General features: G+C 49.7%; 52 protein-coding genes and 1 tRNA gene (2 of these 53 cut by a window edge). 43 read left to right on the top strand and 10 right to left on the bottom strand.

Annotated features, from left to right (window positions below):
* From VGN67_RS00940 to VGN67_RS00920, 5 genes are all read right to left on the bottom strand, one after another.
* Positions 1-1,425, bottom strand: the 5' portion of a protein-coding gene (locus VGN67_RS00940) for a LamG-like jellyroll fold domain-containing protein (protein ID WP_327484880.1). It extends 267 nt beyond the left edge of the window; only the first 1,425 of its 1,692 coding nucleotides appear in the window; it begins with the start codon at positions 1,423-1,425; the stop codon falls past the left edge of the window.
* Between the two features lie 824 nt (positions 1,426-2,249).
* A tRNA-Asn gene (locus VGN67_RS00935) sits at positions 2,250-2,323 on the bottom strand.
* Positions 2,324-2,568: 245 nt separating this feature from the next.
* Complete coding sequence (locus VGN67_RS00930; protein WP_327484879.1) at positions 2,569-2,850, bottom strand: hypothetical protein; 282 nt, start codon at positions 2,848-2,850, stop codon at positions 2,569-2,571.
* Positions 2,851-3,292: 442 nt separating this feature from the next.
* Positions 3,293-3,916 (bottom strand): 16S rRNA (guanine(527)-N(7))-methyltransferase RsmG, encoded by a 624-nt coding sequence (rsmG, locus tag VGN67_RS00925; RefSeq protein ID WP_327484878.1) that lies wholly within the window; start codon positions 3,914-3,916, stop codon positions 3,293-3,295.
* A 29-nt stretch (positions 3,917-3,945) separates the two neighbouring features.
* The gene (locus tag VGN67_RS00920; RefSeq protein WP_327484877.1) at positions 3,946-4,995 is read right to left on the bottom strand and encodes a glycosyltransferase; all 1,050 of its coding nucleotides are present in this window, start codon (positions 4,993-4,995) and stop codon (positions 3,946-3,948) included.
* A gap of 185 nt (positions 4,996-5,180) precedes the next feature.
* On the opposite strand from VGN67_RS00920, the gene tgt reads away from it, so the two are divergent.
* The 30 genes from tgt to VGN67_RS00770 all read left to right on the top strand — a co-directional run bounded on the left by tgt (position 5,181) and on the right by VGN67_RS00770 (position 37,996).
* On the top strand, positions 5,181-6,314 hold the full coding sequence (tgt, locus tag VGN67_RS00915) for a tRNA guanosine(34) transglycosylase Tgt (RefSeq protein WP_327484876.1): 1,134 nt from the start codon (positions 5,181-5,183) through the stop codon (positions 6,312-6,314).
* A 213-nt stretch (positions 6,315-6,527) separates the two neighbouring features.
* Complete coding sequence (locus VGN67_RS00910) at positions 6,528-8,015, top strand: OmpA family protein (RefSeq protein ID WP_327484875.1); 1,488 nt, start codon at positions 6,528-6,530, stop codon at positions 8,013-8,015.
* Between the two features lie 119 nt (positions 8,016-8,134).
* Positions 8,135-9,424 carry a nucleotide sugar dehydrogenase gene (locus VGN67_RS00905; protein WP_327484874.1) on the top strand — a complete coding sequence of 430 codons (1,290 nt, stop codon included), beginning with the start codon at positions 8,135-8,137 and terminating at the stop codon, positions 9,422-9,424.
* A 51-nt stretch (positions 9,425-9,475) separates the two neighbouring features.
* On the top strand, positions 9,476-10,585 hold the full coding sequence (gene glf / locus VGN67_RS00900) for a UDP-galactopyranose mutase (protein ID WP_327484873.1): 1,110 nt from the start codon (positions 9,476-9,478) through the stop codon (positions 10,583-10,585).
* 9 nt (positions 10,586-10,594) lie between these two features.
* The gene (locus VGN67_RS00895) at positions 10,595-11,359 is read left to right on the top strand and encodes a polysaccharide biosynthesis/export family protein (RefSeq protein ID WP_327484872.1); all 765 of its coding nucleotides are present in this window, start codon (positions 10,595-10,597) and stop codon (positions 11,357-11,359) included.
* Positions 11,360-11,379: 20 nt separating this feature from the next.
* Entirely contained in the window at positions 11,380-12,111 is a 732-nt protein-coding gene (locus VGN67_RS00890) for a tyrosine-protein phosphatase (protein ID WP_327484871.1), read from the top strand.
* Positions 12,108-14,546: a GumC family protein gene (locus VGN67_RS00885; RefSeq protein ID WP_327484870.1), complete on the top strand. Its 2,439-nt coding sequence runs from the start codon at positions 12,108-12,110 to the stop codon at positions 14,544-14,546. Before VGN67_RS00890 ends, VGN67_RS00885 begins: the two co-directional genes overlap by 4 nt.
* A 22-nt stretch (positions 14,547-14,568) precedes the next feature.
* A complete protein-coding gene (locus VGN67_RS00880) occupies positions 14,569-15,453 on the top strand; it encodes an N-acetylneuraminate synthase family protein (protein WP_327484869.1) in 885 nt (294 codons plus the stop codon).
* A complete protein-coding gene (locus VGN67_RS00875) occupies positions 15,453-16,184 on the top strand; it encodes an acylneuraminate cytidylyltransferase family protein (protein ID WP_327484868.1) in 732 nt (243 codons plus the stop codon). Before VGN67_RS00880 ends, VGN67_RS00875 begins: the two co-directional genes overlap by 1 nt.
* Positions 16,177-17,142 (top strand): Gfo/Idh/MocA family oxidoreductase, encoded by a 966-nt coding sequence (locus tag VGN67_RS00870; RefSeq protein ID WP_327484867.1) that lies wholly within the window; start codon positions 16,177-16,179, stop codon positions 17,140-17,142. The genes VGN67_RS00875 and VGN67_RS00870 overlap by 8 nt, the downstream gene beginning before the upstream one ends.
* 9 nt (positions 17,143-17,151) lie before the next feature.
* The gene (locus tag VGN67_RS00865; protein ID WP_327484866.1) at positions 17,152-17,988 is read left to right on the top strand and encodes an SDR family oxidoreductase; all 837 of its coding nucleotides are present in this window, start codon (positions 17,152-17,154) and stop codon (positions 17,986-17,988) included.
* Positions 17,982-18,458, top strand: a complete 477-nt coding sequence (locus VGN67_RS00860) for a KdsC family phosphatase (protein ID WP_327484865.1) — start codon at positions 17,982-17,984, stop codon at positions 18,456-18,458. Before VGN67_RS00865 ends, VGN67_RS00860 begins: the two co-directional genes overlap by 7 nt.
* Positions 18,455-19,309: an ABC transporter permease gene (locus VGN67_RS00855; protein WP_327484864.1), complete on the top strand. Its 855-nt coding sequence runs from the start codon at positions 18,455-18,457 to the stop codon at positions 19,307-19,309. The genes VGN67_RS00860 and VGN67_RS00855 overlap by 4 nt, the downstream gene beginning before the upstream one ends.
* Positions 19,309-20,580 (top strand): polysaccharide ABC transporter ATP-binding protein, encoded by a 1,272-nt coding sequence (locus tag VGN67_RS00850; protein ID WP_327484863.1) that lies wholly within the window; start codon positions 19,309-19,311, stop codon positions 20,578-20,580. Before VGN67_RS00855 ends, VGN67_RS00850 begins: the two co-directional genes overlap by 1 nt.
* On the top strand, positions 20,580-21,341 hold the full coding sequence (locus tag VGN67_RS00845) for a TylF/MycF/NovP-related O-methyltransferase (protein WP_327484862.1): 762 nt from the start codon (positions 20,580-20,582) through the stop codon (positions 21,339-21,341). Before VGN67_RS00850 ends, VGN67_RS00845 begins: the two co-directional genes overlap by 1 nt.
* A gap of 12 nt (positions 21,342-21,353) precedes the next feature.
* The gene (locus VGN67_RS00840; protein ID WP_327484861.1) at positions 21,354-22,067 is read left to right on the top strand and encodes a class I SAM-dependent methyltransferase; all 714 of its coding nucleotides are present in this window, start codon (positions 21,354-21,356) and stop codon (positions 22,065-22,067) included.
* A gap of 8 nt (positions 22,068-22,075) precedes the next feature.
* Positions 22,076-23,236, top strand: a complete 1,161-nt coding sequence (locus VGN67_RS00835; protein WP_327484860.1) for a glycosyltransferase family 4 protein — start codon at positions 22,076-22,078, stop codon at positions 23,234-23,236.
* Positions 23,233-24,315, top strand: a complete 1,083-nt coding sequence (locus VGN67_RS00830) for a glycosyltransferase family 4 protein (protein ID WP_327484859.1) — start codon at positions 23,233-23,235, stop codon at positions 24,313-24,315. Before VGN67_RS00835 ends, VGN67_RS00830 begins: the two co-directional genes overlap by 4 nt.
* Positions 24,312-25,517, top strand: a complete 1,206-nt coding sequence (locus VGN67_RS00825) for a glycosyltransferase family 4 protein (RefSeq protein ID WP_327484858.1) — start codon at positions 24,312-24,314, stop codon at positions 25,515-25,517. The genes VGN67_RS00830 and VGN67_RS00825 overlap by 4 nt, the downstream gene beginning before the upstream one ends.
* A gap of 157 nt (positions 25,518-25,674) precedes the next feature.
* A complete protein-coding gene (locus VGN67_RS00820; protein ID WP_327484857.1) occupies positions 25,675-26,856 on the top strand; it encodes a glycosyltransferase family 4 protein in 1,182 nt (393 codons plus the stop codon).
* 23 nt (positions 26,857-26,879) lie between these two features.
* The gene (locus VGN67_RS00815) at positions 26,880-28,205 is read left to right on the top strand and encodes a hypothetical protein (protein WP_327484856.1); all 1,326 of its coding nucleotides are present in this window, start codon (positions 26,880-26,882) and stop codon (positions 28,203-28,205) included.
* Between the two features lies 1 nt (position 28,206).
* Positions 28,207-29,448, top strand: a complete 1,242-nt coding sequence (locus VGN67_RS00810; RefSeq protein ID WP_327484855.1) for a glycosyltransferase — start codon at positions 28,207-28,209, stop codon at positions 29,446-29,448.
* Positions 29,445-30,560 carry a non-hydrolyzing UDP-N-acetylglucosamine 2-epimerase gene (wecB, locus tag VGN67_RS00805; RefSeq protein WP_327484854.1) on the top strand — a complete coding sequence of 372 codons (1,116 nt, stop codon included), beginning with the start codon at positions 29,445-29,447 and terminating at the stop codon, positions 30,558-30,560. The genes VGN67_RS00810 and wecB overlap by 4 nt, the downstream gene beginning before the upstream one ends.
* Positions 30,561-30,616: 56 nt before the next feature.
* Positions 30,617-31,069: a hypothetical protein gene (locus VGN67_RS00800; protein ID WP_327484853.1), complete on the top strand. Its 453-nt coding sequence runs from the start codon at positions 30,617-30,619 to the stop codon at positions 31,067-31,069.
* Positions 31,066-32,121, top strand: a complete 1,056-nt coding sequence (locus VGN67_RS00795; RefSeq protein WP_327484852.1) for a hypothetical protein — start codon at positions 31,066-31,068, stop codon at positions 32,119-32,121. Before VGN67_RS00800 ends, VGN67_RS00795 begins: the two co-directional genes overlap by 4 nt.
* Positions 32,121-33,227, top strand: a complete 1,107-nt coding sequence (locus tag VGN67_RS00790) for a glycosyltransferase family 4 protein (protein WP_327484851.1) — start codon at positions 32,121-32,123, stop codon at positions 33,225-33,227. The genes VGN67_RS00795 and VGN67_RS00790 overlap by 1 nt, the downstream gene beginning before the upstream one ends.
* The gene (locus VGN67_RS00785; RefSeq protein ID WP_327484849.1) at positions 33,224-34,486 is read left to right on the top strand and encodes an O-antigen ligase family protein; all 1,263 of its coding nucleotides are present in this window, start codon (positions 33,224-33,226) and stop codon (positions 34,484-34,486) included. Before VGN67_RS00790 ends, VGN67_RS00785 begins: the two co-directional genes overlap by 4 nt.
* A gap of 423 nt (positions 34,487-34,909) precedes the next feature.
* The gene (locus VGN67_RS00780; protein ID WP_327484848.1) at positions 34,910-35,035 is read left to right on the top strand and encodes a hypothetical protein; all 126 of its coding nucleotides are present in this window, start codon (positions 34,910-34,912) and stop codon (positions 35,033-35,035) included.
* Between the two features lie 83 nt (positions 35,036-35,118).
* Positions 35,119-37,098: a DNA primase gene (gene dnaG, locus VGN67_RS00775; protein ID WP_327484908.1), complete on the top strand. Its 1,980-nt coding sequence runs from the start codon at positions 35,119-35,121 to the stop codon at positions 37,096-37,098.
* 43 nt (positions 37,099-37,141) lie between these two features.
* Complete coding sequence (locus VGN67_RS00770) at positions 37,142-37,996, top strand: DUF2911 domain-containing protein (RefSeq protein WP_327484847.1); 855 nt, start codon at positions 37,142-37,144, stop codon at positions 37,994-37,996.
* Between the two features lie 82 nt (positions 37,997-38,078).
* Here the strand turns inward: VGN67_RS00770 and VGN67_RS00765 are convergent, their stop codons facing one another.
* Positions 38,079-38,537: a YtxH domain-containing protein gene (locus tag VGN67_RS00765; RefSeq protein WP_327484846.1), complete on the bottom strand. Its 459-nt coding sequence runs from the start codon at positions 38,535-38,537 to the stop codon at positions 38,079-38,081.
* A 111-nt stretch (positions 38,538-38,648) separates the two neighbouring features.
* On the opposite strand from VGN67_RS00765, the gene VGN67_RS00760 reads away from it, so the two are divergent.
* Entirely contained in the window at positions 38,649-39,704 is a 1,056-nt protein-coding gene (locus VGN67_RS00760) for a WD40/YVTN/BNR-like repeat-containing protein (RefSeq protein WP_327484845.1), read from the top strand.
* Between the two features lie 107 nt (positions 39,705-39,811).
* Here the strand turns inward: VGN67_RS00760 and VGN67_RS00755 are convergent, their stop codons facing one another.
* Positions 39,812-40,819: a YpdA family putative bacillithiol disulfide reductase gene (locus tag VGN67_RS00755; protein WP_327484844.1), complete on the bottom strand. Its 1,008-nt coding sequence runs from the start codon at positions 40,817-40,819 to the stop codon at positions 39,812-39,814.
* 134 nt (positions 40,820-40,953) lie between these two features.
* On the opposite strand from VGN67_RS00755, the gene VGN67_RS00750 reads away from it, so the two are divergent.
* From VGN67_RS00750 to VGN67_RS00695, 12 genes are all read left to right on the top strand, one after another.
* Entirely contained in the window at positions 40,954-42,060 is a 1,107-nt protein-coding gene (locus VGN67_RS00750; RefSeq protein WP_327484843.1) for an aminodeoxychorismate synthase component I, read from the top strand.
* Positions 41,942-42,547, top strand: coding sequence for an aminotransferase class IV family protein (locus VGN67_RS00745; RefSeq protein WP_327484841.1), 606 nt, complete (start codon positions 41,942-41,944; stop codon positions 42,545-42,547). The genes VGN67_RS00750 and VGN67_RS00745 overlap by 119 nt, the downstream gene beginning before the upstream one ends.
* A gap of 108 nt (positions 42,548-42,655) precedes the next feature.
* The gene (locus VGN67_RS00740; RefSeq protein WP_327484840.1) at positions 42,656-43,051 is read left to right on the top strand and encodes a YybH family protein; all 396 of its coding nucleotides are present in this window, start codon (positions 42,656-42,658) and stop codon (positions 43,049-43,051) included.
* Positions 43,052-43,171: 120 nt separating this feature from the next.
* Positions 43,172-45,679, top strand: coding sequence for a replication restart helicase PriA (gene priA / locus VGN67_RS00735; protein WP_327484839.1), 2,508 nt, complete (start codon positions 43,172-43,174; stop codon positions 45,677-45,679).
* Between the two features lie 59 nt (positions 45,680-45,738).
* Entirely contained in the window at positions 45,739-47,178 is a 1,440-nt protein-coding gene (gene pyk, locus VGN67_RS00730) for a pyruvate kinase (protein WP_327484838.1), read from the top strand.
* A 211-nt stretch (positions 47,179-47,389) separates the two neighbouring features.
* The gene (locus VGN67_RS00725; protein ID WP_327484837.1) at positions 47,390-47,761 is read left to right on the top strand and encodes a BlaI/MecI/CopY family transcriptional regulator; all 372 of its coding nucleotides are present in this window, start codon (positions 47,390-47,392) and stop codon (positions 47,759-47,761) included.
* Between the two features lie 35 nt (positions 47,762-47,796).
* Positions 47,797-49,689, top strand: a complete 1,893-nt coding sequence (locus tag VGN67_RS00720; RefSeq protein WP_327484836.1) for a M56 family metallopeptidase — start codon at positions 47,797-47,799, stop codon at positions 49,687-49,689.
* A gap of 28 nt (positions 49,690-49,717) precedes the next feature.
* A complete protein-coding gene (locus tag VGN67_RS00715; RefSeq protein WP_327484835.1) occupies positions 49,718-51,307 on the top strand; it encodes a TonB family protein in 1,590 nt (529 codons plus the stop codon).
* Between the two features lie 36 nt (positions 51,308-51,343).
* Entirely contained in the window at positions 51,344-53,188 is a 1,845-nt protein-coding gene (locus VGN67_RS00710) for a TonB family protein (RefSeq protein WP_327484834.1), read from the top strand.
* Positions 53,189-53,237: 49 nt separating this feature from the next.
* On the top strand, positions 53,238-54,245 hold the full coding sequence (locus VGN67_RS00705) for an OmpA family protein (protein ID WP_327484833.1): 1,008 nt from the start codon (positions 53,238-53,240) through the stop codon (positions 54,243-54,245).
* Positions 54,246-54,280: 35 nt separating this feature from the next.
* Complete coding sequence (locus tag VGN67_RS00700) at positions 54,281-54,676, top strand: energy transducer TonB (protein ID WP_327484832.1); 396 nt, start codon at positions 54,281-54,283, stop codon at positions 54,674-54,676.
* Positions 54,677-54,713: 37 nt separating this feature from the next.
* Complete coding sequence (locus VGN67_RS00695; protein ID WP_327484831.1) at positions 54,714-55,115, top strand: energy transducer TonB; 402 nt, start codon at positions 54,714-54,716, stop codon at positions 55,113-55,115.
* Positions 55,116-55,259: 144 nt separating this feature from the next.
* On the opposite strand, the gene VGN67_RS00690 is transcribed toward VGN67_RS00695, so the two are convergent.
* The 3 genes from VGN67_RS00690 to VGN67_RS00680 form a co-directional block, all read right to left on the bottom strand.
* On the bottom strand, positions 55,260-56,678 hold the full coding sequence (locus VGN67_RS00690; RefSeq protein WP_327484830.1) for a mandelate racemase/muconate lactonizing enzyme family protein: 1,419 nt from the start codon (positions 56,676-56,678) through the stop codon (positions 55,260-55,262).
* Positions 56,679-56,888: 210 nt separating this feature from the next.
* The gene (locus VGN67_RS00685; protein WP_327484829.1) at positions 56,889-57,281 is read right to left on the bottom strand and encodes a biopolymer transporter ExbD; all 393 of its coding nucleotides are present in this window, start codon (positions 57,279-57,281) and stop codon (positions 56,889-56,891) included.
* 48 nt (positions 57,282-57,329) lie between these two features.
* Positions 57,330-57,671, bottom strand: the 3' portion of a protein-coding gene (locus tag VGN67_RS00680) for a MotA/TolQ/ExbB proton channel family protein (RefSeq protein WP_327484828.1). The gene runs 339 nt beyond the window's last position; 342 of the gene's 681 nt are visible here — the last part of the coding sequence; the start codon falls outside the window, past its right edge; the stop codon is at positions 57,330-57,332.

Below are 57,671 nucleotides of genomic sequence, written 5' to 3'. Positions count from 1 at the left end.
AGCTACTACATGAACCCATTGATTTAAAAGCGAGGAGAAGGGTACTTTAATAGTTTTCAGTATATGATCTCCATCTAGCCCAAAATTCAATTTGAAAGCATTATTATCATTTATATCCTTATCAAAAAATAAACTTAAACTTTTGGCAGGGCTATCAATACTTCTTTCCAAACCTCTAAACTGACTAATTGCTACCGGTCCCTGATTTGGATCTGATACATTTACCCACACAGAGAAAGAGTAGGAAAGCAAATTCGTTGGAGTATAAGGAAGAATAATATAATCGTTAATACCATCTAAGGAATACGCCATATTGGGATTGCCACAACGGTCTGAGGTAGGGGAAGCTCCTTGAATTTGACCATTGTACTTATTGCCACTATCGTCTCTTCCAGAATTATTTAAAGGATAATAAGCAATTTGCCCAAGAGTGAGATCCTCCCCGAGTGTAGTCAGTTTGTTAATGTTACTATAGCTTGTATCTATGGCATTGATTGCAAAAGCTCTATAAAAATAGGAAGTATTTGGCTTTAATGTTAACTTAATAGACGTATTTATACCAGCAGAATTAGCAGGCACCTGAATATACTGTTTGTCATTTGAAATAAAAGTAGGGGCAGAATTAGTGGGTGAAAAAATAATTCCAACATGAGTAGCTGGGGGATTGCCTACGTCATCAAGTTTCAAAGTAACGGTTGCTTCATTTCTTCCGATAGAACTAACATTAACTATTGTCACAACAGGGGAAGCTCTTGTCTGAAACGTTTTGACACTACCATAGCCAGTACCGGCACTATTCGAAGCATAACCGCGTACGTAGTATGTTTTGTTAGGAACTAAATTAGATAAGGAAAATGTGGCAAAAGAATTATTAGGAAGGTTTCCTTCTGTTTTGACTGTTGCATCAGATTCTACCAGAGGAGTGCTATTAGTCGTAGAATAGCATATTCCATATCTGGTAATCTGACCGTTTCCATTGCTACTTATAGCCATTCGTATCGTAGCCATTGATGTACTTACATTCGCTGGCTCCTCAGTGATTACAGTTGGAGCAATAATATTCTCTACTAATATATCCTTTGTCAGTGTTGTAACATCCCCGCATATATTAGTTATTGTAACATTTACTTTGTAAGTACCAGGATTTAAAAATGTGTGTTTAGTTTGAAGGGTAGAAGTCGTAACATACTTCCCATCCCCAAAAAACCACTCAACTTTATCTATGGAGCTATTTTTTGAGGTTAGTGATAAATCAACTGTCAAGAGATTTGACTGAATATTTAATTGTACAGGGGTTTGATCACACTTTGGAAACTCCCTTTTAGGTAGGTCAAAGCCGTAACATCCTAGTAGCCATACTGCTGAGATAGAAAGGCTTAGATATATAGATAGGGATAAAGCAGTGCTAGGTAAATTTATTTTCATATAGCGTGAATATATACTATAAAGCCCTCATAAATGAGGCTTTGGCATCTATTAAACAGCCGCAACTTGCACAGAACTATGTACAAATAGCGGGGAGACTATTAAAAGTAACTGAGTAATGAATATTATGCGGGGGAATAAATATTGCAAGAAATTTTTAAACAAGCAAGTGGTAAAATAGTCACTAATCTTTTGGGACGCACTTTAAGCAAACCTTTTTTTAATAAATGGAATCATACTCGAAGCTAACAACAAGATAAGTACCTTATAACCAACGATATGCAGGTTATAAGTTGCGCAAGTAAAAAGGAATAGCGAATTTCCATAAAGTGATTTGATTTTGAGTTAGATCACCATCTAACTTTCCTTTACTCAAACCCTTTGGGCTGCAAACCCGATTTTCTATCCGAGCGGATGCAAGTCAAACAGAGCGGGGTGCTGACAGCGACCGCATACCGTTCGGAGCTTAGGTCTGTTCCCTCAGCGACCCGTTCACTTGCCTCTCTCTGATTAGCAATAGGCAAGTTACCAAATCTTAGAATCATGTCATACTACAAATCTAAAGGGCGATCCGCTTTTTTCGGAGGATAGTCAAAGATTATGAATATACTGTATCTTCTTCTATTGCTTGGTTCTATTTGGCCAACATTCAGTTTATGTTGCAACGCATTCACTATTCCTGCCAAAATTTATTTCCCAACACCCTCTTAGGGAATAAATCTTAATATGCTCTGAAAGAGAAGACCTCAATTTGTTGGCGAGTCTGTTGGCGACCTAAAAGAAATGAGCCACCTAACATTGTTGCTAAGTGGCTCATTTTCAGGCTCCCGAAGCTGGGCTCGAACCAGCGACCCTCTGATTAACAGTCAGATGCTCTAACCGACTGAGCTATTCGGGAGTATGTAGTGCCGGAGATGATACCCTATGACTAACAGTCAGATGCTCTAAACGACCGGCAAACGTTTTGTGAGCTATTCGGGAGTATGTATGCCAGTGGATACCCTCTGCTGTGATCAGATGCTCCGGGCGACTGGCAACGTCCTGTGAGCAGTTGGGGTGTCCCCAATCCAGTTGTTATTCTGAATTGTGGGTGCAAATTTAGGGACTCTTTGAGTACAGTGCAATACCTTGCCCAAAAAAATATTAGTTCCGGACGTGCTCTAAGATTAACTCCTTGACTCTCTTGGCGTCTCCTTTGTTAAAATTATTCATAATTATTTCGGGCCGCATGCGGGGAATCACACGAATGGTGGCGAATAGTACCCCGTTTTCGATCTCAACCCCGGATATATCGTTATAGAACACGAAGTTGTCGGTGCTGCTGAACATTTTACGGACTTTGAAGGTAACGCCCTTCTCTCCAAAAATGACCTCGTCCGGAAACATCGGGTTTTTTAAACTACTTGCTTTGAATCGCTCATTCATGCTAATTGGGTCTGGTTTAGGTTAGTTACTGCTAACGGGCAAATATACGGTACAATCCGGCGGGGTTCCAACTTGTAGTACCTCTAAAATAAAACATCAGTGCCAGTCGGGGACTGGCACTGATGCATAGAATCTGATGTCAAATTGATAGTGTGTGCTTGCTTCTGTGTGTGTATGTGTACTTACTAGTGTGTGTATAGTGGGTTAAATCGTACTCTTACGCAATTCAGTTAAGAGAATTTTCAGCTGGTACCCGGTTAAAGCCCGGTTGAGCTGCAAGCGTCAGGAACTTTCTGCTGCTTTGTTGATACCAAAATTACAGGATCGCCGGTCAGGAATCGGGAAAGTTTCGACAAACGGTATTTATCGAAAGACGAATTGCAGCAAAAAGACCTTTTATGGTTTCCGGAAGGAAAGTATGAATGGATAGAAAATGGCTCAATCAGGCCAGTGGTACGTGAACTACCTTCTTGGTGGCAAAGAAATCCTCGCTGAAATAGTCCGAAAGTTCGTAGGTATTTACCTTACGTCCCAGCTCCTCGATTTCTTCGGTGAGGTCGCCGCCTTTCAGGTACAGCACGCCGTTTTTGAGATCATGGAAAGAGTTACGGCTGATGCTCTGCCTTACCCAGCCTACAAAGGGTTTCAGGCGGGTAACGGCCCGGCTCACCACAAATTCGTAGGTATCGTTTAGTTTTTCCGCCCGCACCTGCTCCGCCCTTACGTTGTTGAGCTGCAGCGCCTGCGTTACCTCCTGCACTACCTTTATTTTTTTGCCGATACTATCGACCAGATGAAACTGTACCTCCGGAAACATTACGGCCAGGGGTATACCGGGAAAGCCGCCCCCCGTACCTACGTCGAGCACAGTGGTACCGGGCTTGAACCGGATTACTTTGGCAATACCCAGCGAGTGTAGTATGTGGCGCTCGTAGAGCGTATCAATGTCCTGCCGGGATATAACGTTGATCTGCGCATTCCAGAAGCGGTAGGCCTCGTCCATCTGCGCCAGTTGCTGGCGTTGGGTAGCGGTCAGGTCCGGAAAGTAATGCAGTAGTTGTTCCATTCGATTTTCTATTTAACTTCTTCCGGCCGTTAACGCCACTGTACTTTGGCTTTGCGCCGGATGAGCAGCATAAAGCCCATAAAGAGGTAGTAAACAAAAAAGGCCAGGTCCATGAACAAAAAGCTGTATACTTCCACGGTTCGGTCGAGGCGTTTATTAATGCTCCCCAGTACAATAGCCTGCACCAGCCACCGCAGTACAAAGGCTCCGCCGAGTATCTGCAGAAAGAGCAGGTCCTGACTGTAAATACCATATACCAGGCAGGCCAGGCCAACGACCCATACCCCCACGTGCGAGCCCGAAAGCAGTCCCAGCAGAAATTTATACCGCGCTTTGTAGAGCTTCCCTACCGACAGGTGCCTTTTTTTCTGGACAAACCAGCTATTCCAGCTGGTTTTGGGCACCGAGTACATAAAAGAATTGGGGTCCAGGTTGATAGCCGTATTCTCAGGAGTAGCTGCCTGATTCATAAACAGGTCGTCGTCGCCACCTACCACTCCCTTGTGCGTGTAGAACCCTTTGGTGGCAAAAAAAAGCGAAGTACGGTACATCAGGTTGCGACCCACGCCCATGTAAGGCCACCCGGTCCGGGCGAACGACAGGTACTGAACAGCCGTATAGAAAGTTTCGCAACGAATAAACCAGTTCAGCAGCCCTGCTTTCCTTATATAAGGGGAGAAACCAAGTACTATGTCTTTTCCGTCCGATAGCTGAGCTACCATACTCGTGATCCAGTTGGTACCCGTCGGACGGCAGTCGGCATCGGTCATCAGGGCAATGGGGTAGCGGGCGTGTTTCATCCCAACCGACAGCGCGTACTTTTTAGGGGTAATGTGCTTGTGCTCGGTATCAATTCGGATAAAGCGCACGTATTCCCAGTCAAATACGTGCTTTTTCAGGAAGTCATGGGTACCGTCGGAGGAGCGGTCGTCCAGTACCAGTACTTCAAACTCCGGGTAGTCCTGGGCATCCAGCAGGGGGAGGAGTTCCGTCAGGTTTTCCAGTTCATTCCACGCACACACCAGTACAGTAACGGCCGGAGCGCCGGGAGCGGCCTCCGTGTACTGTTTATATCCCATAAGACGGGCGAACACAAACAAATAGTAGAAGAGCTGTATCAGAATAAAAAATCCGAGAAGAGCAAGTAAAAGTTCCGCCACGCAGTAAAGGATTAGTCGCACCAAGTTTTGGCAAATATACAGTCATTGTCAGGATTCTTTAAGAGCATCCTCTTATTTTTGCGGCTACAACAACAACTTGCCGAATGAATTTTTTTTTAGAAGCGCAGGATACCTCCACCAAAGCACGTGCCGGCCGGATTGAGACCGATCACGGCACCATTCAGACGCCTATTTTTATGCCGGTAGGCACGGCCGGAACGGTTAAGGCGGTACACCAGCGCGAGCTCCGGGATGACATTAAAGCGCAGATAATTCTTGGGAATACCTACCACCTCTACCTACGGCCGGGTCTTGATATTATCCAGAAAGCAGGGGGATTACACGGCTTCAACGGCTGGCAGCGGCCTATCCTGACCGACAGCGGCGGGTATCAGGTCTATTCGCTGGCCGGAACGGGGAGAAAAATCAACGAAGAAGGTGTGGCATTTAAGTCCCACATTGACGGCTCCCTCCACACTTTCACCCCCGAGCGCGTCATGGACATCCAGCGGGTCATCGGCGCGGACATAGTCATGGCCTTTGACGAGTGTACCCCTTACCCCTGCGAGTATGGCTACGCCCAGCAGTCCATGGAGATGACACACCGCTGGCTACGACGCTGTTGCGACCGCTTTGACCATACCGAAGGACTTTACGGATACAGCCAGACACTCTTTCCCATTGTGCAGGGCAGCGTTTATAAAGATCTGAGACAGCAGTCGGCCGAAACCATTGCGTCGTTTGGTCGGGAAGGGAACGCCATCGGGGGGCTATCGGTTGGCGAGCCGGCCGACATCATGTACGAACTCACTGAGGTAGTGTGCGATATTCTGCCCAAAGACAAACCCCGCTACCTGATGGGAGTAGGTACCCCGGCTAATATTCTGGAGGGCATAGCGCTGGGTGTAGATATGTTCGATTGTGTTATGCCTACCCGTAATGCCCGCAATGGCATGATTTTTACCACAGATGGGATAATCAACATCCGGAATGAGAAGTGGAAGGATGATTTGTCGCCAATTGATAAAAACCTGGGAGGATATGCCAGTACCTTTTATTCAAAAGCCTACCTTCGCCACCTGATAAAGTCCGACGAAATGCTCGGTGCTCAGATCGCCAGCGTCCACAATTTAACGTTTTATTTGTGGTTAGTCAACCAGGCAAGAGAGAAAATAGTGGAGGGTCACTTCCGAAATTGGAAAAGTGAAATTGAGAAAAAGATAATGCAACGCCTTTGAAAGTTAACGAATGCGCTTTTTTTTCGGGGTAAAATTCCGGAAATTTAGGAAATTAAAGCATTTAGGCTAATTTTAGGTACCAATATAAATTGGTTAACTCATAGGGTTAACCTACTTTTGTGGCAAGCGTAATACGGTCAAATAAACTGTTAGGCCGTACGGTTGTTATTAAAACAGAAACCTTGTTCATCTCATAACGCTAACCTGTATAGTATGAAAAAAATATCCCTGTTGATTAGTTCGCTTGCCCTGGGGTCACTAATGGCGTTGCCATTGAGCGCACAGCCATTAAGCTCACAGCAACCGCCTCTGACGCAGCCCACACAGCCGAACTCACCGGATTACAATCCTAATGCTGCTTACGAAGGCCCCTATAAGTTGAATACCTGGTCTATTTCCATCCATGGCGGACCTACTCAATTCTTTGGCGACCTCAGAGAGTATGATTTCAAACCGGTTACCGAAAATTCGTCGGACAGCTACAGCGAGTGGGGAACATTTCAGGGGGGAATAACGCTGAACAAGCAACTTACGTATTTATTTGGGCTACGGGCTGACGTAACAGCCGGCGCCCTGCGCGGTATGAAGCGTCGCTTATATTCCCGCTACTTCCGTAGTTCCTATACGGATTTTGCTGTGGCAGCTACTGTCAATCTAAAAGGCCTCTTCTTTGGCGGCACCAAAATGAAACACTGGAAAATTGATGGTTACGTGGGAGCCGGTCAGGTTTGGTATAACTCTACCGCTTACGAACTGGGTACCGGACAAACCCTGCGCAGTACCAATGGCGCCACCAATGACTGGATCATTCCTTTGGGTATGACCTTCAACTATGAGCTGAGCCGCCGTCTGGATCTGGGCATTGACTTCCGCGTCAATCACGTTAATTCGGATATTGTAGATGCCACTTTCGGCGGAGATTTCTCAAGAGACCCCAACGACGGAACCAACATTAACGGCTTCACTACCAACCGCCGGGGTAATTCGGCACTGGACAAGTACGGCTACGGTGCTGTGATGCTTACCTATAAGTTAGGCAAAAACCCGCTGCGCGTAACCAAAACGGATGGCAAATACGAGTACACGCCTGAGGAGGGCTTCTATCACCTGCGCTACACCGATCCCAAGCTGCTCGTAAAGCCGCCTAAGATCCTGACCCTGGAAGAAATGGATTCGGTAGCCAAAGCCAATCGTCCGCCTGATATTGACCCACGTCTGCTGCTTGATACTGACGGTGACGGTGTATCTGACTTTTTTGACAAAGAGCCTAACTCACCCGCCGGTAGTGTAGTAGATGGTAGCGGTCGCGTTATAGACTTCGACCGGTACGTGAAGGATGCGATAGCCTCGGGTGCTACCTGTAGCGAAATATTCACCAACGTGATGTTTGATACCGATAAGAGTATCATCAAGCCTGAGTACCGCGAGATGCTCACCAACGTAGCTACCCTGATGAACCGCTCGGGCTGCCGCCTGCAACTGGCCGGCCACGCTGACCGCCGCGCTTCTGACCGCTACAACATGGCCTTGTCGCGCCGCCGGGTAGATGCCGTTCGTGACTTCCTGGTTAACGAAGGAGGCTTACAGGATGCCAGCAAGATCATTGTTGACTATTTCGGTTCATTCAAGCCGATTGCTGATGGTACTTCCCGCACCGGTCTGCAAAGAAACCGCCGCGTAGAACTGAAACTGCTGCCTTAATACAGGCCTCTGCTACTTACTACTAAGAAAAAGGCTCCCCGCGGGGAGCCTTTTTTCAGTCACCTCATCAAATGAAGGTGAGCCTTTTCCTAAAAAACGGACTATTAAGTACTATCCTTGTGTACGATTTACTACTGGCAAAAGAAAGAAAAATAGCTGTCATTGGGCTAGGGTACGTAGGACTTCCTATTGCTCTTGAATTTGCTAACAAGTTCAGTGTCGTCGGCTTTGATATTAATCAGGAACGCATTGAGCGCATGCAGCAGAGCATTGATCCCTCCCGTGAAATCAGTCCCGAAGACTTCGAAGGCAAAGAAATCTGCTTTACCAGCTCCGGCGATGACCTCCGGCAGGCGCACTTCTTTGTCATAGCGGTACCTACCCCCGTTGATGCCTACAAGGTACCTGACCTCAAGCCGCTGCAAAAGGCCTCGGAGCTGGTAGGGAAAGCTCTCAAGAAAGGCGACTTCGTTGTTTTTGAATCGACGGTGTATCCGGGATGTACCGAAGACGACTGCCTTCCCCTGCTGGAAGAGCACTCGGGCCTGAAAGTTGGGCAGGACTTTAAAATAGGATATTCACCGGAGCGTATCAATCCGGGTGATAAAAACCGCGCTCTGCCCGATATTCTGAAAATTGTTTCGGGCAGCGATACCGAAGCGCTGGAGGAAATTGCGGCCGTCTATGGTAGTGTTATCAGGGCGGGGGTCTACAAAGCTCCCACCATTAAAGTAGCCGAAGCCGCCAAAGTTATCGAAAATACCCAGCGCGACCTGAATATATCCCTGATGAATGAGTTGGCCATCATATTTGACCGGATGGACATAGATACGCAGGAGGTAATAAAAGCCGCGGGTACCAAGTGGAATTTTCTGCGGTTTTACCCCGGACTGGTGGGTGGGCACTGCATTGGCGTTGACCCGTATTACTTGCTTCACAAGTCCAGACAGCTCGGCTACGACCCGCAGGTAATCAACAGCGGCCGGCGCATTAACGATGCCATGCCGGCTTTTGTGGCCAAAAAACTGGTGCAAATGCTGATTCAGAAAGGCAAAAACCCGCAAAGCGTTCGGGTACTGGTGATGGGCATTACCTTCAAGGAAAACGTAGCCGATATTCGCAATTCAAAGGTGGCCGACCTGGTTAAAGAGCTGATGCAGTACTCGGTACATGTACATATCGTCGACCCGCATGCTTCACCCAATGAAGTAGCTCATGAGTACAACCTGACGCTGGTCGACAACCCCTCCAACCGCTACGACGCGGTGGTCGTGGCTGTGGCTCACGATGAGTACCAGGAGTTGGGGAACGATTATTTTACAGCCATCTGTCAGCCAGACGCCATCCTGATGGATCTGAAAGGGCTTTACCCCAACCAAAACCAGCACCTGACGTACTGGCGTCTCTAACTTTCACTAACAAATTGCCTACATCATACAACAAACATTTTATTTACATTTATGAAAGAATTCGACTATCTGGTCGTTGGAGCCGGACTTTGGGGCTGCGTATTTGCACACGAAGCTACCAAACGTGGTAAAAAATGCCTGGTTATTGACCGCCGTAACCACATTGGCGGCAATACCTACTGCGAAAATATGGAAGGTATTAATGTACACAAGTACGGAGCCCATATCTTCCACACCAATGACAAGGATATCTGGGACTACGTTAATTCATTTGTGGAATTTAACCGCTACACCAATTCCCCCGTAGCAAATTTTAACGGAGAGTTATATAACCTCCCTTTCAACATGAATACTTTCTACCAGTTGTGGAAGGTACGCACACCGGACGAAGCCAAGGCCAAAATAGCCGAGCAAGTCAAAGAAGCCGGTATAAAGGAGCCCACCAACCTGGAAGAGCAGGCTATTTCGCTGGTAGGCGTAGATATGTACGAGAAACTGATAAAAGCCTATACCGAAAAACAGTGGGGACGTAAGGCTACGGAGCTGCCCGCTTTTATTATCAAGCGGCTACCGGTTCGGTTTACTTTTGACAACAACTACTTCAACGACCGCTACCAGGGTATACCCATTGGCGGGTACAACAAGCTGACCGAAGGCCTACTGGAAGGGGTCGAACTAAGGCTGGAAGTGGATTTCTTCGCCCACCGGGAGGAGCTTGGCGCACTGGCCGATACCATCGTATATACCGGAAAAATTGACGAGTACTTTGACTTCCGCTTTGGTGCCCTGGAATACCGCAGCCTGCGCTTTGACGACGAGATTTTGGATACTGAAAACTACCAGGGCAACGCGGTAGTTAACTATACAGATGCCGAAACGCCCTTTACCCGTATCATTGAGCACAAGCATTTTGAGTTTGGAACGCAACCCAAAACAGTCATTACCCGCGAGTACCCGCAGGAGTTTTCACCAGGAGCCGAGCCTTATTATCCTATCAATGATGATAAAAACGACCAGCTTTTCCGTCAGTACAAAGCCCTGGCCGAGCAGGAGCAGCATGTAATCTTTGGCGGTCGGTTAGCAGAATACCGCTACTATGATATGCACCAGGTAATAGGATCAGCGTTAAAAAAAGTAAAAGTTCATTTTGGGAACCAATAAAAACAAAATATGATGTTTAAAAGCCCAGGTGGGGTGTTCGTGGTGATGCTCCTGCTGAGTGCCTGCCGTACTCAGCAGGAAGCCCCCCGAATCACCTCCTCTCAGCTTAGCCCTCCGTCCATCATGATCGATCAGGGAGCCTATCTTATAAAGCCCGGTGATCGGCTCCGCATCCGTAACCTTAACTGGCTGTCAGAACTGATGCCGGACCCCAACCAGGTACGAGCAGGCACGGCGGCCGGTGGAAGCGAAGGCGGATTTGTGGTAGCAGTCAGCTCAGAAGGACTGGTTAGTATGCCCGAAATCGGAAGACTAAAGGTAGAAGGCCTTACCCGAAAGCAGGTAGCCGATACGCTTTCGGTACTGTACAGCAACGTGGTACGCGACCCGTTGTTTGAAGTAGAAATAACCAACCTGCGGGTAAAAGTACTGGGCGCGGTCAATAACCAGGGGCTCATTCTGCTCGACAAAGAGTACCAGTCGCTGGGCGACATACTGGCCAAAGCAGGGGGCATCAGGTACGCCGAAGCGGGCAATTCCATTCAGGTGATTCGGAGCGAAGGTACCCAGCAACGTACCGTAGAGTATGATTTTCAGCAGTTAGGCGACCCGCTCATTATGAATCAGTATATTTATGATAATGACATTGTGTACGTTCCCCCTTCGCGGGAAACCCTGCGTACCATCAAATTCCAGCGTAACCTTATAATAATTCAGCCTATCCTGGCCGTTATGAATCTTACAGTACTTATTATTAACCTTCTTACGAGGTAATACCGTTACGCCCTGTACTTATGCAAACTTCTCCTGATGAACTATTGACTTTATTGGGAAGTGATCTGCATATTCATGTACTACCCGGTATTGATGACGGAGCGGCCACCCTGAACGACAGTCTGGCTTTGATTGACCTGCATTATAAAGCGGGTATCCGCCGAATTGTGGCTACGCCCCATATCCGTTCCGATTTTTTTCCGAATACTACCAATACCATCCGGGAAGCCTGGCAGGCCATACAGCCGGTCGTGGAGAGCCGGTGGCCCGACCTGCACCTCACCTATGCTGCCGAGTACTACGCCGACGACTACCTCATAACGCTGCTCGAAGCCGACGACCTGCTTCCGTTGTTTGACCGGTACCTGCTCGTAGAAACTTCCATGCGTTCAGAGCAACCTTTCTTCATGGAAATTCTGCGCGCTTTGGTAAGCAAAGGCTGGAAACCGGTACTGGCGCATCCGGAACGGTACCGGCCCTGGCACCGGCATCCGGAAAGGTATACGGAACTTTATGAAATGAATGTTATCTTTCAGGTAAATTTACTGTCGCTGGGCGGATTGTACGGAGCCGCCGAGCAGGACATGGCCGAACGGCTGATCCAGCAGGGTTGGGTGGGTGCCCTGGGTACCGACCTGCACCAGGCAGCTCAGTACCGGTACATTCACCGGGCCGTTCAGAACCCGAACTTCCAGTTGCTGGGTAGCTTACCTCTGCTGAACCACACTTTACTACAGGCTAACAAAGCATGAAGAACGAAAATGACAGCGCTTTCTTTGACCAGCTTCTCAGCAATTCCGACTCTATTGATTTTCAAAAATTAGTAAAGGTATTTGCCAGTCGCTGGTACTGGATTGTAGGTGCGCTTCTTTTTACGGGTATCGCTTGTTTTTTGTACCTCAAGCTGGCTACGCCCCAGTTCGTGGGTTCGGTCACGATCAAGTACCAGGACAAACAGTCCCAGCTGGACAACCTTTCCAATGCACAGCCTACCTATCTGCTGGGGGGTATAAATACCGAATACCTCACCGAAAAGTACAATGTGAAGTCGCAGGAGGTGGTTCAGAATGCCATCAGCAAGCTCGAGTACCCCTTTACTTTTTATCGTTTAAAAGACTTCCGCCGCATTGACGTATACCCCTCCCGGCCACTCGACCTGGAAGTACTCAGCTACGACCCCGAAACGTACCAGCACGGTACCTTTGTACTCCACGACGACCTCACTCTTACCTACCAAACCGAAGACGCCGAAGTGCCTATCAGGCTGGTGGAACGCTCGGTGGTGTCGCTCCGGGGGTTGGTTTTCAGAGTAAAAGAGATTACCACCGCCGCCGGATACAACTACGAATTTGTGTACAATCATCCGGCCCGGCTGGTTACCAGTCTGGTGGGGCGTATTGACATGGAAGAAGTAGAACAGGCCATGCCCGTGATGTCGCTGTCATTCCGCTACCACAATAAAACCTTTACCCGAGACTTTCTTGACAAGCTACTGGAAGCTTACCGGGAGTATGATCTGAAACAGAAGCAGCAATCGTCGGACCTGACGATCCGGTTCATCAACGACCAGGTCGATATCTATTCGGCTTCGCTGAAAGAAGCCGCCCGCGAGCTTGAGCTGTTTAAGCAACGCAACCAGGTTTTGGATATCAGCTCGTCGGCTACCGAAATCACCTCGAAGGTACGCGAGCTGGAGCAGCGGAAGAACGAGCTGGAGATTCAGAAGTCGTACATCAGCATGCTGGAAAGAAACCTGGGCAGTACTTTTGAACCAATCAATTACCTGTCAATAGGACTGGATGGTACTACCGACGCGGTGCTGGTAGGTTTGCTCGACCGCTTCAATGCCCTGATTACCCAACGCAAGGAATTGTTGGTGAAGTACAGTCCCAACTCTTCCGCGGTACGAAATCTGGACGAGGAGCTCAATAAGTACCGCAGCCAGATCCTGGATAATATTGAACTTCAAAAGCAGAAAAACGGGGGTACTATCCGCATCCTGAACGATAATATTGCCGTTTTTAAAAGGAGATTTAACCAGATTCCCGCGCTGGAAAAAAACTATATTTACCTACAGAGCAATTTTGAAGTTAATCAGAATATTTACTCCCTGCTGCTGAACAAAGAAATAGAATCCTCCATTCAGCGCGCCGGGATGCTGCCTTCTTTTATGGTTATTACCCAGCCCGTGCTGGACAAAGTAGCTCCCAAGCCCTGGCAAGTTATTGCGCTGGCCGTCTTTTTGGGCATAGCGTTCGGTTTAGGATCGGTACTGGCGGCCCGTTATTTAAATCATTCCTTCACTGATATAGCCCTGGTAGACAAACACCCGCGCGTCAATTTGTTGGGGATTGTACACCATTTTCCGGATAAAGTGACCAACAGCAGCCGTGATCTTACCCTTTTCCTGTCGGACCGAAGCGTGTTTACTGAATCCATGAGCGCCCTGCGTACCCGGCTGAGCTTTTCCAAAAGCCATGTACCCGGAAAAGTAGAACCCGGCAAGCAGATCCTGATTACCTCCGAAAAATCCGGCGAAGGAAAATCGTTCGTTACCATTAACCTGGCGCTGTCGCTCACCAAAATCGGGAAACGCGTAATTGTAATAGGCGCGGACCTGCGCAAGTCGAGGCTCCACCTTTACTTTGATGAGCATAACTGGCATGGCATCAGCAACTTACTACAGGAGGCCGAATCTGATTTTGACAAATATATTTACTCCTCCACCGTTAAAAATCTCGACTATATTCCGGCCGGGCCTATTCCCTTCAATCCGGCTGAATTACTGCAGAAACCGATATTTGAGGAGCTACTGGCCTATTGCCGGGCCAGCTACGATTACGTGCTGCTTGATACTGCTCCCGTCGGACTGGTTGCTGACAGTGTGCCGCAGCTAAACCAAAGCGATCATATCTTGTTTATTATCCGGTGGCTCTACTCCGAGAAGGAGTCGTACCACCTGCCGGGGCAACTGGCCGATGAGTACGGAATCAGTGAGGTAAAAGTAATTGTCAATGACTTCTATCCTGACAGCCTGTACAGTAGCCTCAGCTCTGGCTCCTACTACGGCTCGGGATACAGCCACTACCGTTACGACTATGCCTACCGCGACAACGGCTACCTGTCGCCTTCATCCAATGGCTGGAAAAAACGGATTAAGAATATATTCAGTCCCCAAAAGGGGTAGCTTAAAGCTATAAACACCAGGTATGCTTTCAAATAACTACAAAAGAGCCCGGGTGATTTCCGAAATCGGATGCAACCACATGGGGCAGTTCGAGATCGCCAGGGAGTTGATTCAGCTTTCGAAGGAATGTAAAGCTGATTATGCCAAATTCCAAAAGCGAAACTCGCGTGAACTGCTAACCGAGGAGCAGTACAACGCCCCCCACCCGATACCTTACAATGCCTACGGCACTACCTACGGAGCCCACCGTGAGTACCTGGAGTTTAGCCAGGAGCAGCACGCTGACCTGAAAAAGTACGCTGAAACCATTGGTATTGGCTACTCCACCTCGGTATGGGATGTTACTTCGGCCCGCGAAATTACTGAGCTGCAGCCGGACTTTATCAAGGTACCTTCGGCCTGTAACAATAACTTTGAAATGCTGGAACTCCTGCGCGACTCGTACCAGGGCGATATACATATTTCCATGGGAATGACTACCCAGGAAGAAGAGGAAAGCGTGGTACAGTTCTTTGAAGCGACCGGCCAGGCCGCCGACCGGCTGGTGATTTATTCCTGTACGTCGGGCTACCCTGTGCGCTTTAGTGATATTTGCCTGCTGGAAATAAACCGTCTGCGTGAACGCTACGAGGGACGAGTCAAAGAAGTGGGTTTTTCGGGGCATCACCTGGGCATAGCCGTAGACGTAGCCGCTTATACACTGGGGGCCCGCTGGATAGAGCGGCATTTTACCAAAGACCGCACCTGGAAAGGCACTGACCACGCGGCTTCGCTGGAAGTACCGGGTTTGCAGAAACTCATCCGCGACCTCCACCATACCTACGATGCCCTGCATTGTAAGCCTACCGAAATCCTGGAGGTAGAAATAGTACAACGCGAAAAACTCAAGTACCGAAAAGTAGTCTGATGGAAGTACTGGCCCTGATTCCGGCGCGGGGAGGCAGCAAAGGTCTGCCTGACAAGAACATACTTCCGCTGTCCGGGCACCCCCTGATTGCCTACAGTATCCGGGCGGCCCTCAGTACCCCAGCTGTTACGCGTACTATAGTGACTACCGATGCTGAGAAAATAGCCGAAGTGGCTATCCGGTACGGAGCCGAAGTACCCTTTCTCCGACCCGAAGCACTGGCCCAGGACCTGAGTACCGACTGGGAAGTATTTGAACACGCGCTGCGGTGGCTGCGCGACCACGAAAACTACCAGCCAGACCTGGTCGTTCAGTTACGGCCTACCTCGCCGGTACGTCAGGTGACGCTCATTGAAAAGGCGGTCTGGCGGATGGCCCATTCACCCGAAGCGGACAGTCTGCGGGTGGTTACCCCGGCGCCCATTACTCCGTACAAAATGTGGACCCTGCCCGACGGAGACGAAAGCCCCATGCAGCCATTGTTACAGGCACCGGGCCTGAAAGAACATTATAACCAGCCCCGGCAGATCCTGCCGCAGGTATACTGGCAGATAGGTACCCTGGACGTAATCCGGCCGCACGTGATTCTCGAAAAACATTCCATGTCAGGCGCGATAATCCTGCCCATGGTAGTACCCAATGAACTGGCCGTGGATATAGATGACTTACAAAGTTTCAAACGAGCTGAGGAAGCTATCCGGAGCTACGACTGCGTAAAATTTGATGATTAGTAACACAGATGCCATAGTAGTACTGGGTGGTGGCTCCATTGGGGAGCGGCACATCGGCATTCTACAGAATCTAGGCTACCACAACATTCACCTGTACCGGCAGCGTAATCTGCCACTGCGTACCATTGACCCGCAACGGGTACAGGTATTTACTAACTTTGACCAGATAAAGGACATAGCACCTAAGGCCGCTATACTATGTACCCCTACCTCCCTGCATATATCCCAGGCCAGGGCCTGCGCAGAGCAGGGGATTCACGTACTGGTCGAGAAGCCGCTCTCGCATACACCTGAAGGCATCCGGGAACTCCGGCAGGTGGCTACGGAAAATCAGGTACTGGTACAGGTGGCCTATATGCTCCGCTACCATCCGCACCTGCAACGCGTAAAGCAAGTCATTGAAGAAGGTACCTTTGGTCGGCTCTTATCCATGCAGAGCTACTGGGGCGAGTACCTGCCCGACTGGCACCCCTGGGAAGACTACCGTACCTCCTATGCCGCCCGGAAAGAGCTGGGTGGAGGCGCCGCCCTCACCCTGAGCCACGACCTTGACCTGCTCAACTGGCTCGCGGGTAGTCCGGTCAGCGGGTGGAATATTCTTAAAAACCATACATCATCGCTGGAAGTAGACGTGGAGGCCGGAGCGGATATACTCCTCTCCTACCAGAGCGGCCTGACGGCCCACTGTCACCTCAATTTTTATGAACGTACTCCCCGCCGGTACTACCGCTTTGTGCTGGAAGAAGGTACTCTCGAATTAGACTACTATTCGGCTACGCTTAACCTGCTGCGCCCTGGCCATTCCGAAACAGACCAGCTGGAAAACTTCGACCGGAATCAGCTATTTGAGTCACAAACGCGGGTTTTTATTGATAGGCTAAATAGTGGTAGCTTTACTTCCCTTACCAATGCGGCCCTGGACGAGTCGGAGCTGATCATTAAAATCTGTAATTCATAGAAATTATTCATGGACACACCAGGTATACATTCTTCTCTTTCCATTGCCAATAAAGCCGTACTTATCACCGGTGCCTACGGGCTCATCGGACGTACCATCGCCGAAGCGTTTCTGCAGCAGGGTGCCCGGGTGGTGCTGGCTGATATTGCTGTAACCCATCAGGAGGCGATTCAAAATAGGTTGGCCGGGCAGTTTTCACCGGAGCAGTTTCTTCTGCACCACCTCGACATTACCGATGAGGCCAGTTGCCAGGCAGTAGTGGCGGCAACCGTAGCCAGGTTTGGCGCGCTGGATGTACTCATCAATAATGCCGCCATTGATGCCAAATTTGACAAAGCAAATACAGGAAAAGTAAATCAGAGCCGGTTTGAACAGTACCCTGTCGAGCTCCTGCGCAAGTCGGTGGATGTGAACCTGACGGGTACGGTTATCATGACACAGCAGGCCTGCCGCCAGATGCTCGTACAAGGGAAAGGTAACATCATCAATGTGGCCTCTACGTATTCCATGGTAGCGCCCAACCAGAGCCTTTATGACTTTGGCCAGGGCGTACAGCAGTACAAGCCGATTGACTACATTGCTTCCAAATCGTTCATTCCTAACTTTACCCGCTATATTGCGACCTTCTACGCTCAGGAGGGTATCCGGTGTAATGCCATAGTACCCCACGCCATTTTTAATAACCATGAGGAGGCTTTTTTGACTAATTTTTCCCGCCTTTCTCCGCTGGGGCGTATGTGTGAGCGGGAAGAGCTGATTGGGCCTTTTACGTTTCTGGCCTCGGAGGCATCCAGCTACATGACGGGTTCAGTACTATCAGTAGACGGAGGCTGGACCGCATGGTAAGCATAAAACTTTTCCTGACCGACGTAGACGGCGTACTCACCGACGGAGGCATGTACTATACCGAGAGCGGCGACGAATTCAAAAAGTTCAACACTCGCGACGGTATGGGCTTTGAGTTGCTGCGCAAGGCCGGCATCCGGACCGGCATTATTACCTCCGAAAACACCCAAATAGTGTCCCGCCGGGCCGCCAAAATCAAAGCTGATTACCTGCACCAGGGCCAGCGGGACGGCGGCAAGCTGGCGGCGGCGCTGGATATTTGTGAGAAGGAGGGCCTTTCATTGAGTGAAGTAGCCTATATCGGTGATGACCTGAATTGTATTGAACTCCTAAAAAAGGTAGGACTGGCCGCCTGTCCGGCCGATGCCGTGGCGCAGGTCAGGGCCTTACCCAACATTCATATACTATCCACCAAAGGAGGCGATGGCTGCGTCCGGGAGCTGGTGGAGATGATAGTACTTACTCTATGACACCAACCGAAGAAAAATGGGATTTAGAGATTGAACCCGCTTCGAGTCTGTTTGACCTTAACGGACGGGAGCTCTGGCAGTACCGCGACCTGGTGGCTCTGTTTGTACGCCGCGACGTGGTGGCTACCTACAAGCAGACCATCCTGGGGCCACTCTGGTTCTTTATTCAGCCCATCCTGACTACGGTTACCTACGTAATCATTTTTGGCAATATTGCCGGTATTTCTACGGGCGGTATACCCAAAATCCTTTTTTACCTGGCGGGTATTACGCTCTGGAACTACTTTCAGGAGTGCCTCATGAAAACATCCGACACCTTTATCCTGAACCAGAATCTGTTCGGCAAGGTGTACTTTCCGCGGCTGGCGGCTCCGGTATCCATCGTTATTTCTAATCTATTCAAGTTCTTTATTCAGCTTTCGCTGTTTCTGGCGGTGTGGCTGTACTTTCTGTGGCAGCCTGGCAACGAAGTACAACCCAACCGGATGCTGGCCCTTTTTCCGCTGTACCTACTGCTCATGTCGGGGCTGGGGTTCAGCTTTGGGGTACTTATCTCTTCCCTTACCACCAAGTACCGCGACCTCCGTTTTCTGGTGCAGTTTGGCGTGCAGTTACTCATGTACGCTACTCCGGTAGTGTATCCACTGGAAATTGCCCCCGAGAAGTACCGCTGGCTCCTGCTGCTCAACCCCATTACCAGCGTGGTAGAAGCCTTCAGGTACTCGTTTACGGGGCAGGGGTACTTTTCGTGGCAGGCACTGGGCTACAGTAGTATATGTATGGTAGTAGCCCTGCTGGTAAGTGTACTGGTTTTTAACCGGGTCGAAAAAACCTTTATGGATACCGTCTGATGAGTAGTTCTAATATAGCCATACGCGTAGAGAACGTTTCCAAGCTGTACCAGTTGGGGGAAATTTCGACGGGTACCCTCACCCGCGACCTGCACCGCTGGTGGGCGCGCCTGCGCGGGCAGGAGGACCCCTTTCGCAAAATCGGCCAGACCAACGACCGCACAACCAAAGGAGAAAGTGACTTTGTGTGGGCTTTAGAGGATATAAACTTTGAGGTACAGCAGGGCGAAGTACTGGGTATTATCGGGCGCAACGGCGCGGGCAAATCTACCCTGCTCAAAATCCTTTCGCGCGTCACCAAGCCTACCACCGGCTGTATCCGGGTGCGGGGGCGCATCGCCTCTCTGCTGGAAGTAGGTACCGGCTTTCATCCCGAACTAACCGGCCGCGAGAATATATTTCTGAACGGAGCCATCATGGGCATGCGCAAGGCCGAAATTCGGGCTAAGCTGGACGAAATAGTAGACTTTGCCGGCGTCGAACGCTATCTTGATACTCCCGTGAAGCGGTACTCGTCCGGCATGTACGTACGGCTGGCCTTCGCGGTAGCCGCCCACCTCGAACCCGAAATCCTGGTCGTAGATGAAGTACTGGCCGTAGGCGATGCCGACTTTCAGAAAAAATGCCTGGGCAAGATGAAGGACGTCAGCGAGCGGGAAGGCCGGACGGTTTTATTCGTGAGCCACGATCTTAATGCTATTTCAACCCTTACTGATAAATCTGTCCTAATGGAAAGTGGGAAATTATTCTGTTTGGGGCCCACAACGGAAGTCATAACTACCTACCTGAATAATTACGCTACCAAGGAGCTTCTTTACTCGGCACCAGCCCATTCTGATAGGCCCTCTATTACTGACGTAAGATTAGAAACAAGCTTACCTAACAACCACCATGGCTGTTTAGCCCCTTTATTTGTTAACATTACGTTACATACACCGTTTCCTTTACGGGGTGCCTGCCTTTCCTTTCAGATAGTTAATAACAGACAACAGCCCATAGCTCATTTATGGAGTTTTGATTCAGAACGACCTATGTGTCGTGAAACAGGTACTTACCAGATTCAATGTGAAATACCTAAATCCCGCCTGTACATTGGTGATTACAGTCTGAAGGCCTACTTTACCGGACCTCCAGGTAGTGAAATTTTTGATATAGTCGAAAATATATGTCCGTTCAAAGTGGAGATGATTGACTTGTACAGAGAATTTCCGTGGCGAGCTGGATCATGTACCTACCTGGAAGATGCCTTCTGGAGCATAAATAAATTATAATGATGAGAAACTGGTTAACTCCCTGGCTTAATCCAACTAAAAAAGAGGTGCGGCAACAAACCCAGCCTGATCCCTGGCGCTATGTAGATATAGAACCATCAGAGAAAACTATACTTGAGCAGGTGCAGCCATTTACAATGACAAGTACTGAACGACTTATTACTTTGATTCGTGCAGTTGAGTACATTGTAGACCAGAAAATAGAGGGGGATTTTGTCGAATGCGGTGTGTGGAAGGGGGGAAGTGCCATGGCTATTGTACTTCATTTACTAAGCAAAGGCGTTACTGACAGACAAATATACCTCTACGATACATTTGAGGGAATGAGTGAGCCAACCGATCTGGATAAGTCTTTTGATGGTCAGCCTGCTTTAACCTTATTGCAAAACAGCTCAAAAGAAGAATCCAATAGCGTATGGTGCTACTCTACTTTGGATGAAGTAAAGCAAAACCTGGCGACCACCGCCTATCCGGATGATAGGATTCGGTTCATAAAAGGTAAGGTAGAAGAAACTATTCCGAAGCAGGGAATTCCGGAAAAGATAGCTTTGCTACGGCTTGATACTGACTGGTATGAATCCACCCGGCATGAACTCGAGCATCTGTTCCCCAGGCTTCAGTCGGGTGGTATCCTGATTATTGACGACTATGGGCATTGGGAAGGTTGTCGCCGTGCAGTAGATGAATATATTCGAGAATACAAGATAAAACTCTTTTTAAATAGGGTTGACTATACCTGTCGCCTGGCTGTTAAACCATAATGCCTTAACTGTATGAGCAACAGGCCTCCTGATGAATTCCTCGCTCCATCATTACAACACCATTATGCCCTGTTTGTAATTCGGAAGCTCCTGCTCCAGACCATTACTAACCAAAGGTCTAAGCTTAAAGGTACTCTCATTGACGTAGGTTGTGGCCGTATGCCCTATCGGGGTCACCTGACAAAGAACCCTGCTATTACCAGCTATATCGGCGTTGACTGGCCTGGTAGCCCTTACCATGCAAGTACTCCTCCCGATGTTTACTGGGATGGAAAAATGCTTCCGTTCGACAACGACTCTGCGGATACTTGTATGGCTACGGAAGTGTTTGAGCACTTACCTAACGCTACTGAGGTAGCATCCGAAATGTATAGAATTTTGAAGCCCGGAGGAATTCTCTTTTTGACCGTTCCTTTCTTCTGGCCATTTCATGAAGTACCCTATGATGAATACCGCTATACTCCCTTCTCTTTAAATCGGATTTTACAGGATGCCGGCTTCAGTAAAGAAACTATTACTGTAGGTGCCACCGGCGGATGGCTTGCCACATTGGCCCAGATTATTACCCATGTAATCACCATTGAGGTACGCTCACCCCGTACCAGAAACCGTCTCAAGAGGATAAGTATTCCCCTGATTAACTGGCTCCTGAAAAGAGACAAACCACCCACAGAGTTCACCAATCATTCGATGGCTCTCGGGCTGTATGTTATTGCCTATAAATAGCTGAACAATTGAATACCTCTCCTAAAAAGTCCGTAGTTATTGCTTTTCCTTCCCGGGCGCATGGAGGCTGCGAAGAGTACGCCCTGACCATAGCCAGAGCTGTTCATAAACAAGGATATCAAGTACATACTCTGTTTTCTGAATTAGCAGAAACAGCTAGTCTGCGTAAAGCATTTTCTACTTTTGAAACTTCATTTACCCCACTGATACTCCATTACCGGTCTCCCGGGAGGTTCAGACGGATACGTTTTGGCTGGGATATTCTAAGAATAGTTGTAGTGTTACTAAAGAAGCGCCCTTATGTGGTGCATGTAAGCCTGCCCTGGCCCGATACTGCCACCGAGTTACTCCTTGCCTGTGCATTACTTAGGATTCGGACAGTTGTAACGTATCAGCTTGTAAGCGAAAAATTTAAAATTTCATCCAAGCTTCGGCGCAGGTACCTGTGGGCCAAGGCCCATCATCAGGAATGGGTAGCAGTTTCAGAAAACAACCGCAAAATCCTATGCAATGCGTTTAATCTTCCGGAATCTGACATTCATCTTATTTATAATGGAGTAGCCTATCCTGCGTCGCTCGCCCAGGGCCGGAATGTTGCTATTGCCAATGGACACAAGCACCTGATAGTGGCAGTGGGGCGGCTGTCCTACCAAAAGGGTATAGACCTTCTCCTCCGGGCTTACGCTACTGCTCAGGTCCATTTTCCTGAGTATACACTTGCTCTGCTTGGAGAGGGCGAATTGAGAGAAGAGCTGGAAAAGCTGGCTAAGGAATTGAAGGTATCAGATAAAGTACTGTTTCTGGGGCGACGGTCAGATGTGTCCGATTGGCTTCAGCAGGCAGAGCTTTTTGTTTTGGCAAGTCGCTCAGAAGGGCAATCTTTTGCTTTACTGGAAGCAATGGCGGCAGGAGTACCAATTGTCGCATCAAATGCCAGTAGTATTCCAGAACTCATTGGACACGAGCAGGAAGGTATTATTTTTGAAAAAGACGATGCACCGGATCTGACACAGAAACTACGCTGGGCCTTGTCTAACAGCGACCAAATGAAGTGTATGGCTCTAAGAGCAAAAGAAAAGTCCAGGCAGTTTTCCCGGGAGGTTATGATCTCTGACACTCTCAGGCTTTTATATATTAACAACAGTTTTCATACAGAAGCCCCTCAATGAACGTGCTACTTCTCAGAGACCGCTTCCCGCACATGGGCCAGTATAGTGGGTATGACCAATTAAGTGAAGCATTGGGCAGGCTCAATGAAACGACCATCTTCTCTGTATGGCGAAACAGAAAGCGTGCTGTACGCGGAGTCGGGCCATTGATGCGCTTCTTAAAAAAACACATACACGCAACCCCTTTTTATAAAGTTCAGGGATTTCAAATGGAGCTGTCAGCTGCCTGGAAAACGATAAAGCAGAGGGTTGATGTAATCCACGTGTTATACCTTGAAGATACCCTGGGAGTGCTCCCCTACCTCCGTAAGAAGTTTTTCCCGGGTGTAAAATTAGTAGCTACGGCCCATCAGCCCCCTTCCTGGTGGAAGGTAAATCGCTTAGCTCCTTATTGGCTAAATGAACTTGATGCCCTCATTGTTCTTGATTCTGTTTCAGAAGCTTTCTTCGCGAAATACATGAGTCCTGAAAAAATTCATGTAGTACCACATGGGGTAGCTGTCGATTTCTTTACCCCCCCCACCGATACAAAGATGTCCGGCAAGTGTCTGTACGTAGGACAATGGCTGCGTGACATTGCTTGCCTTGAAGAAGTAGTACGTCTGGTGTCAGAAAAAACAGATACGATTAGTTTCGATTTGGTATTTAAACCTCAGGTACATGATGCCACCAATCCCCTGCTCTTAAAACTAGCTCAGAATCCTCAGGTAACATTTCATCCTGGCCTGACGGATACTCAACTAGCCAACCTGTATCGGGAGGCCGCCTTACTCACTCTACCTTTGTTGGATAGCTCCGCTAATAATGCCTTACTGGAAGCTATGGCGAGTGGTTTGCCAATACTTTCTACCGGCGTGGGAGGAGTAAAGGAATATGTACCCGCTGCCGGAGCCAGGATATTCCAGGATAACAAACCGGAACTGTTTGCCGAGGCTATTCTGCATTTAATAGCTCAACCTTCGGAACGAATAAGGATGGGTCAGGTACTTCGTGAAAAGGCTGAAGAAGCGTATGCCTGGCCGCTGGTGGCAGGGCAAATGGAACAGCTATATAAAAAACTTACCGGAATGTCATTATGAATATTTTGCTCGTCATAAATTCTCTGGACATTGGTGGCGCGGAAGTATTTATAGTGAGGCTGGCTAATAATCTCGCTAAGCGTGGAAACGGCGTCTACTTACTCGATATAAATCCTGCCAAACGCTCACCTCTCATACTGGAAAGAATTTCAGAAGAAGTACAGCTGGTCTATTTTGACAAAACGTTGTCTTTTCCTCAGAAGGTACTTTGGAAATGTATATATACTGTTTCCCGACTTTCGGATGCATGGCTTCACAGAGCGAGTTATAAACAGAAAAAGCAGGAAGCCGGAAAGCTCTCAACGCTTATTCAGGGACTGGTACAGCAGCACGGGATACAGGTAATTAACTCGCATTTAGCGACAGCCGACTGGATGGTCGCGCACTATTTTGTAAAGCAGAAGCGGAATCAAAAGTTTGTCATTTCCATGCATGGATGCTATAATCAGTCTGATGTAGATACCCATCCTGTCAAAAAGCGGCAATATGCGGACAGAAAATGGGTACTCAACTTAGCCGATCGAATTGTTCTTCTCACGCCCAGAAATGCTGCTCCTTTGCAAAAACTTCAACTAAAAAATGATCCGGTTTTTATACCATTAGGCTTTGACCGGCCTGATACTTTAGAGCCTAATCCGGAAAATCTACCCGATGATGGTACTGTTACATTTGGACTTGTTTCCAGAGCTGTAGCTCGAAAAGGTTGGGAGGAGGCCATACTTGCTACTCAGCAGCTACATTCGCAGGGTGTGCGATGCCGGCTGATACTAGTTGGCGGAGGTGCATATCAATTGCAACTGCAGCAACAGTACGGGCACTTACCTTATATTGTATTTATCGGTGCTACCGCACAAGTACTCAAATGGGTTCAGCAGTTCGATGTAGGGCTTTTCCCTTCCTACATTGAAAGTGAGAGTTTTCCTAATACAGTAATTGAATATCTTGCCTGTGGTAAGCCTATAATAGGTACTGATATAGGGGAAATAAAAAATATGATGAGTACACCTGATGGTCAATTAGCAGGCCAACTTCTGCATTATCGGCCGGAAGGTACTTCAGTAAAAGAACTTCTCGAAAAAATGAGTAAATATATATTTGATCCGCAACTCCTCTGTCAACACAAGGAAAGGGCGCATGAAGCCTTCTTAAAATTTGATATGATACATTGTGTGAGCTCCTACGAAAATGTATATGAAGGCTAATAGACAAAGAAGATTTTAATTATAATTCCACGCCCAAAGATTGGAGCTTCACTTGCAGGTCTTTGCTACTGGTTCTTTAAAAGCATAATTAGCAAGTTCCGAAAGCATTAAACATACAGTAGATCAGCTACTAATGTAGTTGAGCCCTTTCTTAATCATGAAGAAAAAACAAGCAGACACCCCTAAACGAATATTGTTTGTTGTTCCAAGACCTACTCGTGGTGGAGCTACCCAGGTACTTCTGAATCTGCTTGAGCAGGTTTCCTCTCCCAAAACAATTATTCCGTTTGCTATATATAATGATTCGAGCGTACTCAATGATGCGCTTTCGCAGTTAGTGGAGAAATCGTTTGCCTCTACCTTGGATAAACGATCTCGAATGCGAAATGCCTTGATCAAGCTATCTACCTTTACCTATCATTTTTTAAAAAGAAAATATTGCAAATGGGTATGTGATAGGGTTAAGCCCGATGTCATTTATATAAATACCGTGAATGACACTCCCCATGCACGGCAAGCGATCCAGATGCAGCTACCGATCATTGTCCATGCTCATGAGATGGATTTCCTGGTCACTTTGCGTATAAAGGAAAGTTGGATACAGCAGCTAGCAGCAAAAGCCTCTGCCTGGATTGTATGTTCAAAGGCAGTTGGCGAATTTTATAATACTACGTATGGTGTACCGTTTGAAAAGATAAAACTGCTGCATGGACCTGCCAGCCTGGCTCGAACAATTTCTACGCAGCAAGGCTATTATCGCGCCGCTTTGAATTGCCCACCTCAGTGTTTGGTAGTAGGTGTTTCTGCTTCATTTACTTATCTTAAAGGTGCGGATACATTTATCAAAGCTATAATATTGGCAAAACAGGCAGCTACTATTCCAGTACGCTTTGCGTGGCTCGGATTAGACACATCAGCGCAAGAGACTACCTTTTATAAATCCATGAAAGAGTTAATTACCCAGAATGGATTACAACATGAATTATCTATCTTACCAAGCACTTCCACTGTTGGAGATTTTTATATTGACATTGATGTATTCGTGCTCCCTTCCCGAACCGAGGCCTTTCCATTGTCTATTCTCGAAGCTATGCTTTATGCCAAACCCATCGTAGCCATGGATGTAGGTGGCATTCGAGAAGTAGTAGATGAAACAACCGGCTACCTGGTTAAAGACCGTACGGCCGAAGGACTAGCCGCAGGTATACTATATATGCTGGAAAGTGAAGAGCGTCGCCGAGAAGCCGGGCGTAGAGGTCGGGAGCGGGTTCTTGAGCAGTTTGAGGCAGAGGTGCAGGCCAAAAAGTGGATACAGATACTGGAGGAGGTTAGTCAATAAAATTAGTAATCACTTAGCGTACTATGCAGCGTCTTGGCGTTATACTGGGAAAAGAATTCTACCGGAAAGATATTAAAGAACTGCTGCTCGAGCTATCGGACCGGTATGAGGTAGTACCACTGGTGCGAGACCCGCAAAGTTTTGACAACCGGGATTGGGCCAATAGACTAGCCGGTATACGTACGATCCGGACTACTGATTCGGCCCGGCGGAGAGCGTTCCGGTGGCTGTTCCGGTACTTTGGCTACTTGCCCAGCAGTATCACCAACTACAAGGTTGTTACTTATTTTGGATTAGCAAATATACGCAACGCCACCCGCCGTAAACTGGCCGAGAAAGTACTGCTACCGATGACCATCGCACTTCCAAAGTTTTTGTCATTTGACCAGTACCTGTCTTACATATACCAGTCTGATAGCACCGACTTAGAGGGCATAGACCACTACTTATTCTTTTCGCAGATTACCGAAGTGGAACTTCTGGCCCGCCTGCTCCACCTCGGGAAAAGTGTAACTGTATACCTGTACAGCTGGGACCACGCAGCCAAACTAAAAAACCTACCGCGCCAGCGGGTGAAGTACCTGGTCTGGTGCGAGGAAGTAAAGAAAGACCTCGCGGAATTAAATGGGATTTCAATGGAGGCCATACAAGTGGTAGGCGCTTCTCAGTTTGCCGAAATTTTTAATTACCTTCAGCAGCACCCTACCCAGCCCAAGAAGGACCCTGCTTATATTTATTTTGGTTTCTCGACCATGTATGCTCCCCTGGTTAGGCAGGAGATGGCTTTTGTAAAGAAACTGAGTAGTCTGGTCGAAGAACTGAAGCTGCCCTTTGTCGTTCGGGTTAGGACGTATCCTATACTGGAGAATCAATCAATATATGCTCCGCTGGCCGACTTCCTTCATGTGGAGGTAGAAGAAACTAACCGGCTCCAATCACTCACAACGGCTTCGCTCCTGTATGAGAAGTATGATGCCATGGCGGAGGCTGCCGCATTCTTCCATTTTGGTACCACGATGGGCGTAGAATGCTGCTTTTTTGAAACACCTTCGTTCATTATTGACTATCACCCCACCCCTCCCACCTCAACGCCCAAAGGATGGTCGCTGATCAACTTTGTGCATCAGTACCAGAACGAGAAGTACCTTCTTTCTCCCCCTTATCCCAACGTGGTCAAGTCGGATGAAGAATTAAAGCAGGTACTCATCCAGATCGCCGCGGGCCACAGCGCCCAATACATGCCCTATAACAAATACGTGGCTTCGCTGTTTCCTTTGGTGAGTATCTCTGATATAGCCTCCAACATCAAGGAGGTAGTCACTAATGCCAGGCTAACCCTACCTACCTGATATGAAACCCAGAATCATACTGATTACAGGTTCTTTTCCGTATGGCCATGCCGAGACATTTCTGGAATCCGAAGTCCCGTACCTGAGCGAGTACTTCCGCGTAGTACTTCTTCCCCTACGTCAGCCGGAGGGTGTCCGTCCTTTGCCTCCCAACGTTGTAGTTGACAGCTCACTGGCTGCCATTTTTGACGTACCCAACCGGAAGTTTACCTCCCTGCTCTCCGCCACTTTTTACAGGAGCCTGTGGTATCATCTCCGTTATGCTGCCACGGCGGAAGCCATTAAAAGAATTAACACATTCAACTCAGAGTACCGGGCGGTAAAAAAGTGGCTAGTGACCAATAACCCAACCGACTGTACCTTCTACTCCTACTGGCTCAACGGAACGGTGCAGGCTATTACTGAATATAAGGTGAAGCAAGAGAATAATGTCAGGGTAGTGACCCGCGTACATGGCTACGATGCCTATGCCAACCTGTACAACCCGCCCTTTTTTCCCTACCGGAAGCAGCTACTGGCTCATATAGACCAGCTATATCCTATATCCGAAGCAGGTGCCCGTGAACTCCTGAAACAAGGAGCTGACTCCAGCAAAATATATATTTGCCGGTTAGGGACGGTCGACCATCACATCCTGAATAAGGCTTCTGACCCAGGAGAAGGCATTATACGAATAGTCAGTGTGTCCAACATTTATCCGGTCAAGCGGGTTGAACTGATAGCTCAGGCCGTAGTAGCGCTGGCCCAAACGGACAGTACCCGGCAGGTAGTATGGCATCACTTTGGCGATGGCCTGCTCAAAGAATCTGTACTGGCAGTCATTAATGCTGCTCAGGTCTCCAATCTGACGTATAAGCTCTGGGGGCATACGCTGAACAAAAGCCTCTTTGACTACTACCGTACCTACCCTATTGACGTATTTATAAACCTGAGCCGGTCAGAAGGCATACCTGTTTCAATTATGGAGGTACAGTCGGCTGGAATTCCGGTGGTAGCTACTGATGTAGGTGGTACGGGCGAAATAGTTATTCATCAGCAGAATGGGTATCTTTTACCAGCTAATCCGGCCGTAGAAGAGGTGGTAGAAGGTGTCCTGTACGTATATCAGCACTTCAAAGAGCACCAGCAAAGAGAGCAGATAAAAGCTCAATGGAAAGAAGAGTATAGTGCCGAAAAAGCCTATCGGCAATTCTGCGGTCAGTTAATGCACCTCGGTACTTCTTATTCCGAAACCATACCATGAAAGTACTCACTGTATTTGGTACCCGTCCCGAAGCCATCAAAATGGCCCCGCTGGTCAAGCTACTCTCCCGAACGCCCGGCCTGGAGCACAGGTCCTGCTCGACGGGGCAACACCGGCAGATGCTGGATCAGGTACTGGATTTTTTTGAGATTACCCCGGACTATGATCTGGATGTGATGCAGCCCGGCCAGAACCTGACTGACCTTACGTGTCGGGTACTACAGGGTATGCGGGAGGTACTGGATAACTTCCGGCCCGACTGGGTACTCGTACACGGTGATACTACTACCTGTATGGCGACTTCGCTGGCCGCTTTCTACGCGGGGGTGAAAGTAGGACACGTCGAGGCCGGACTTCGTACGGGTAACCTGCAGTCGCCCTTCCCGGAGGAAGCCAACCGACTGATCACCGACCGCCTGGCATCGGCTTACTTTGCTCCTACCCAACATAATGCAGACAATCTGCTCAGAGAAAATATTGACGGCACACGTATCGTCCTGACCGGCAATACCGTCATTGACGCGCTACTGTGGGCGAAGGAAAAAGTCACAGGCTTCTCGGAGCGGGTACCCGCGACGGTACAGGAGGTGTTCAGAAACAACAGGCGGGTCCTGCTGGTAACGGGGCACCGTCGAGAAAACTTCGGGGATGGCTTTAAGCAGATATGCGAAGCAGTCCGAACACTGGCGGTACGCTTCCCGAAACTGGCCATAGTGTATCCGGTACACCTCAACCCCAACGTGCAGCAACCCGTACAGCAGTACCTTACTGACATTCCGAATGTGTACCTGACAGCTCCGCTCGAGTACCCAGACTTCGTTTACGCCATGAAGCATAGCTGGGTAATTCTGACGGACTCGGGAGGGGTACAGGAAGAAGCTCCCTCGCTCGGTAAGCCGGTACTGGTCATGCGTGATACCACCGAACGTCCCGAAGCCCTGGAAGCCGGTACGGTGCAATTGGTAGGAACGGATGGTCAGCGGATTGTTGATCGGATAGAGGAGCTCTGGGAAAGTGAGGATGCCTATAAGCAAATGGCAACTGGTACTAATCCCTACGGTGACGGAGAAGCCAGCGGACGTATCATTTCTTTTTTGAAATACTCGGGATGACTCTAAGTGAATACCATAGCAGAAAGTGGACTCTGTATACAGGCGTAATGCTCCTTATGGTAGTAACTCTGTGGTGGGCATTTTACCAGTGGCGTGGGCATCCCATGAGTACCAACTCGATGGCTCCCTTCCTGTCGACAGCCCAGCACCTGACCCGAGGAGGTGACTTTCTGATAGATGTGGAGGATGTACGCTATTTTAAAGGGCTGGACGATGTGGTAGAAGAAGACCAGTACATTTTCAGAACCAGCTCTACACCTCAGCAGTACATCTATGATCCCATTGGGTATCCTTACCTTATTATGACCGCTACAGTGCTATTCCCCTGGCTAGGACATCAGCTGGCTATTATTCTGCTGCAGTGCATGATACACATACTTTTATGCCTGGCGGTCCTACGGGCCTATATGTACGGTAACTATCTGCTGCTGGTATGGGTACTGATCGAAGTAGTTCATGAGGGTACGCTGGCCCCCATTCCGCGCTTCCGTAAATTGTGGCCATTATGAACAGTGCCAATCGCTCTCGTCTGCTGTACCTTTCGTACAATGACGGCTCTGATATGCGTATCAACAAGGAGCTTCAGACACTTTCAAAATATTTTGCGGTAGAGTTGCTCGCCATCGGTACCAGCCGCCACAATTCCTTCGTGCATACGCTTCCTCTGGCGCAGGTCTATTTTATAGAGGGCAGGCGTCAGGAGTTTATTTCATTGCTCAGGTATTTTGCACTGGCTGCGTGGTTGCTGCTGTCGCGGCGGTACTACTCGGTACATATTATTAATGAACCTCAGCAGATAGCGCTGTGGCCCTTCCTGTGGCTACAGAAGCGCGTCGTACTGGATATTTTCGACTCTCTGTTTCTGCGCCAAAATAAACCCCACAATCAGTGGCTGCTCCTTAAGCGGCTGGTATATGCCCCGGCCAGCAGAGTAATAGTAACTGACGAAAACCGCCAAAGCCTGCTCCCTACCTACCTACAGCATAGCTGCGTGGTACTTCCCAACTACCCTCACCGCTATAGTGGTCCTATCGGTAAGCCAAATCAGGAGGAGCTGACTATCATGTACTACGGCTGGCTAGGTACAAACCGGGGTACTACTACAGTGTCAGGGCTACTGGCGACGGGACTACCCGTTCGGATATTGATGGCTGGCTGGCTGGCCGATGAGGCCTCGCGTGCGCTTATTACCCACCCTGCGGTAGAGTGGCTGGGCACCCTACCACAGGACCAGGCGCTGCGGGTAGCCGCTACCCGCGCCGATTACATACTCTGCGTATATGCCCCTATTAATACCAACAACATCAACGCCAGTCCTAACAAAATATATGATGCCATCCAGACCCGGACGCCTGTAGTCATCAATCGAGAGGTAAAAGTATCTGAATTTGTAGAGGTACACAGGATTGGACATGTACTCTCCTCGTATGAGGTAACAGACTATGAGCAGTTGCTACAAGAGCTAAGAGAAAGAAGGAAAGAGTTTAAGTTTAGTCCTGAGCTGATAGAGAGGTATACTTGGGAGCAGGTGGAAGAGTTACTACTAATTGTGCATCGGTGATGAGGATATTATTCTGTACTAATGTATTCGAAGTGGTTGAAAACGGACCGGTCAAATTTGCCAATCTGCTATTGGAAATCAATCGCCTGTACCCCCAGCACGAACTACATATCCTGACAGAAGATACGGCTGGAACTTTACCTTACGTTCATAAAGCACATATGAAGAAAGGCTGGCAAAAGAGTCCATTCAGCCAATTCATTCGGATGGTGGTGTATCATCGGCACGCCATGCGTCTGCGCAGAGAGTATCCATTCGATGTACTGGTATACAATAATGCTTTGGTTGGCTTATTGAGTGCTTTCTTTTTTAAGAAAACAGTCGGTATGATTAACGACTACAACAACTGTAGTGTAAGGCTGACTTCGTTTCAGCTCTCGCAGGGCTGGATAAAAAGATGGGTATTCAAGAAGGCGGAGCACCTGACGGCCCTTTTTTCCGACAAAATTATTGTTAATTCAACCTATCTTAGGGAGTTGGTTTGTAAAGTTTATAGTATACCCAACACAAAGGTACACCGCCTCTATAAAGGTGTTGACGTACGTACGGAAAAGCGGACATCTACCCGGATTGATTCAACCCAGCCAATTAACATTCTGTTTGTAAAAACCGACTACCAATTGGGAGGACTTCCTATTCTTGCTCAGGCTGTAAAGCCGCTTCCTTTCCATTTTGTTGTGACTGTTATCGGCCCTACTGATTCGGCGCAGGCCACTATCAAGGCTATGTTTAATGAAAAGCCGGATACAAAAGTCAGAGTCTTGGGTAAACGGACACAAGAAGAAGTATTTCAGCAGATGTTAGCAGCTGATATTTTCTGTGTACCTTCCTACCGGGAGGCGCTGGGGGTAGCCAATCTGGAGGCTATGGCCTGCGGTCTTCCCGTCGTTACTACCCAAGTAGGGGGAATCCCGGAAGTACTCGACGAAGGGCGATGTGGCTGGATGGTACCTCCCGGCGACGCTGTGGCCTTAACGGCCGCTTTACAGCAATGTATCACTAATCCTGAACTACGCAGGGAGAAGGTGGAAGCGGCAGAGCAACGAGTACGCTTCTTTTCTAAAGAGGCTATGTTCCATACCTTTTTAACCATACTCACTCAGTGAGGAATATAGACAAAGCTACTATTGAGCGCATCGGGCGTGATCCGATCTTCCGACTCCTGCTCATCAACATGGCTCTGGTCATTCTAGGGTATGCTTTGGGAGTACTGACCGGTTTGGCCAGTGTGGCCCCAATGCGTATTCTTAAATATACGGTGCTCCTCATATCGGTACTTATTGTACTCAAGCTCAACGTCAGGATTCTTTCTCTGCTTACCAGGTATGCTCAGGGTATTTTTGTGCTTTCGGCGGCTCTTTTTCTATTTGCTCTCTTTACATCCAGCCCCCTGGTCTCTATAGGCCGAGCTCTTACCTTTATTATACCTTTCCTGTACGTAGCCTTGTCAGTAGGGTATCTGTTAATCAGGTACACCATTAGGGATACCCTTAACCACTGTCTTAATATTACCAACTGGATTTACTTTTTACCCATAGTCAGCTATTTCATAACCGGTGGCAGTCTTACCGATACTAACATCTACTATATATCGGTTGAAAATAACGACACCGCTTTTGTATCCAATCACTATGGCTGGTCAGGTACCATATTTATCGTCACGGGGATAGACTTGCTTCGCAACGCCAACCTGCCAACCTGGCGGCGGCTGCTCATTGTAATTTTCTGCGGTATCTCCATGTACCTTGTACTAATCTCAGGCAACCGTACCTCCTGGTTAAGCCTGTTGCTGGTTTTCATGGTATTCATTGTCCAGTACCGCCGGATAGCACTTTATCAGAAGGCAATCCTGGCTCTTCTGCCCCTGGGACTGATTTTCTACCTGATTCAGGACCCGACTTCTGCCTTGAACAACCGAATAAACAAGACGCGCGTGCAGGCGGCTAAGGGCGAAGCAAGAGCCAGTGTAGCCAAAACAATGTCCAGCTATTTCAATAGTAATCCGGTATTATGGGCAACGGGGATAGGACTTTTCAATAGCCCCAGGATCAAACAGATCATAGGCTGGTCGGGCTATCATAACTCGTATTTTGAAGTATTATTCGGGACGGGAGTTGCGATGTTCTTACTATTCTGCTACCTACTGCTGGTACGTCCGCTCTGGATCTACCTACGGTATTTTGCAGAACACTACCTCTTTCTTTTTCCTTTTGTAGTGATTCCCTTCTTTGAAAGTAATCTGACGGGTGGGCAGTTTTTATTCTTTCCCTGGTTCATCTTCGTGCTTCTAATGAGCTATTGTCGTCCGATAGCTGAGCTGAAACAAGGCTTCACAAATTGTAGGACCGGTACTCAAACCCCCTAAAAAAACAAGGGCATGGAAAAAATCCATGCCCTGTTCCACACTATACACACACTATATTTCCACTATCATTATAACCAATAGTAGGCTCTTCTTATTGTGTAAACCGGTGACTTATTGTCTTCAGGTTACATTTATATCTTCTCCTTTTTGGGCTTTATCCCGACCTCCCAGCTAAATAGCAGCAAGCTTTGGGCCACAATATAGATAATAGTATTTTAAAACCTAAACAAAGCTTCTCCTAAAGGGCACAACTTTGTAACTGTTTTACAAATTAATTAAAATTTTAGTTCTGTTTACTAAAAAATTTAATTGAACTTTCCCAATATGTGATGGTTCACAATACCAAAACGTGTAAGCTTTAATTTTATTATTTTAGGTCACTCGTCCCCAACCCTGATTGGTACCCTGCTGGTAGCCTAGGCATTGCATTACGAAATCCCCAAAGGCTATGCCTACTTCGCCATGACCTTCTCGTTCTTTGTGGAGCTACTCAACATGTGGTATGAAAAGAAAAAAGCTCCCGTACACCTACACAACCGGGTTGAATAATTTTAATCCGAACATTCTTTTCCAGGTCGCCTTTGTAAGGCGGCCTTTTTTTACCTTTGCTCCAAACCAGTAGTGAGGCCGCCATGCGCATTAATCCCGAAACCGTAGACCGTATCAAACAGGCCGCTGACATAGTAGAGGTAGTGGGCGACTACGTATCTCTCAAGAAGCGTGGCTCCAACTACACGGCCTGCTGCCCGTTTCACAACGAGAAAACACCTTCCTTCAACGTTAATCCGGCCCGCCAGATTTATAAGTGCTTTGGCTGTGGTGCGGCGGGCGATCCCATCAAGTTTGTGATGGATATTGACGGCATTGGCTACGGCGAAGCGCTGCGGTACCTGGCGGGGAAGTACCAGATTGAAATACAGGAAGAGGAAGTAACCGACGAACAGGCACTGCGCCAGAATGAGCGCGAGAGTCTGTATATAGTATTGAACTTTGCCCGGAATTTCTACCAGGAGCAGCTTCACCAGACCGACGAAGGACAGGCTATCGGCCTGAGCTACTTTCGGGAGCGGGGTTTTCATGATCCTACGCTCCGAAAGTTTGAATTGGGGTACAGTCCCGATGTGTGGGACGCTCTTACGCAGGCCGCGCTGACCAAAGGCTACCAGGCCGAAATACTCGAAAAAGCCGGCCTGCTTATCCGGCGCGAAGGCCGCCTGGAAGGCAGTACCAACGCTGGCTACGACCGCTTCCGGGGCCGGGTAATATTCCCCATTCACAACGTTGCGGGTAAAGTTATAGCCTTTGGGGCCCGTATTCTGAAGCCGGATAAGAAGCAGCCCAAGTACATCAACTCGCCCGAAACAGAGGTTTATCATAAAAGTGACGTTCTGTACGGTATTTATCAGGCCAAGAACGCCATCCGGCAGCACGACGTCTGCTACCTGGTAGAGGGTTATACCGACGTGGTATCGCTGCACCAGGCCGGGGTAGAAAACGTGGTAGCCTCGTCGGGTACTTCCCTGACCATTGAGCAGATTCGGCTCATCGGCCGGTTTACCCCTAACGTTACTATACTATACGACGGCGACCCGGCCGGTATTCGGGCGGCACTGCGCGGGCTGGACATGGTACTGGAGGAAGGCCTGAACGTAAGCATAGTCACCTTCCCCGACAACGACGACCCCGACAGCTACGTACAACGCGTGGGGGCCGAAGCCTTTAAGGAGTACCTGCGCACTGCTGCCCGTGACTTTATCAGCTTCAAAACCGACACCCTGCTGCGCGAAGCGGGCCAGGACCCGTTCAAGCGGGCCGAGGTAATCAGTGATGTAGTAGGAAGTATCACGAAAATACCTGATGCCATAAAGCGGCAGATTTTCTTCCGGCGTACCGCCGAGATGATGAAGGTGGACGAGCAGATGCTCATTTCGGAGGGGAATAAATTGCTTCGAAAGCAGCACGACAAGCCTAAGCGGGAAGCCCGCCCAAATACCGGATCATCAGCCGCCCCACCCGAAAGCCCGGCCGACTTGTTTCTGGGACCGGAAAGTACGCCTGCTGCCTCCGCCCCCGCTGAGGACGCAGTTCCCCGGCGTAGCAAAATGCACTACCAGGAGGAGGCCTTTGTCCGGTTGCTGGTCCTGTTTGGCAGCCACGAGCTGGAACCGGACATAAGCGTGTGCGCCTACGTGCTGAGCGAAATACCCGGTATTGATTTTACAGATCCGGTTTTCAATCATATATTGTCACTTTTCCGGGAAAATTTCGGCCGAAACGTGCTGCTGCCTACCAGCTACTTCCTGGACCACCACGAAAAGGAAATCCGGGAATTGGCCATTGACTGGGTTACCCAAAAGCACGAGTTGAGCGACCAGTGGACTTCCAAGTACGAGATCTACGTACCCAGCGAGCAGGACATGCTGGACAAGAGTAGTTTTAAGCATATCCTGCGCCTGAAAAAGACTTTTATTGAAGAGAAAATGAATGAATGTCTGGAAAAGCTGAAAATGGCCGCCAGCCCCGACGAGGAAGCGCAGTATCTGAAGGAATTTATGGAATACAAGAAAATAAGTATGGCCGCTGCCCGGGAACTGGGCAGTGTAGTAGGCTAACCGCTAAGTAGTACCCTTTTTTTTATTTTATCCATCTTTATCTATGAAAACAAATTTAGTAAAAATTGCCGCATTAAGCTTTTTTATGGCTTCAGCCACCCTGACCGCCCAGGCGCAGATACAGGTACCTCAGGCCAGCCCCGCGGCTACCATTTCCCAAACCATTGGCCTGGCCAAGGCTACCGTTGAGTACAGCCGCCCGGCCCTGAAGGGTCGTAAAATGTTCGGTGCGCAGGTACCCTACGGAAAAGTATGGCGCACGGGCGCCAACAAGATCACCAACCTGATTCTGTCGGATGAAATGATGGTGAACGGCCAGAAAGTGGCTGCCGGTACTTACGGCCTGTTTACCATTCCTAACCCGAACGAATGGACGATTATCCTGAGCAAAGACGCAAACGTATGGGGTGCTTATACGTACAATCCTGCCAACGATGTAGTGAAATTTACGGTAAAGCCCCAAAAGCTGGCGAAACCCGAAGAGTTTTTTACCATAGAATTTACGGACTTTACGGCCAGTGAAGCTAATGTGGCTCTCCGCTGGGAGAACGTTGGAGTGAAATTTGGGATAAAGAATGACGCGGATGCCCGCATTATGACCGAAATAAAAGAGAAAACTTCCGCCTCGGAGGTGAGTCCTGCGACCTACTCCGCTGCCGCCAACTACTACTTCGACACCAACCGCGACCTGAAGCAGGCCTTAGAATGGGCCAATAAGGTTGTGGAGAAAGACCAGAAATACTGGACCTACTACCTGCGGGGCAAGATTGCCGCTCAACTCGGGCAGTGCGACGTAGCCATGTCTGACGCTCAGAAAGGCCTGCAGCTCGCTAAGGAAGCCGGTGACGATGCCTATATTCTTAACCACCAGAAGGTACTTAAACAGTGTGGTAAATAAGTAGCTGGCACCAATGGTTAAATACCCAAGCGGGCCCCGGCGAAAAATCGCCGGGGCCCGCTTGTATGAACAATCAGATTGACTAGGAATTCTGATTGAATTTATCAGTAGTACCGGTTGCTGACATGCCTCCGGGAGTAGTTGAAGTACCTTTGTTAGCTCCTGTAGTAGCTCCCGATGTTGTTCCGGAAGTCGTTCCTACCGTACCGGTAGTTGCTCCTGCGGTTGAGGCTCCTTTATTAGCAGTAAATTTCTCATCAGCCATAAATTCATCACTTTTGCGGCTGGTATTTTGGCCGTTAGTATTAGTAATAGAATCGAACTGAGTTTTTACTTTATCAGTCAGCCCGTTCAGAGCATCTTTACCTTTTGAGTAGTTTTCGTCAAATGTTTTCTTGGCGGTTGACGAAAGATCATTTGCCTTATCTTTAATCATCTTACGCGTTTCGGTTCCTTTTTTGGGGGCCATCAAAACACCTACTACTACACCGGCCAACGTCGCTCCCAACGTTCCCATCAAAAATCTTTGATTGTTTGTCATAATATTGTTCTTGTTAATGATTATGGTTAATATGAATGTGATTATGTCTTATCATTGACACTATACGTATTTACTAAAAAAATCAGACCAATACCCACCGCCTTACCCCTTATGAAAGCCACTACTTACTTACCGGTATTTCTGTTTTTGCTGGTTACGCCCCAGCTGCGGGCGCAGTGGCGCCTGCTGGAAGTACCTACTACCGCCAGCTTCCGGTCGGTACACGCTCCTCATCCGCTAGTATGCTGGGCAGGAGGCTCTCATGGTACTATATTACGTACTACTGACGGAGGAATACAGTGGCAGGTGCAGCAGGTAGCGGGTGCCGACTCGCTGGACTTTCGGGATATACATGCGTTCGATGCGCTGACGGCTGTTACCATGAGCGCGGGAGAAGCTGAGCAGGGGAAAGCCCGAATCTACAGAACTGAAGATGGAGGCCAGACCTGGCAAATAGTGTATCAAACTACCCAAAAAGGGATTTTTTTGGACGGCTTGGATTTTTGGGATGACCGCCGGGGTATTTGCTTTGGCGATCCGGTGGAGGGCCGCTTCTTTATCCTGACCACCCGGGACGGGGGGCGCAGCTGGCACGAACTACCCGTAGCCGACCGCCCCGCCGCCCAACCCGATGAGGCGGCTTTCGCCGCCAGTGGTACTTCGCTGATTTCCGTTGGCAAAAAGACCGCCTACATCGGTACGGGAGGGGCCACCGTAGCCCGGATACTCCAGACCAACAACTACGGAGCTACCTGGCAAAGCCTTTCTACCCGGCTTCCGGCCGGACCCAGCAGCGGTATTTTCGGTTTACGTTTCTGGTCAAAAAAGAAAGGGATTGCCGTAGGTGGCGACTACCGTACTTTTACCGTAGAAAGCCCAAACGTACTTATCACCAAAGACGGCGGCAAAAGCTGGCAACTCACCGAAGGTACCCGCCCGCCGGGCCTGAAAGAATCCGTGGGGCTGTACCGGCAGGAACCTTTCGGAAAAAGAAACGTACTATTGATGGCCGTAGGCGCCTCCGGCAGCGGGTACTCCGCCGACCAGGGCCGCAGCTGGGTACCGCTGGACCACCACCCCTTCCACGCCGTCAGCTTTGCCGGAAACGTGGGCTACGCCGTCGGGGGAAAGGGTCTGGTGGGGAAGTGGGGAGGGAGTAATGAATAATTGAAAATGAGGAATATAGAAAGTTCAATGAAGAGTGAGAAACGAAAAGTGAAAAACGGCGTGGTACTGTAGGGACGCAACATCTTGCGTCTCTACGAAAGGCCCATTTATATTCTCTCAATCAGCTCTTTTACCTTTCGGACGGGGCGGCCCGACAGGTGGTCGGCGATGGCGGCGGCGTGGTCACGGCCATTTTCAATAAATACTTTTTCGGTAAATACCCCGGCCATGACCGTACCGCACACGTACAGGCCGGGTACGTTGGTCTCAAATGTTTCAGGATCGTAAACGGGTACCTTACTCACGGGGTCCAGCTCCACGCCGCAACGCCGGAGCAGGTGCTCGTCGGGTATATAGCCTACCAGCAGCAACACAAAGTCAGCCGGGAGCCACTCTTCCTGGTTGGTTTCGCTGTTGTAGATCAGGATACGCCCCGGCTCAATGGCCTGGGCCACGCTGTTGAAGCGGGTGTGGATCTTCCCCTCTTTCACCCGGTTTTTGACATCAGGTACCAGCCAGTACTTCACGGTTTTCCGGAAGTCTTCTCCCTTATGTACAATGGTCACGTGGGCGTCGTGCCGGTAGAGTTCCATGGCTGCTTCCACGGCCGAGTTGGAACCACCCACTATGACTACATGGGTATAGGAGTATTTAAAGGGCTCCTCGTAGTAGTGTGACACCTGCGGCAGATCCTCGCCCGGAATCCGCAGCTGACGGGGTACATCAAAGTAACCCGTAGCCAGTACTACCTTCCGGCTGTGAAACTGCTCCCCCGCGGTGGTTGCGGTCAGGAAGGTACCGTCGGCCTGCCTTTCGGTTTTGAGTACCTCGGTAAAGAGTTTGAAGTTTAGATCATAGTAGCCCGCTACTTTCCGGTAGTACTGCAGGGCTTCGTTGCGGTTGGCTTTTACACTTGAAATAGCGAAAGGAATACCCCCGATCTCAATATTCTCAGCCGTGGAAAAGAAGCGCATCTGCCGGGGGTAATTGCGGATCGACTCCGTCAGGTTGCCTTTCTCAATTATCAAATGGTCCAGTCCACTCCGGGCTGCTTCTATGCCCATAGCCAGGCCACAGGGCCCGCCTCCTATAATAATGACATCGTACAAATGCATGTTGCTCCTGTAGGGTTAGCAGTTGGTGCCTCTCTGGTAGTAATAACTTTTCAACGTCCCGTATGGGCGAATGGTTTCTGAACTTTGTAAATTGTCCCACTGTTAGGGAATGGTTGTATTTTGTGCTTTTAATCGTGTCAGACCTGCTTTTATCTACCGACTCTTCTTTTATCCGGAATCTCAATGATTGCGGACGCAGGCAGATTCCCTTTGTGTTCCTCATTGATTTTCTGGGGCAGCAGCCCCGCCTGTGGCGACTCCCCGAGGCCGATCCCACGGAGGTGGCTTTCAACCTGAACGGCTTTTCCAATACCACCCGCACGACCAGTCCGTTACCCGACTTTTATTTTCACAAATATCCACTCTCCTTTTCAGAGTACCAACCCCGCTTTGACTACGTAGTCAGGAATATCAAAGCCGGTAATTCTTTTCTGGTCAATTTATCCGCGCCTACACCCGTTGAAACCAGCCTGAGCCTGCGGGCTATCTATGACCACAGCCGGGCGCCCTACCGCTTCTGGCTGAGAGACCAATTCGTATGTTTTTCACCGGAAATATTCATTCGTATAAAAGGCCATCAGATTTCGTCCTTTCCCATGAAAGGTACCATTGATGCGGCCCTGCCCAATGCCGCTCAGGCTATCATGGCCGACCCCAAGGAGGCCGCCGAGCACGCTACCATTGTGGACCTGATCCGCAACGACCTGAGTAGGGTAGCGCAGCGGGTATGGGTGGAGCGCTACCGCTACCTCGACCCCATCCAGACCCACGGCAAAACGCTGTTGCAGGTCAGCTCGGAAGTAGCGGGCCTGCTCCCCGACGCATTCGACGGCGCCTTTGGCGACCTGCTGCTGAAACTCCTCCCCGCGGGTTCGATCAGCGGGGCCCCCAAGCCCAGTACCGTCCGGATTATCCGCGAGGCCGAAAATTACGACCGGGGGTACTACACGGGTATCATGGGGTACTTTGACGGCTATACCTTTGAAAGTGCCGTTATGATACGGTACATTGAAAATCAGAACGGACAGCTTATCTTTAAGAGCGGCGGCGGGATTACCGCCCGCAGCCAGGCCCGGGCCGAATACCAGGAACTGATTGACAAAGTATATCTCCCATTTGCCCATGCACCCGCCCCTCTGCTTCGAGACGATCTGCGTCAGGAACCGCCGGTTACTGAACCTGCCCTACCACCAGACGCGCCTCCACCGCACCCGCACCGCCCTCTGGGGGAGCCACGATGAATGGCCCCTGGAGGAAGTCCTGACCGTACCCGACTGGCTGGGTACCGGTACCTACAAGTGCCGCCTGACCTACGGCGAAAAGCCCGAAAGTATAGAATGGGAGCCCTACTCGCCCCGCCCCATCCGGAGCCTGAAACTCGTACACGACAACGCCATCGACTACTCCCACAAGTACCGTGACCGCCAGCGGCTAAATATCTTGTTTGAGCAGCGTAGTACCTGCGACGAGGTACTCATAGTCCGGCAGGGCCTGGTGACCGATACCTCCTACTGCAATGTGGCTTTTTTTGATGGAGAGCAATGGCTAACACCCGCCACGCCTCTTTTATCAGGTACCCAACGCGCCTACCTGCTGGATGCTGGCGTGATCCACGAAGCCCCGATCCGGGTCGGCGACCTGCATCACTATACGCAGGTGAAGCTTTTTAACGCGATGCTCCCCTGGCAGGAAGGTCCCGTGCTGCCGGTGGGGCAGGTGGTGGGGTAAAGTAGATTATTCAGAAAGAAAAATACCCCTTTTGCGGTATTGCCGAAAGAGGCAGAAAAAGGTACTTTTACTTTGTCTGTTTACTTACAAACCTAAACCCACAATTCTATGCAAACGCAGACTACTGAATCTATCATTGGCCAGATTCGCCGGTGCAATGATGCCTTTGAAGCAGCTTTTACACGGCAGGATAGTGAGGCTTTGGCCGAACTGTACACTAACGAGGGTTCACTGCTCCCTCCCGGTGCAGGTGAACTAAAAGGAAAGCAGGCCATTCGGGACTTTTGGCAGGGAGCCATGCAATTGGGCGTTGCAAAGGCCAGACTGACTACCGGTGAAGCCGAAGAGCACGGCGACACGGCTACTGAAATCGGGAACTTTGTGCTCAGCAGCGCCACGGGTGACCAGATTGACCACGGCAAGTACCTGGTGATATGGAAGCGCCAGAACGACCGCTGGTACCTGCACCGCGACATCTGGAACAGCAGCCAGTCGGCGGGCTAATCTACCAAGGTATACGTAAACCCTCCATTAAAGCTTTCCTTCTCCCCCCACTCCCCCTGCCCAACCCTCACAAAAAAAACGTAACTTGCGGGGGTTTGATGAGTAATGTACCCGAGCTGCATGACGCTTCCGCTTTCTTCCCTGTTCGACGACGAAGTCACCACCTTTGCCGACCTGATCCTGCCCGTACCCATCCCCCGGCTCTTTACGTACCGGGTGCCCCGCACCATGAGCGAGCTGATCAAGGTGGGAGCCCGGGTAATTGTCCAGTTTGGAAAGAATAGGGTTATAACGGCGGTAGTTGCCAGGCTGCACCACCACCCGCCTACCGACTACCAGGCCAAGTACATCATGGAACTGCTCGACGAAGAGCCCATTGTAACGGCCTACCAACTTGAGCTCTTCAGCTGGATGGCCGACTACTACCTCTGTACCATCGGGGAGGTGATGAACGTGGCGCTTCCCTCGGGCCTTAAAATCACGAGCCAGTCGAAGGTACAGTACAATCCGGATTTTGACCACCCCCAGCTGCTGACCGACCAGGAAGTGGTGATTCTGGAAGAAATCAAAAAACACCAGGCGCTGTCGTACGAGGAGGTAGCCCGGCTGGTGGAGCAAACTAACGTAACGTCGGTTATTAAGTCGCTGGTGGGCAAGCGGGCGGTTATTTTATTCGAAGAAGTAAAGGAAAAATACACGCCCAAAATAGCCCGAAAAGTGCGGCTGTCGGCGCAGTATGAGGCACCGAACGTACTGAGGGAGCTGATGCTGGCGCTGGAAAAGCAGCCCAAACAGCAGGAAGTACTCCTGAGGTACCTTAGCTACGTACCCGTACAGAACAACCCCGGCCTGAACCAGCACGGACTCGATAAAGCGGTTTTCTCCAAGGACGACGGCCTGTCGGACTCTTCGCTGCAAACATTGGTCAGGAAAGGCATTTTTGAAAAATTTGATATCGTAGTCTCCCGCTTTGCCGACCTGCCGGTAACGCCGGCCAAGGAGATTAAGCTGACCGAAACGCAGCAGCTCGCCAATAGCCGGATTCAGGAACATTTTAGAGATAAAGAGGTCGTACTACTGCACGGTATTACGGGTAGTGGCAAGACCGAGGTCTACATCAGCCTCATTAAGCAAGCCCTTGAAAGCGGTACGCAGGTACTGTACCTGCTACCCGAAATTGCCCTCACCACCCAAATCGTAGTACGTCTCCGAAAGGTTTTTGGCGACCGCATGGGTATATACCACTCCCGGTTTTCGGATAACGAGCGGGTAGAGGTATGGAAGGGTATTCTGGACGGAAAGTTTCAGTTTGTGGTGGGGGTCCGCTCGGCCATATTCCTGCCCTTTGACAACCTGGGGCTGATTATTGTGGACGAGGAACACGAAACGTCCTACAAGCAGCAGGACCCCGCCCCCCGCTACCACGCCCGCGACGTAGCCGTAGTGATGGCCTACCTACACAAGGCCAAAGTACTGCTAGGTTCGGCCACGCCCTCGCTGGAAAGCTACTACCACGCCCAAAGCGGCAAGTACGGCCTGGTTGAAATGTTCCAGCGCTTTGGGGAGGCGGCTCTGCCCGAATTTGTACTGATTGATACCAAGCTGGAGAAGAAACAACGGAAGATGAAGGATGAGTTTTCGTCGGTGTTCCTAGAGTACCTGGCTCATAATCTCAAGCATAACGAGCAGACCATCCTGTTCCAGAACCGCCGGGGGTACTCGCCCTACCTACAGTGCGAAGAGTGCGGCTGGATATCGGAATGCCACAACTGCGCCGTGAGCCTTACCTACCACATGAAGGCCGCCGAGTTGCGCTGCCACTACTGCGGCCACAAGGAAGAAGTACCCCGCACCTGTCCGGCCTGCGGCTCCCCCAAGGTTAAAACCATCGGCTACGGTACCGAAAAAATTGAAGACCAGTTGCACCTGCTCTTTCCGCAGGCGCGCGTCCAGCGCATGGACCTGGATACCACCCGCGCCAAAAATGCCTACCAGCAAATTATCCAGGATTTTGAAACCGAACAGATAGATATACTGGTAGGTACCCAGATGATCTCTAAGGGCCTCGACTTCGACAATGTAAGCGTAGTCGGGATCTTTGACGCCGACCGGATTATCAACTTTCCGGAGTTTCGGGCTTCGGAGCGGGCTTTTCAAATGCTCACGCAGGTAAGTGGCCGGGCCGGACGGCGGGCCGGTAAGCCGGGCAAGGTACTTGTCCAGACGGCCAACCCGCGTCAGTCGCTTCTGCAGAAAATCATTGAGGGCAACTACCGGGGTATGTACGAGGACGAAATTCTGGAACGGGAACAATACAATTACCCACCCTTTACCCGGCTTATTAAGCTGATTGTCAAGCATACCGACGAAGAAACCTCGCGCCGGGCCGCCGAGCAACTGGCCGAGAAGCTGGTAGCGCAGCTGGGGCGGAGCCGGGTACTGGGCCCCGAACCGCCCCTGGTGGAGCGGGTACGGAATCAGTTTTTGTTTGACATTCTCATTAAACTTGAACGAGAAAAGATTAATTTTAAGGCCGCAAAGTCCTTCATTCAGGAAAAAGTAATGGATATTCTGACTGATAAGACCCTGAAAAACATCAATATAGTGATTGACGTAGACTGTACATAAGTCTGGCTTTTACTTAACCAACTATTCATAGCGCATCTCAAATTGCTACATTAAACTCTATGTCTTCTAAAAAAACGAAAATAGTTGCCACCGTCGGACCGACTTCAGAGTCAAAAGAAATGCTGCTGGCCTTAGCGAAGGCGGGTGTGAATGTATTTCGGCTTAATTTCTCGCACGGTACCCATGCTGATCATCTCGAACGCCTTAAGCTTATTCGGGAAATAAATGAAGAAAACGGGCTGAACCTCTGCGTGCTGCAGGACCTGCAGGGCCCTAAAATCCGGATTGGCAACGTAGCCAAAAAGGAGGGCGTACTCATTGAGTCCGGTAACAAACTGGTGTTTACCAACGCGGATGTAGTAGGTACTGCCGAGCGCGTAAGTACCCCTTACGACGGCATGTACAACGACGTCAAAAAGGGCGACCGTATACTCCTCGACGACGGCAAACTGGAAGTACGCGTGATCAGTACGGATGCTACCGATGTGGTGACCGAAGTAGTGTACGGAGGCTACCTGAAGTCCAAGAAAGGCGTGAACCTGCCCAACACCAAGGTGTCTATGCCATCGGTAACCGAAAAGGATTTTGAAGATCTGGAATTTGGTCTGGCCAATAACGTGGAGTGGATTGCGCTGTCGTTTGTGCGGCAGGCCCAGGAAATTTTGAAAGTAAAGGATTACATTCGTCTGAAGGGAAAGCATACCCGCGTAGTAGCCAAAATCGAAAAGCCCGAAGCGGTCGCTAACATTGACGAAATCATTGAAGCCACGGATGCCATCATGGTCGCCCGCGGTGACCTGGGCGTGGAGCTGCCCGCCGAAGAAGTACCTATGATCCAGAAGATGATCGTAGACAAATGCAACCGCGCCGGTAAGCCGGTGATTGTGGCTACTCAAATGCTGGAAAGTATGATTGACAGCCCCCGTCCTACCCGGGCTGAGGTCAACGACGTAGCCAACTCGGTACTTGACGGCGCTGACGCCGTGATGCTGAGTGCCGAAACGGCATCGGGCAAGTACCCGCTGCTGGCCGTTGAGAACATGACCAAGACTATCGAACAGGTCGAACTGAACGCCAACAGCATCTACTTCCGGCACCACGCCTTCGTCAACGAGCGCCCCGGGGTTGACCAGCTCAACGACAACGTAGTGATGAGCGCCTGCCGCCTGGCCCGCGACACCAAAGCCAAGGCCATTATCGGTATTACGCGTTCGGGCTACACGTCGTTCCGGTTGTCACACCACCGCCCCAAGGCCAATCTGCTCATATTTACGTCGGACCGGGTACTGATGAATACCCTCGGCTTGTACTGGGGTACCAAGGTGTTCTACTATGACCGCGACGAGAACGTATCTACCGATGATCTGATTGATGATATCAAGCGTTTATTGATTGAAAAAGGCGAACTCCAGAAAGGCGATATCTTTATCAATACCCTAAGTATGCCTATTTCCAAAAACCGCAAAACCAACGCTCTCAAACTGAGCGTAGTGGAGTAAGTACTATGGAGTAGCGGGTGGCGAGGCAGTAGCTTTTCTTTTCGTCGACGTTTATTTGAAAAAAATATTAGCTCAAAAAAGGCAGCAGAAGCTATTTCTGCTGCCTTTTTTAATATTCAGTTAAAAATAACTAAGATAATAGTTGTAAAATTAAATATTTAATTCTAAATTTGATATAATACTAAGTTATATATTAACCTGAACTATATTCATGGAGATCAGATCATTAACGCGCGCCGAAGAAGAAGTCATGCTGATACTATGGCAATTAGGCAAAGGATTTGTAAAAGATGTACTGGCCGAAATGCCCGAGCCCAAACCCGCCTACAATACGGTATCTACCATTATCCGCATTCTGGAAAAAAAGGGTTTTATCGGCTACACCGCCTACGGCAAAACCCACGAGTACTATCCGCTCATCAGCGAAGCCGACTACAAGCGCTTCGAAATGCAGCAGCTGCTGGAAAACTACTTTGATAACTCGCTTACCAAGCTGGTTTCTTTCTTTGTCAAAGACCACGACCTGACTACCCAGGACCTGGACGAGATCATCAAGCTCATGCAGAACCAAAAGCCTGACTAGCGGCATCTATCCACCCATTTAACTCCATACAGCCTATGGAAGCTCTCATTTATATAGCCCAGGTCAGCCTGTACTGGCTCCTGCTCTACGCCTGCTACTGGCTCGTGCTGCGGCAACATACTTTCTTCCGCTGGAACCGCTCCTTCCTGTTGGGTTCGCTGCTGGCGGCCTTTGTGCTGCCGCTGGTGCAGTACCCCGATGCGGCCCCAACGTTGCCGGTGGTGTACGAAATGCCGACCTTTGTAGTAGATAAAACCGTAGTACCCAGCACCGCAGTCGTCGAGAGTCCCGCGCCTTCCGCAGTTACCGGTACAGATCTTCTGTGGGTACTTTACCTGGCAGGCGTACTGTTCATGGGCGGGCGTTTGCTCCACCACTTCCATACTTTGTTTACCTATATCAAAAAAGGTGTCCGCTTGCCGGTCGACCGCTATACACTGGTACTTACGGAAAACAACGACCTGGGCTCATTTTCCTTTCTAAACTATATTGTTGTTGGCCGCAGCGATTACGAACACCATTTTGACACCATTCTGAATCACGAGCTGGTCCATGTACGGCAGCGGCACAGCCTGGACATTCTGCTGGTGGAGGTACTTCGGGTCTTATTCTGGTTTAATCCGGTACTAATTCTCTACAAAAAATCACTACAACAGGTACACGAGTACCTGGCCGACCAGCATGCCCCCAACCGCGACCGTTACGCCAGTTTTCTGGTAGCCTACGCACTAAACACTCCCCTGAGTACCCTCACGAATCATTTCTTCACTACTTCACTCTTAAAAGACCGTATCAAAATGCTGTACAAAAACCGTAACTCCCGCTGGTCGCTGGGCAAGTACGCCGTTGTAGTAGCCATAGTAGGCTTGGTGACCCTAACAGCGAGTAGCTTCAAGCCGGGAAAAAGCCCCGTTGTCACAGAAAATAGTCAGCGGGTTCAAATTGAAGGTATAGTGGTAGACGCCGATGGTCATCGGATAGAAGGCGTTACTGTGCTATCGGAGAATAAGAGATTCAGGACATTCACTGATACAGAAGGACAGTATCTTATTCAGGTACCTGCCGGAAGTAAACTGACTTTTGAATTGGAAGGATATAAATCTATATCCCTTCGGGTAACTAAGTGGCAGGTAGTAAATGCCACCCTGATGCAGGCCGGAGCACCCGTTTCCTCCACCGTAGCGCTTTCTCCTTCAGAAGAGAGAGAAGATATATACGCCGAGCCGGTTAGGATTGGCGAGTTCAGGTTTATCCCTGTTCTTTGGGAGGAGAATAACTCGGCAGATTATACCAACGCAGAGGAGGTATCCCCAAGATTTCCGGGTGGAGCAGAAGCACTTAGTACTTTTATCAGCCAGCACGCTACCTACCCCAGCGAAGCGTTAAGACCCAATGCCCAGGGCAAAGTACTACTGGACTTCCTGGTTTCTTCCAATGGCGAAATTAACGATATAGAAGTCCTAAAAGGTCCGGGTTTTGGCCTGGAGGCTACATCGGCCCAGCTCGTGGCGTCCATGCCCGCCTGGGTACCGGGCCAAAAAGACGGCCGCAAAGTAGCCATGCGCTACCACCTGTCCGTTGACTGGCAACTGGGGCTGGACCCCGACAAGACCGGAACGGTTGAATCACAGGTAGAAGTGGGCGACGAAAAGGCAAGCCACGTTACGGTGAAGTACTACAAGGCTGGCAACCGGAGAAAGAGCATGGGGTACTACCGGAATTACAGGGGCAGCCATCTCCCCGAAAATGCCCTCTATGTCCTGAACGGCACGCTTATGAAAAACAAGGAGTTCATGAATGAAATACCCACGGAGCAGTATAAGTCGGTCACCGTGTTGAGCGGTGCTACTGCCAAAGAACTGTACGGAGAAAAAGCCGTGAATGGCGCGGTGCTTATCCTGACAAAAAATGAGGTAAAAAAGCCATGATAATCCACCAACCTAAACTCAACAGCCTATGGAAGCGCTCATGTACCTCGGGGAAGTAAGCCTGTACTGGCTCCTGCTCTACGCCTGTTACTGGCTCGTACTACGCCAGCATACCTTCTTCCGCTGGAACCGCGCCTTCCTGCTCGGTTCGCTGCTGGCGGCCTTTGTGCTGCCGCTGGTGCAGTACCCCGAGGCGGCCCCAACGCTGGTCGCGTACGAGGTGTCGGCGCCGGCCTTTGTGGTACAGGCAGCGGCCCCCACGCCTTCCCTCTTTACCTGGCTCAACTTGCTGTGGGCCGTGTACGCGGGCGGGGTACTCTACATGAGCATCCGGCTGTACCGGTACCTGCGCAATCTTTTTTCTTTTATCCGGCAGGGCGAAGCCATAGAACTCGACGACTGTACCCTGGTACTTATCAGTACTGACAGACGGTCCGGCGGCCGGCGGTCCGGCGGTCCGGTTGGCTCTTTTTCTTTCCTGAAATGGGTAGTCGTCAGCCGTGGCGACTACGAGCACCATTTTGACACCATATTGAATCACGAGCTGGTACACGTACAGCAGCGGCACAGCCTGGACGTGCTGCTGGTGGAGGTACTTCGCGTGCTGTTCTGGTTCAATCCCGTACTTATTTTCTACAAAAAATCACTACAACAGGTACACGAGTACCTGGCCGACCAGCAGGCCTCCAATCGCGACCACTACGCCGAGTTTCTGGTAAGCTACGCGCTGGGCGCTCCGGTAACTGTACTAACCAATCACTTTTTCAATGCTTCACTTTTAAAAGACCGAATCAAGATGCTGTATAAAAACCCGAATTCCCGCTGGTCACTGAGCACCTATGCCGCCGTGGCTCTTTTAACCATTTTTGTGGCCCTGGTGGTCGCTAGTTGCGAACGTGATGTAGTACCTTCAACCAAAGGCAATCAACTGGCCGCCGGGCAGGATATTAGTGTGCAAGGCGATGTAAGAACACCGGATGAAAAGCCAATTCAAGGAGCTAGTATAATTATAAAGGGAAGCGATAAAGGTACCACTACTGATGCAAATGGACATTTTTCAATAAATGTTCCCCCTGGAAACACTATAATTGTGAGGTATAAAGGATATGGACCTATTGAGCTGAAGCTCGGCTCAACTCATAAAAAACAATATTTTGGATTATCACTGACTTCCGGAGATAGTACTAAAACATTTGACCCTTCTCAAAGCACATCAGTACCCTCCAAGGATGGCGAGACTCTAAAAACACTAGTTCAGTCATCTGAAATAAATGGTCAACCCATCTTTACAGTGGTTGAGCAGGTACCCGAGTTTCCGGGTGGAGTCAACGCTATGATGGAGTACCTGGGCCAGAACATCAGGTACCCCGAGGCTGCCACTAAAGCGAAAGTACAGGGCAGGGTATTTCTGAGTTTTGTGGTGACTACAGAGGGAGAAATCAAAGACATTCAGATCCTGAAAGGACTAGGTTTCGGTACCGACACGGAATCGGTGCGGGTAGTGTCATCCATGCCCCGCTGGAAGCCGGGTATGCAAAGCGGAAAACCCGTTAACGTACGATACAACCTACCAATCAGCTTCCAGTTAGGCAGCAAAGCTACTACTGAGGGTAATTAACTAAATTCTATTTCCATTCCTCCACAACAACCTACCATGGAAGCGCTCATGTACCTCGGGGAAGTAAGCCTGTACTGGCTCCTGCTCTATGCTTGCTACTGGCTGTTGCTGCGGCAGCATACCTTTTTCCGCTGGAACCGCGCCTACCTGCTGGGGGCACTGCTGGTGTCGTTTGGGTTGCCGCTGGTGCAGTACCCTGAGGCGGCACCCGTCATGCCGCAGGCGGTGTACGTAGTGGCCGCCGTACCGGCAGTAGTTATCAGTCCGGAGGCAGGGGCCGCCAGTACTGCTTCCTTTCCGGACTGGACGCAGTGGGTGTGGGCGGTGTACGCGCTGGGAGTACTCTACATGAGCATCCGGTTGTACCGGTACCTGCGCAACCTTTTTTCTTTTATCCGGCAGGGCGAAAGCATAGAGCTTGACAGCTGTACACTGGTACTTATCAATACCAATCAAATAGGCTCTTTCCAGATCGGCTCCTTTTCTTTTCTGAAATGGGTGGTCATCAGCCGCAGCGACTACGAGCACCACTTCGACACCATCCTGAATCACGAGCTGGTCCATGTACAGCAACGGCACAGCCTGGACGTGCTGCTGGTAGAGGTACTTCGCGTGCTGTTCTGGTTCAACCCGGTACTTATCCTCTATAAACAATCGCTGCAGCAGGTACACGAGTACCTGGCCGACCAGCAAGCCCCCAACCGCGACCGCTACGCCGAGTTTCTGGTGGCCTACGCGCTGGACACACCCGTAGCGGTACTTACCAATCATTTCTTCAATTCATCACTTTTAAAAGATCGTATCAAGATGCTGTATAAAAACCGTAATTCCCGCTGGTCGCTGGGCAAGTACCTCACCATACTACCCCTGCTGGGGCTGGTACTGATGCTCTCGGCGGCCCATGAGCGCCTCTCCAACTCTCTTGAAGAAGGTACTAGTCCAATAAGCATTTCAGCCGGAACTCCTGCTGATACCCCCCTACCAAACCTGGAAAATACGCCCCCGCTTATTTCAGAGCAGGAAGAAAAAACAACCATAAAAGGTACCGTGCTAAACGCCCAAACCAACCAGCCGCTACCGGGTGCTACTGTGGTGACGGTAGGAAGTACGACCGGTACTACTACTGGCCCGGCGGGGCAGTTTGAGCTGAAAGAAGTACCGCTGAACAGCTCGCTTGCGGTTAGCTACATAGGCTACGAAACCCAGCAGGTGAAAGTAACGAAGAAAAATCAGGTACTGCGCGTAGCCCTGAAAAGACAGGAGCAGAAGCTGGATGAACTTGTAATTGTCTCCTACCCAACGGCCCAGATAAAAGCGTCCCCCGCCGATACCACCATTCCCCAAAACGGCGATGCTAAGGTATTTACCGTAGTAGAGCAGATGCCGGAGTTCCCGGGTGGACTACAGGAAATGTACAAGTACCTGGCCCGGAACATCAAGTACCCTTCCGAGGCTAAAGACGAGCGGGTGCAGGGAAAGGTGCTGGTTAGTTTTATTGTCAGTGAACGGGGAGCTATTCGTCAGCCCAAAATAACCAAAGGCCTCGGTGCGGGTATAGACGAGGAGGCACTGCGGGTGGTACTGACTATGCCTTCCTGGAAACCCGCCAAACAGAATGGTCAGCCGGTACCGGTCATGTATACGCTGCCCATTCAATTCACTATTGAAGAAGACGAAGTACAAGAAAACAAAGAAAAGCGGCAGGGAAGTGCTACCGGATTTCTAAATTATAAGCTGGATGATGCGGTGGATTTTGCTTTACCAACCCGGCTACCGGATAACCTACCCATAGGCCTCAGTCCGGTCCATAGCTCCAGAAGCAGCAGTACCACTATTTATAAATCCCAAAGTTATTTTAAAAGTTATTTCAAAGAGGATTAATAGAAGTACCCATGCCTATTATAATTGAGCACTACTAATTCTCTACACTATGAAGTTTTTAGCAATTTGGGCAGCTGCTATTCTAATGGGTTCTGGTTTGAAGCAGCCCATAACCTTTCAGGCCAGGAACGTAATCAGTATACAGGGGAGCTGCTATAATGCCGGCACCGGCGAAGACTTTCAGGTAAAAGCCTTTGCCGTGTTTGGTAAAGGAGAGCTGCTCCTTGGAGAGAGTAATGAAATAGGTACTTTCGTACTTCAGGTACCCGACTCAACCCGTTCCCTTCGATTTGAGCGGCAGGGCTTTCAAGCAGCTATTTTTCCGGTACATTTTAGTGGTGGAGCCGAAGGCAAAGTCCCCTTTAATATTTTGGTACCTATGAGTTCGGTAGACTCACAATCAGTCCACTTGGATAACCGGCTTTACCTGGGATTTAACTTTCCGGACAGCCTGGATGTACTGGTGAAGGTAGTAAAAGCAAGTAACCAAGCCATTGTTACGGAACTTGATTCACGCCCGATTAGAAGACTAGCACCTTTTTTTCATCTACGGAATGTGGCACCAGATAGCTACCTCATTACAGCGTCTACCAAAGATGGACGACAGCTCCTACGCGAAGAGGTGACGACAGCGAAAGGATTTACGTTCAAAGAGTTAACTATCAATGCACCTATTTCTACTACCAGTACCTCAACTCCTACGAATTCTTCCTGGAAACCCAATGGATCAGAAATACTGTATTTTGGACAGAGCAGCTACGATTTGAGTACCGAAGTCAGGGAGCGGCTAAATACGATGGCGCGCTACCTGCGCGAGCAGCCCGGGCAGAAGGCTCAAATCACCGGCTACACAGAAGATGCCGGCCGCGAAGAACTTAACCGGACGCTCTCAGAGTACCGCGCTCGTACGGTGATGAATTATCTCAAGAGCCTGGGCGTGCCGGCCCGTCAACTCTCCCTGAGTTGGATGGGGGCCAACTCACCCGCCGCGCCCAACGATACCGAACAAAACCGCATAAAAAACCGGCGGGTGGTTGTGCAGTTCTCGCAGGAGTAGCCATGTTTTTAAGCACTACTAAACCCCGACTCCCTATGAAAAAGCTGATACTACTGCTCACACTAGCCGGTATTGGGTACCTGGCAGGCGTACCCGCTGCCTACGCCCAAACAGACACGACGGTTTTTACGATAGTGGAAGTACAACCTGAATTTCCGGGCGGTATTGAAGCCCTGAAAAGGTACCTCAAACAGAACGTGAAGTACCCCGAAGCTGCCGCCAAAGCCAAAGTACAGGGCAGGGTATTTCTCGAATTTGTAATTACTACCGAAGGGAAAATCAGAGACATCAGGGTACTGAAAGGAATTGGTCATGGCGCTAACGAAGAAGCCGTTCGGGTTGTATCACAGATGCCCGACTGGACACCCGGCAAGCAAAGCGGCCGCCCCATGAATGTAAAGTACCATCTGCCGGTCCACTTTCAACTCTAATAAAATTTAAATAAATTACCCGCAAAAACCAGTAACAATGAAAACGCTAACAATGCTGCTGATTGCCATGGTGGGACTTTTTGCCCTGACAGGTACCCCTGCCACCTACGCCCAGACGGAGGAGAAAGTATATAATGAGGTAGACAAATCACCGGAGTTTCCGGGTGGATTTTCTGCTATGTACGCCTTCATGGGTAAAACTATAAGGTATCCTGAGGAAGCATCCAGAAAACGGATACAGGGTAAAGTAGTCACGGCATTTGTGGTAGGGGAAGATGGTACAATCCGAGATATAGTAATAGAAAAAAGTGCTGGCTACGGTATGGATGAGGAAGCCGTGCGGGTAATCAAAGCCATGCCCAAATGGATACCCGGTGAACGCCAAGGACAAAAAGTAGCCGTATACTACAAGATGCCAATTAATTTTGCCCTTAACTGATTTAAAAATGCTTAACCACAGAGTTAAGAGAGTATGCACTCTGAACCTTACAGGGGATAAAGTCTCCTCTTGCTCAGCGCTCTAACTCCAACTACTCTGTGGTTATTTTACTTTCCTCCTTTCAACCTTTTCTCCTTATCTCCCTCACCCCCTATTCACCAGCTTTTCATAGTGGTCAGAAGTCTGTAAGATACCGGCGCTTTTTTCGTAAAAATCTTTCCCGGTCGGATACACGCCTTGCACCGTTTTGGTCCAGCTGGCACCAGCCATAGGGTGGTAGGTCATCATCTGATTCCAGTTTTTAAAGTACTGATGTCCGTTCGTTTCCTGTAAACCAATGTCCATGTTTGGGAAAGGCGCCAGCCGGGCGGCCACACTCTTATTCCAGTCGACCAGGATGGGGTTCACGGTCAGGTCGGCGCAGAAGCAGGGAACCCCTTTCTCGTAGGCGTACTGGGCAATTTTCATGGTCATACTCAGGGTTTTGGCAATAGCCTTGACGGCGATGGCCGAGTAGCCCTGCTCAATTCGGGTAGCAGCATCCTCGACGGTATGGGCGCTTTCGTCGGCGGCTACCCGCACCCCCAGATCACCAACAAAGGATTCGTTTTCTTCGGCAAAAGGCTCTTCAATCACCGCGATCTGGTCAAAGGCACCAATTTTTTTGGCCTGATCCAGGAAGCGCAGCAGCGTTTCTTTCTTTTCGTAGCGTCCGTTGGCGTCGAAGTAGTAGGGTATTTTGCCGCTTTTGGTGTAGGGCGTTTCGTAGTGGCCGATGGCCTTATGCAGGGCCGTCATGAAGGCAATATCCTTCTCGAGCATCTCCTGCTGCGTACCCGCCGCGCCCGTCTTAAGCTTCATAATAAAGTACCCTTCGTCGGCGGCCGCTTTCAGCTTACTGACTTCCGTTCCCACACTGAACGACGGTATACTGGCTACCTTGCTGTGCCGGTGCGAGAGGCCGGGCCGGTAGGCGGCGGGAATCATGTCGTCGAATTTTGTGATTCCATTTTCGTGCGCGAACAGCAGCCAGGCCGCGTTATCAACGGCCACGAGGGCGTTCAGAGCGAAGGTTTTGCGCAGATTGGGGTTCCGGGTAATGGCTTTGCCGTAGGCCAGCACCTCAGGCAGGAGGTCGTCGAGCAGTTGTACGGGGTCGGTAAACGAAGTACCCTTCATCATCTGCAGGGCCCGCTCGGTCATGGCGTACATGAGGGCGTTGCCGGCGTTTTCGGAATGCGCCGCAAATACACTGGAATCCGACCAGAGTACCCCCTGCGTACACAGGCCAATCTTGCTGGTACCTGACTCAGCTTCCAGAAAGGCTACCGTCTGCCAGCTTTCGGTAATGGCGCTGCCCTTGAACCGGTACGGATTCAGCGGCTCGCGCTCAAAATTGGAATCGACCTTCCGGATGCGGATCGGGGCAAATGCTTTTTTATCAGGTACCATTTGATTTGTGTCCATTGAAAAACCAGCCATGCCCAGGGCCACCATAGCCCCGCTGTTTTTGATAAAGGCCCGGCGGTTAAGGCTGTTGTCTGGGTGCTGTGGCTGGTCCATATGTATCGGTCAAAAATCAGGAAAAGAAACAGGGTGGGAAAGTATTGCCTCTGCTTCTGTCTTTAGTAAAGACGCCGGACTCCTGCATTTACCATTAGTTCAGGCAGCAAAAAACCCCGCACGTCCAGACGCACGGGGCTACTAACTACCTCTCCGGTACTAGTACCTGTACCACTGTTTTAAACTGTGGCACGGGTGGTATATATGGATTTACCTGGCTGTTGCCATTACCATTTTAATATTTTGCTTGGCTCCTACTTCGAGTACATCCACCAGGTCCTGTACAGCCAATGTCTTGTCCACGCGTAGTACCACGGTAGGCTCCTCTACGTTGGCAAAGATACCCTGCAGCTGCGCTTCCAGCTGGTCAAAAGGTACGGGGTCTTTATCTATGAAATAATTTTTGTCGCCATCAACCGACAGCGTGATCTGCTTCTTGTATACCTGCTGCGACGACGCAGCCTTGGGCAGCATCAGTTTAATGACGTTCGGATTGGCCATCGTGGAGATGATCAAAAAGAACAACAGCAGGAAGAACATAATATCGTTGAGCGAGTGCGTAAACACTTCCGGGGCAAACCGGCTCTTCCGACGTATTTTCATTTATGAGTAAATTTTGTAAGCTCTTATTAATACCTTACCCTGCTACTATTAACGTGAGGCAACCGGCTTCTGTAGTACATCCAGGAAGTCCGAAGCGGCCATCTGTAGCTTCAGCGCGAAGCGGTCGATCTTCATGTTCAGCAGGTGGTAGCCCGCGTAGGCAATAAGACCGATGATCAGACCGGTACCGGACGTAATCATTTTTTCGTACATACCACCGGCGATGGTACTGATGTTGAAGTCGTTGGAGATGGATATATCGTAGAAAATACGGATAATACCGGAGATAGTACCCACAAAACCCAGCATGGGCGCAATACCGGCTACCACCCCCAGATAAGGCAGGTTACCCTCCATCCGCTGCAGCTCAATCTGGCTGGCGTTTTCGAT

The sequence above is a fragment of the Telluribacter sp. genome (assembly GCF_035998675.1).
Classification (GTDB): domain Bacteria; phylum Bacteroidota; class Bacteroidia; order Cytophagales; family Spirosomataceae; genus Telluribacter.
This window is presented reverse-complemented; position numbering and strand designations above follow the sequence as displayed.

Bases quoted from the DNA above. Each gene is read 5' to 3' on its own strand.
- VGN67_RS00930 (WP_327484879.1), bottom strand. From the start codon at position 2,850: ATGAATGAGCGATTCAAAGCAAGTAGTTTAAAAAACCCGATGTTTCCG.
- rsmG (WP_327484878.1), bottom strand. From the start codon at position 3,916: ATGGAACAACTACTGCATTACTTTCCGGACCTGACCGCTACCCAACGC.
- VGN67_RS00920 (WP_327484877.1), bottom strand. From the start codon at position 4,995: ATGGGATATAAACAGTACACGGAGGCCGCTCCCGGCGCTCCGGCCGTT.
- tgt (WP_327484876.1), top strand. From the start codon at position 5,181: ATGAATTTTTTTTTAGAAGCGCAGGATACCTCCACCAAAGCACGTGCC.
- VGN67_RS00910 (WP_327484875.1), top strand. From the start codon at position 6,528: ATGAAAAAAATATCCCTGTTGATTAGTTCGCTTGCCCTGGGGTCACTA.
- glf (WP_327484873.1), top strand. From the start codon at position 9,476: ATGAAAGAATTCGACTATCTGGTCGTTGGAGCCGGACTTTGGGGCTGC.
- VGN67_RS00895 (WP_327484872.1), top strand. From the start codon at position 10,595: ATGATGTTTAAAAGCCCAGGTGGGGTGTTCGTGGTGATGCTCCTGCTG.
- VGN67_RS00890 (WP_327484871.1), top strand. From the start codon at position 11,380: ATGCAAACTTCTCCTGATGAACTATTGACTTTATTGGGAAGTGATCTG.
- VGN67_RS00885 (WP_327484870.1), top strand. From the start codon at position 12,108: ATGAAGAACGAAAATGACAGCGCTTTCTTTGACCAGCTTCTCAGCAAT.
- VGN67_RS00880 (WP_327484869.1), top strand. From the start codon at position 14,569: ATGCTTTCAAATAACTACAAAAGAGCCCGGGTGATTTCCGAAATCGGA.
- VGN67_RS00875 (WP_327484868.1), top strand. From the start codon at position 15,453: ATGGAAGTACTGGCCCTGATTCCGGCGCGGGGAGGCAGCAAAGGTCTG.
- VGN67_RS00870 (WP_327484867.1), top strand. From the start codon at position 16,177: ATGATTAGTAACACAGATGCCATAGTAGTACTGGGTGGTGGCTCCATT.
- VGN67_RS00865 (WP_327484866.1), top strand. From the start codon at position 17,152: ATGGACACACCAGGTATACATTCTTCTCTTTCCATTGCCAATAAAGCC.
- VGN67_RS00860 (WP_327484865.1), top strand. From the start codon at position 17,982: ATGGTAAGCATAAAACTTTTCCTGACCGACGTAGACGGCGTACTCACC.
- VGN67_RS00855 (WP_327484864.1), top strand. From the start codon at position 18,455: ATGACACCAACCGAAGAAAAATGGGATTTAGAGATTGAACCCGCTTCG.
- VGN67_RS00850 (WP_327484863.1), top strand. From the start codon at position 19,309: ATGAGTAGTTCTAATATAGCCATACGCGTAGAGAACGTTTCCAAGCTG.
- VGN67_RS00845 (WP_327484862.1), top strand. From the start codon at position 20,580: ATGATGAGAAACTGGTTAACTCCCTGGCTTAATCCAACTAAAAAAGAG.
- VGN67_RS00840 (WP_327484861.1), top strand. From the start codon at position 21,354: ATGAGCAACAGGCCTCCTGATGAATTCCTCGCTCCATCATTACAACAC.
- VGN67_RS00830 (WP_327484859.1), top strand. From the start codon at position 23,233: ATGAACGTGCTACTTCTCAGAGACCGCTTCCCGCACATGGGCCAGTAT.
- VGN67_RS00825 (WP_327484858.1), top strand. From the start codon at position 24,312: ATGAATATTTTGCTCGTCATAAATTCTCTGGACATTGGTGGCGCGGAA.
- VGN67_RS00820 (WP_327484857.1), top strand. From the start codon at position 25,675: ATGAAGAAAAAACAAGCAGACACCCCTAAACGAATATTGTTTGTTGTT.
- VGN67_RS00815 (WP_327484856.1), top strand. From the start codon at position 26,880: ATGCAGCGTCTTGGCGTTATACTGGGAAAAGAATTCTACCGGAAAGAT.
- VGN67_RS00810 (WP_327484855.1), top strand. From the start codon at position 28,207: ATGAAACCCAGAATCATACTGATTACAGGTTCTTTTCCGTATGGCCAT.
- wecB (WP_327484854.1), top strand. From the start codon at position 29,445: ATGAAAGTACTCACTGTATTTGGTACCCGTCCCGAAGCCATCAAAATG.
- VGN67_RS00800 (WP_327484853.1), top strand. From the start codon at position 30,617: ATGGTAGTAACTCTGTGGTGGGCATTTTACCAGTGGCGTGGGCATCCC.
- VGN67_RS00795 (WP_327484852.1), top strand. From the start codon at position 31,066: ATGAACAGTGCCAATCGCTCTCGTCTGCTGTACCTTTCGTACAATGAC.
- VGN67_RS00790 (WP_327484851.1), top strand. From the start codon at position 32,121: ATGAGGATATTATTCTGTACTAATGTATTCGAAGTGGTTGAAAACGGA.
- dnaG (WP_327484908.1), top strand. From the start codon at position 35,119: ATGCGCATTAATCCCGAAACCGTAGACCGTATCAAACAGGCCGCTGAC.
- VGN67_RS00770 (WP_327484847.1), top strand. From the start codon at position 37,142: ATGAAAACAAATTTAGTAAAAATTGCCGCATTAAGCTTTTTTATGGCT.
- VGN67_RS00765 (WP_327484846.1), bottom strand. From the start codon at position 38,537: ATGACAAACAATCAAAGATTTTTGATGGGAACGTTGGGAGCGACGTTG.
- VGN67_RS00760 (WP_327484845.1), top strand. From the start codon at position 38,649: ATGAAAGCCACTACTTACTTACCGGTATTTCTGTTTTTGCTGGTTACG.
- VGN67_RS00755 (WP_327484844.1), bottom strand. From the start codon at position 40,819: ATGCATTTGTACGATGTCATTATTATAGGAGGCGGGCCCTGTGGCCTG.
- VGN67_RS00745 (WP_327484841.1), top strand. From the start codon at position 41,942: ATGCACCCGCCCCTCTGCTTCGAGACGATCTGCGTCAGGAACCGCCGG.
- VGN67_RS00740 (WP_327484840.1), top strand. From the start codon at position 42,656: ATGCAAACGCAGACTACTGAATCTATCATTGGCCAGATTCGCCGGTGC.
- priA (WP_327484839.1), top strand. From the start codon at position 43,172: ATGACGCTTCCGCTTTCTTCCCTGTTCGACGACGAAGTCACCACCTTT.
- pyk (WP_327484838.1), top strand. From the start codon at position 45,739: ATGTCTTCTAAAAAAACGAAAATAGTTGCCACCGTCGGACCGACTTCA.
- VGN67_RS00725 (WP_327484837.1), top strand. From the start codon at position 47,390: ATGGAGATCAGATCATTAACGCGCGCCGAAGAAGAAGTCATGCTGATA.
- VGN67_RS00720 (WP_327484836.1), top strand. From the start codon at position 47,797: ATGGAAGCTCTCATTTATATAGCCCAGGTCAGCCTGTACTGGCTCCTG.
- VGN67_RS00715 (WP_327484835.1), top strand. From the start codon at position 49,718: ATGGAAGCGCTCATGTACCTCGGGGAAGTAAGCCTGTACTGGCTCCTG.
- VGN67_RS00710 (WP_327484834.1), top strand. From the start codon at position 51,344: ATGGAAGCGCTCATGTACCTCGGGGAAGTAAGCCTGTACTGGCTCCTG.
- VGN67_RS00705 (WP_327484833.1), top strand. From the start codon at position 53,238: ATGAAGTTTTTAGCAATTTGGGCAGCTGCTATTCTAATGGGTTCTGGT.
- VGN67_RS00700 (WP_327484832.1), top strand. From the start codon at position 54,281: ATGAAAAAGCTGATACTACTGCTCACACTAGCCGGTATTGGGTACCTG.
- VGN67_RS00695 (WP_327484831.1), top strand. From the start codon at position 54,714: ATGAAAACGCTAACAATGCTGCTGATTGCCATGGTGGGACTTTTTGCC.
- VGN67_RS00690 (WP_327484830.1), bottom strand. From the start codon at position 56,678: ATGGACCAGCCACAGCACCCAGACAACAGCCTTAACCGCCGGGCCTTT.
- VGN67_RS00685 (WP_327484829.1), bottom strand. From the start codon at position 57,281: ATGAAAATACGTCGGAAGAGCCGGTTTGCCCCGGAAGTGTTTACGCAC.